This window comes from Flavobacterium aquidurense (assembly GCF_031458035.1).
GTDB classification, from domain to species: Bacteria; Bacteroidota; Bacteroidia; order Flavobacteriales; family Flavobacteriaceae; genus Flavobacterium; species Flavobacterium aquidurense_C.
The window spans coordinates 57,672-115,342 of sequence record NZ_JAVDXR010000013.1 but is presented as its reverse complement, the minus strand read 5'-3'; the positions used below and the strand labels follow the sequence as shown (position 1 = coordinate 115,342).

49 protein-coding genes and 4 tRNA genes (1 of these 53 only partly in view) are annotated in these 57,671 nt (G+C 33.9%); 41 read left to right on the top strand and 12 right to left on the bottom strand.

Features of this window, described 5'->3' with window-relative positions; all coding sequences use genetic code 11:
* The first annotated feature begins 260 nt into the window (after positions 1 to 260).
* Positions 261 to 2,891 (top strand): alanine--tRNA ligase, encoded by a 2,631-nt coding sequence (gene alaS, locus J2X17_RS17745; protein ID WP_310301057.1) that lies wholly within the window; start codon positions 261 to 263, stop codon positions 2,889 to 2,891.
* 250 nt (positions 2,892 to 3,141) lie between these two features.
* Here the strand turns inward: alaS and J2X17_RS17740 are convergent, their stop codons facing one another.
* Entirely contained in the window at positions 3,142 to 4,887 is a 1,746-nt protein-coding gene (locus J2X17_RS17740) for an ABC transporter ATP-binding protein (protein WP_310301054.1), read from the bottom strand.
* 340 nt (positions 4,888 to 5,227) lie between these two features.
* On the opposite strand from J2X17_RS17740, the gene J2X17_RS17735 reads away from it, so the two are divergent.
* The 5 genes from J2X17_RS17735 to J2X17_RS17715 all read left to right on the top strand — a co-directional run bounded on the left by J2X17_RS17735 (position 5,228) and on the right by J2X17_RS17715 (position 15,159).
* Positions 5,228 to 5,605, top strand: a complete 378-nt coding sequence (locus J2X17_RS17735) for a GxxExxY protein (RefSeq protein WP_310301051.1) — start codon at positions 5,228 to 5,230, stop codon at positions 5,603 to 5,605.
* A gap of 21 nt (positions 5,606 to 5,626) precedes the next feature.
* Positions 5,627 to 6,577 carry a GSCFA domain-containing protein gene (locus tag J2X17_RS17730; RefSeq protein ID WP_310301048.1) on the top strand — a complete coding sequence of 317 codons (951 nt, stop codon included), beginning with the start codon at positions 5,627 to 5,629 and terminating at the stop codon, positions 6,575 to 6,577.
* Between the two features lie 361 nt (positions 6,578 to 6,938).
* On the top strand, positions 6,939 to 12,029 hold the full coding sequence (locus J2X17_RS17725; protein ID WP_310301045.1) for a translocation/assembly module TamB domain-containing protein: 5,091 nt from the start codon (positions 6,939 to 6,941) through the stop codon (positions 12,027 to 12,029).
* Positions 12,013 to 14,331 (top strand): translocation and assembly module lipoprotein TamL, encoded by a 2,319-nt coding sequence (tamL, locus tag J2X17_RS17720; RefSeq protein ID WP_310301042.1) that lies wholly within the window; start codon positions 12,013 to 12,015, stop codon positions 14,329 to 14,331. The genes J2X17_RS17725 and tamL overlap by 17 nt, the downstream gene beginning before the upstream one ends.
* Positions 14,332 to 14,523: 192 nt before the next feature.
* The gene (locus J2X17_RS17715) at positions 14,524 to 15,159 is read left to right on the top strand and encodes a DUF4230 domain-containing protein (RefSeq protein ID WP_310301038.1); all 636 of its coding nucleotides are present in this window, start codon (positions 14,524 to 14,526) and stop codon (positions 15,157 to 15,159) included.
* A gap of 196 nt (positions 15,160 to 15,355) precedes the next feature.
* On the opposite strand, the gene J2X17_RS17710 is transcribed toward J2X17_RS17715, so the two are convergent.
* The 6 genes from J2X17_RS17710 to J2X17_RS17685 all read right to left on the bottom strand — a co-directional run bounded on the left by J2X17_RS17710 (position 15,356) and on the right by J2X17_RS17685 (position 22,612).
* Positions 15,356 to 17,113, bottom strand: coding sequence for an aromatic amino acid hydroxylase (locus tag J2X17_RS17710; protein ID WP_310301035.1), 1,758 nt, complete (start codon positions 17,111 to 17,113; stop codon positions 15,356 to 15,358).
* Between the two features lie 196 nt (positions 17,114 to 17,309).
* On the bottom strand, positions 17,310 to 17,696 hold the full coding sequence (locus tag J2X17_RS17705) for a group III truncated hemoglobin (protein ID WP_310301033.1): 387 nt from the start codon (positions 17,694 to 17,696) through the stop codon (positions 17,310 to 17,312).
* Between the two features lie 83 nt (positions 17,697 to 17,779).
* Positions 17,780 to 19,024, bottom strand: a complete 1,245-nt coding sequence (ilvA, locus tag J2X17_RS17700; RefSeq protein ID WP_310301030.1) for a threonine ammonia-lyase IlvA — start codon at positions 19,022 to 19,024, stop codon at positions 17,780 to 17,782.
* Positions 19,025 to 19,343: 319 nt separating this feature from the next.
* Positions 19,344 to 19,895 (bottom strand): DUF4136 domain-containing protein, encoded by a 552-nt coding sequence (locus J2X17_RS17695; protein WP_310301026.1) that lies wholly within the window; start codon positions 19,893 to 19,895, stop codon positions 19,344 to 19,346.
* A gap of 47 nt (positions 19,896 to 19,942) precedes the next feature.
* On the bottom strand, positions 19,943 to 21,919 hold the full coding sequence (locus J2X17_RS17690) for a urocanate hydratase (RefSeq protein WP_310301023.1): 1,977 nt from the start codon (positions 21,917 to 21,919) through the stop codon (positions 19,943 to 19,945).
* Between the two features lie 510 nt (positions 21,920 to 22,429).
* Complete coding sequence (locus J2X17_RS17685; protein WP_026985767.1) at positions 22,430 to 22,612, bottom strand: C1orf53 family protein; 183 nt, start codon at positions 22,610 to 22,612, stop codon at positions 22,430 to 22,432.
* 116 nt (positions 22,613 to 22,728) lie between these two features.
* Here J2X17_RS17685 and J2X17_RS17680 point away from each other — a divergent pair, with 116 nt between their 5' ends.
* Genes J2X17_RS17680 through hemL form a run of 5 tightly spaced genes read left to right on the top strand, consistent with a single transcriptional unit; the run spans position 22,729 to position 26,482 of the window.
* Complete coding sequence (locus J2X17_RS17680) at positions 22,729 to 23,064, top strand: hypothetical protein (protein ID WP_310301019.1); 336 nt, start codon at positions 22,729 to 22,731, stop codon at positions 23,062 to 23,064.
* 8 nt (positions 23,065 to 23,072) lie between these two features.
* Positions 23,073 to 23,969, top strand: coding sequence for a 1-aminocyclopropane-1-carboxylate deaminase/D-cysteine desulfhydrase (locus J2X17_RS17675; RefSeq protein ID WP_310301016.1), 897 nt, complete (start codon positions 23,073 to 23,075; stop codon positions 23,967 to 23,969).
* A complete protein-coding gene (locus J2X17_RS17670; RefSeq protein ID WP_310301013.1) occupies positions 23,962 to 24,864 on the top strand; it encodes a glucosaminidase domain-containing protein in 903 nt (300 codons plus the stop codon). The genes J2X17_RS17675 and J2X17_RS17670 overlap by 8 nt, the downstream gene beginning before the upstream one ends.
* Positions 24,865 to 24,898: 34 nt before the next feature.
* Positions 24,899 to 25,150: a hypothetical protein gene (locus J2X17_RS17665; protein ID WP_310301011.1), complete on the top strand. Its 252-nt coding sequence runs from the start codon at positions 24,899 to 24,901 to the stop codon at positions 25,148 to 25,150.
* A gap of 45 nt (positions 25,151 to 25,195) precedes the next feature.
* Positions 25,196 to 26,482 (top strand): glutamate-1-semialdehyde 2,1-aminomutase, encoded by a 1,287-nt coding sequence (gene hemL / locus J2X17_RS17660; protein ID WP_310301008.1) that lies wholly within the window; start codon positions 25,196 to 25,198, stop codon positions 26,480 to 26,482.
* A gap of 44 nt (positions 26,483 to 26,526) precedes the next feature.
* On the opposite strand, the gene J2X17_RS17655 is transcribed toward hemL, so the two are convergent.
* Both J2X17_RS17655 and J2X17_RS17650 read right to left on the bottom strand, forming a co-directional pair.
* Positions 26,527 to 27,249, bottom strand: a complete 723-nt coding sequence (locus J2X17_RS17655; RefSeq protein ID WP_310301006.1) for a hypothetical protein — start codon at positions 27,247 to 27,249, stop codon at positions 26,527 to 26,529.
* A gap of 162 nt (positions 27,250 to 27,411) precedes the next feature.
* The gene (locus J2X17_RS17650; protein ID WP_310301003.1) at positions 27,412 to 27,852 is read right to left on the bottom strand and encodes a hypothetical protein; all 441 of its coding nucleotides are present in this window, start codon (positions 27,850 to 27,852) and stop codon (positions 27,412 to 27,414) included.
* A gap of 193 nt (positions 27,853 to 28,045) precedes the next feature.
* Between J2X17_RS17650 and J2X17_RS17645 the strand changes: the two genes are divergently transcribed.
* The 4 genes from J2X17_RS17645 (at position 28,046) to J2X17_RS17630 (ending at position 31,630) form a co-directional block, all read left to right on the top strand.
* Positions 28,046 to 29,068: a 2-hydroxyacid dehydrogenase gene (locus J2X17_RS17645; protein ID WP_310301000.1), complete on the top strand. Its 1,023-nt coding sequence runs from the start codon at positions 28,046 to 28,048 to the stop codon at positions 29,066 to 29,068.
* Positions 29,069 to 29,100: 32 nt separating this feature from the next.
* Positions 29,101 to 29,703, top strand: coding sequence for a hypothetical protein (locus J2X17_RS17640; RefSeq protein ID WP_310300996.1), 603 nt, complete (start codon positions 29,101 to 29,103; stop codon positions 29,701 to 29,703).
* A gap of 134 nt (positions 29,704 to 29,837) precedes the next feature.
* Positions 29,838 to 31,022, top strand: coding sequence for an AAA family ATPase (locus J2X17_RS17635; protein ID WP_310300993.1), 1,185 nt, complete (start codon positions 29,838 to 29,840; stop codon positions 31,020 to 31,022).
* 2 nt (positions 31,023 to 31,024) lie between these two features.
* On the top strand, positions 31,025 to 31,630 hold the full coding sequence (locus J2X17_RS17630; protein ID WP_310300991.1) for an RloB family protein: 606 nt from the start codon (positions 31,025 to 31,027) through the stop codon (positions 31,628 to 31,630).
* Between the two features lie 54 nt (positions 31,631 to 31,684).
* Here J2X17_RS17630 and lysS read toward each other — a convergent pair whose 3' ends face one another.
* A complete protein-coding gene (lysS, locus tag J2X17_RS17625) occupies positions 31,685 to 33,388 on the bottom strand; it encodes a lysine--tRNA ligase (RefSeq protein WP_310300988.1) in 1,704 nt (567 codons plus the stop codon).
* Between the two features lie 440 nt (positions 33,389 to 33,828).
* On the opposite strand from lysS, the gene J2X17_RS17620 reads away from it, so the two are divergent.
* From J2X17_RS17620 to J2X17_RS17605, 4 genes are all read left to right on the top strand, one after another.
* Positions 33,829 to 34,563, top strand: coding sequence for a hypothetical protein (locus tag J2X17_RS17620; RefSeq protein ID WP_310300985.1), 735 nt, complete (start codon positions 33,829 to 33,831; stop codon positions 34,561 to 34,563).
* Between the two features lie 58 nt (positions 34,564 to 34,621).
* Positions 34,622 to 35,377 carry a hypothetical protein gene (locus J2X17_RS17615; protein WP_310300981.1) on the top strand — a complete coding sequence of 252 codons (756 nt, stop codon included), beginning with the start codon at positions 34,622 to 34,624 and terminating at the stop codon, positions 35,375 to 35,377.
* 5 nt (positions 35,378 to 35,382) lie between these two features.
* Positions 35,383 to 36,081: a lipoyl(octanoyl) transferase LipB gene (gene lipB / locus J2X17_RS17610; RefSeq protein WP_310300977.1), complete on the top strand. Its 699-nt coding sequence runs from the start codon at positions 35,383 to 35,385 to the stop codon at positions 36,079 to 36,081.
* 591 nt (positions 36,082 to 36,672) lie between these two features.
* Positions 36,673 to 39,048 (top strand): TonB-dependent receptor, encoded by a 2,376-nt coding sequence (locus J2X17_RS17605; protein ID WP_310300974.1) that lies wholly within the window; start codon positions 36,673 to 36,675, stop codon positions 39,046 to 39,048.
* Positions 39,049 to 39,096: 48 nt separating this feature from the next.
* Here the strand turns inward: J2X17_RS17605 and J2X17_RS17600 are convergent, their stop codons facing one another.
* On the bottom strand, positions 39,097 to 39,765 hold the full coding sequence (locus tag J2X17_RS17600; RefSeq protein WP_310300971.1) for a ribonuclease HII: 669 nt from the start codon (positions 39,763 to 39,765) through the stop codon (positions 39,097 to 39,099).
* Between the two features lie 169 nt (positions 39,766 to 39,934).
* Between J2X17_RS17600 and J2X17_RS17595 the strand changes: the two genes are divergently transcribed.
* The 5 genes from J2X17_RS17595 to J2X17_RS17575 all read left to right on the top strand — a co-directional run bounded on the left by J2X17_RS17595 (position 39,935) and on the right by J2X17_RS17575 (position 45,524).
* On the top strand, positions 39,935 to 41,902 hold the full coding sequence (locus J2X17_RS17595; protein WP_310300968.1) for a putative porin: 1,968 nt from the start codon (positions 39,935 to 39,937) through the stop codon (positions 41,900 to 41,902).
* A gap of 44 nt (positions 41,903 to 41,946) precedes the next feature.
* The gene (locus J2X17_RS17590) at positions 41,947 to 43,308 is read left to right on the top strand and encodes a pyridoxal-phosphate dependent enzyme (protein ID WP_310300965.1); all 1,362 of its coding nucleotides are present in this window, start codon (positions 41,947 to 41,949) and stop codon (positions 43,306 to 43,308) included.
* An 86-nt stretch (positions 43,309 to 43,394) separates the two neighbouring features.
* Entirely contained in the window at positions 43,395 to 43,877 is a 483-nt protein-coding gene (locus J2X17_RS17585) for a 3'-5' exonuclease (RefSeq protein WP_310300962.1), read from the top strand.
* Positions 43,878 to 43,950: 73 nt separating this feature from the next.
* The gene (locus J2X17_RS17580) at positions 43,951 to 45,222 is read left to right on the top strand and encodes a DUF2851 family protein (protein WP_310300959.1); all 1,272 of its coding nucleotides are present in this window, start codon (positions 43,951 to 43,953) and stop codon (positions 45,220 to 45,222) included.
* Between the two features lie 74 nt (positions 45,223 to 45,296).
* The gene (locus J2X17_RS17575; protein WP_026985787.1) at positions 45,297 to 45,524 is read left to right on the top strand and encodes a PspC family transcriptional regulator; all 228 of its coding nucleotides are present in this window, start codon (positions 45,297 to 45,299) and stop codon (positions 45,522 to 45,524) included.
* Positions 45,525 to 45,598: 74 nt separating this feature from the next.
* Here the strand turns inward: J2X17_RS17575 and J2X17_RS17570 are convergent, their stop codons facing one another.
* Positions 45,599 to 47,050, bottom strand: a complete 1,452-nt coding sequence (locus J2X17_RS17570; protein WP_310300956.1) for an amino acid permease — start codon at positions 47,048 to 47,050, stop codon at positions 45,599 to 45,601.
* 271 nt (positions 47,051 to 47,321) lie between these two features.
* Between J2X17_RS17570 and J2X17_RS17565 the strand changes: the two genes are divergently transcribed.
* The 17 genes from J2X17_RS17565 to rpoB all read left to right on the top strand — a co-directional run.
* Positions 47,322 to 48,209 (top strand): ComEA family DNA-binding protein, encoded by an 888-nt coding sequence (locus tag J2X17_RS17565; protein WP_310301136.1) that lies wholly within the window; start codon positions 47,322 to 47,324, stop codon positions 48,207 to 48,209.
* A 16-nt stretch (positions 48,210 to 48,225) separates the two neighbouring features.
* On the top strand, positions 48,226 to 49,368 hold the full coding sequence (locus tag J2X17_RS17560; RefSeq protein ID WP_310300954.1) for an acyl-CoA dehydrogenase family protein: 1,143 nt from the start codon (positions 48,226 to 48,228) through the stop codon (positions 49,366 to 49,368).
* A 219-nt stretch (positions 49,369 to 49,587) separates the two neighbouring features.
* Positions 49,588 to 49,782, top strand: a complete 195-nt coding sequence (gene rpsU / locus J2X17_RS17555; RefSeq protein ID WP_026985791.1) for a 30S ribosomal protein S21 — start codon at positions 49,588 to 49,590, stop codon at positions 49,780 to 49,782.
* A gap of 136 nt (positions 49,783 to 49,918) precedes the next feature.
* Positions 49,919 to 50,812: a tyrosine-type recombinase/integrase gene (locus J2X17_RS17550; protein ID WP_310300949.1), complete on the top strand. Its 894-nt coding sequence runs from the start codon at positions 49,919 to 49,921 to the stop codon at positions 50,810 to 50,812.
* 34 nt (positions 50,813 to 50,846) lie between these two features.
* Positions 50,847 to 51,149: a ribosome hibernation-promoting factor, HPF/YfiA family gene (hpf, locus tag J2X17_RS17545; RefSeq protein WP_017496722.1), complete on the top strand. Its 303-nt coding sequence runs from the start codon at positions 50,847 to 50,849 to the stop codon at positions 51,147 to 51,149.
* Between the two features lie 101 nt (positions 51,150 to 51,250).
* Positions 51,251 to 51,324: transfer RNA gene (locus J2X17_RS17540), tRNA-Thr, on the top strand.
* A 53-nt stretch (positions 51,325 to 51,377) separates the two neighbouring features.
* Positions 51,378 to 51,458, top strand: a tRNA-Tyr gene (locus tag J2X17_RS17535).
* A gap of 90 nt (positions 51,459 to 51,548) precedes the next feature.
* Positions 51,549 to 51,620 (top strand) — tRNA-Thr (locus J2X17_RS17530).
* A 55-nt stretch (positions 51,621 to 51,675) separates the two neighbouring features.
* Complete coding sequence (tuf, locus tag J2X17_RS17525) at positions 51,676 to 52,863, top strand: elongation factor Tu (protein ID WP_007807448.1); 1,188 nt, start codon at positions 51,676 to 51,678, stop codon at positions 52,861 to 52,863.
* Between the two features lie 62 nt (positions 52,864 to 52,925).
* A tRNA-Trp gene (locus J2X17_RS17520) sits at positions 52,926 to 52,996 on the top strand.
* A gap of 18 nt (positions 52,997 to 53,014) precedes the next feature.
* The gene (secE, locus tag J2X17_RS17515) at positions 53,015 to 53,212 is read left to right on the top strand and encodes a preprotein translocase subunit SecE (protein WP_041517377.1); all 198 of its coding nucleotides are present in this window, start codon (positions 53,015 to 53,017) and stop codon (positions 53,210 to 53,212) included.
* 10 nt (positions 53,213 to 53,222) lie between these two features.
* Positions 53,223 to 53,774: a transcription termination/antitermination protein NusG gene (nusG, locus tag J2X17_RS17510; protein ID WP_029273444.1), complete on the top strand. Its 552-nt coding sequence runs from the start codon at positions 53,223 to 53,225 to the stop codon at positions 53,772 to 53,774.
* Positions 53,775 to 53,841: 67 nt separating this feature from the next.
* On the top strand, positions 53,842 to 54,279 hold the full coding sequence (rplK, locus tag J2X17_RS17505) for a 50S ribosomal protein L11 (RefSeq protein WP_029273445.1): 438 nt from the start codon (positions 53,842 to 53,844) through the stop codon (positions 54,277 to 54,279).
* Between the two features lie 13 nt (positions 54,280 to 54,292).
* Positions 54,293 to 54,982 (top strand): 50S ribosomal protein L1, encoded by a 690-nt coding sequence (rplA, locus tag J2X17_RS17500; RefSeq protein WP_017496725.1) that lies wholly within the window; start codon positions 54,293 to 54,295, stop codon positions 54,980 to 54,982.
* Positions 54,983 to 55,004: 22 nt separating this feature from the next.
* The gene (rplJ, locus tag J2X17_RS17495; protein ID WP_310300934.1) at positions 55,005 to 55,505 is read left to right on the top strand and encodes a 50S ribosomal protein L10; all 501 of its coding nucleotides are present in this window, start codon (positions 55,005 to 55,007) and stop codon (positions 55,503 to 55,505) included.
* A gap of 91 nt (positions 55,506 to 55,596) precedes the next feature.
* The gene (gene rplL / locus J2X17_RS17490; protein WP_007807437.1) at positions 55,597 to 55,968 is read left to right on the top strand and encodes a 50S ribosomal protein L7/L12; all 372 of its coding nucleotides are present in this window, start codon (positions 55,597 to 55,599) and stop codon (positions 55,966 to 55,968) included.
* A 260-nt stretch (positions 55,969 to 56,228) separates the two neighbouring features.
* Positions 56,229 to 57,671 carry the 5' end (the start) of a DNA-directed RNA polymerase subunit beta gene (gene rpoB / locus J2X17_RS17485; RefSeq protein WP_310300932.1) on the top strand. Its footprint extends 2,370 nt past the window's final position, so only the first 1,443 of its 3,813 coding nucleotides appear in the window; it begins with the start codon at positions 56,229 to 56,231; its stop codon lies off the right edge, out of view.

Sequence of the window (57,671 nt, the reverse complement as noted above, 5' to 3'; positions counted from 1 at the left end):
AATACCCTATTTTTGCAGCTTGTAAAATAAGTTAGTCGAACAAATTTAGTAAATGTTTCAGTTGTTCGCCTCTTTTTTTCAAGTTAAAAAGTAATTAGATAATTGAGTCAATTAGATAATTAGATAATGTAAAAAATAGGTAATTTATTGTTTTGAGCTATGACTTTTAGTTTGAAATTATTTAATTGTCACATTATCAAATTACCACATTATCAAATTATCTAATTGTCACATTATCAAATTGGCACATTAATAAAAATATGAAATCACAAGACGTACGTAAACAATTTTTAGACTTTTTCGAGAGCAAAGGACACACCATTGTTCCTTCAGCTCCTATTGTAATTAAAGACGATCCAACCTTAATGTTTAACAACTCGGGAATGGCCCAGTTTAAAGAATATTTTTTAGGAAACGGAACTCCAAAAAGTCCAAGAATAGCCGATACGCAAAAATGTCTTCGTGTTTCAGGAAAACATAACGATCTTGAGGAAGTAGGTATTGATACCTACCACCACACTATGTTTGAGATGTTAGGAAACTGGTCTTTTGGTGATTATTTCAAAAAAGAAGCAATCAATTGGGCTTGGGAATTATTGACAGAAGTTTACAAAATTGATAAAGATATTTTGTACGTAACTGTTTTTGAAGGAAGCGAAGAAGAAAACGTTCCTTTTGATCAGGAAGCTTACGATATTTGGAAAACTTTAATTGCGGAAGACAGAATTTTACTTGGAAATAAAAAGGATAATTTCTGGGAAATGGGAGATCAGGGACCATGCGGACCTTGTTCTGAAATTCACGTTGATATTCGTTCTGCTGAAGAAAAAGCAGTTACGCCAGGAAAAGATTTAGTAAATAATGATCACCCGCACGTTGTTGAAATCTGGAATAATGTATTCATGGAATTCAATCGTAAAGCGGATGGATCTTTAGAAAAATTACCTGCTCAGCACGTTGATACCGGAATGGGATTTGAGCGTTTGTGTATGGTTTTACAAAACGTACAATCCAACTATGATACGGATGTTTTCACACCGCTTATCAAAGAAATCGAATCTATTACAGGAACAAAATATACAATTAAAGCTTCTAACGAAGCGGAAGAAAAAGTTAATATTGCCATTCGTGTTATTGCAGATCACGTTCGTGCCGTAGCTTTTGCTATTGCCGATGGTCAGTTGCCTTCTAACACAGGAGCAGGATATGTAATTCGTAGAATTCTACGTCGTGCAATTCGTTACGGTTTTACTTTCCTGGATACAAAAGAGCCATTTATTTATAAATTGGTTGAAGTTTTAAGCACGCAAATGGGAGGTTCTTTCCCGGAAATCAGGACACAAAAATCACTTTGTGCTAACGTAATTAAAGAAGAAGAAAATTCATTTTTGAGAACATTAGACCAAGGTTTGATTTTGTTGGAAAACATCATTTCAAATTCTGCAGAAACAACCATTTCTGGTAAAAAAGCATTTGAATTGTTTGATACTTACGGTTTCCCAATCGACTTAACGGCTTTGATTCTTTCAGAAAAAGGATTGCAGTTAGACGAAGCAGGTTTCGAATCGGAATTACAAAAACAAAAAGAGCGTTCTCGTGCTGCTTCAAAAGTGAAAGCGGGAGACTGGCAAATTTTGATTGATGATGAAGATGAAGAATTCATTGGTTACGACCACACTGAAGCGAAGGTAAAAATTACACGTTACCGTAAAGTTGAAAGCGCTAAAGATGGCGAAGTATTCCAAATTGTATTCAACATGACACCTTTTTATCCGGAAGGAGGAGGGCAAGTAGGAGATAAAGGATATTTCGAAGCTTCAAACGGAGATGTAATCTATATTTTTGATACTAAGAAAGAGAATAACGTAATCATTCATTTTGCGAAAGATTTACCAAATAATTTATCTGAAACGTTCAGGGCTGTTGTAGACAAAACGATTCGTAAAAGTTCGGCTTCAAACCACTCTGCAACGCACTTAATGCACCAGGCATTACGTCATATTTTAGGGACGCACGTAGAGCAAAAAGGATCTTTGGTAAACCAAAAGAACTTACGTTTTGACTTTTCACATTTCTCAAAAGTAACGGACGAAGAATTGCAGCAAGTTGAAGATTTCGTAAATGCGAGAATTCAGGAGCAATTACCATTGATTGAAAGAAGAAATGTTCCTTTTAAACAAGCAGTTGAAGAAGGTGCAATGGCATTGTTTGGAGAGAAATACGGAGATAATGTTCGTGCGATTAAATTTGGAGACAGCATGGAATTATGTGGAGGTATTCACGTAAATAACACTGCTGATATCTGGTATTTCAAAATTGTAAGCGAAGGTGCAGTAGCGTCTGGAATTCGCCGTATCGAAGCAATTACAGCTGATGCTGTAAAAGAATATTTTGCAAGTCAGGCGGATAAATTAAAAGAAATCAATGGTGTATTGAAAAATGCACAAGATCCTATAAAAGCGGTTATTTCATTGCAGGATGAAAACGCTAAACTGAAAAAGCAATTGGAGGCTTTATTAAAAGATAAGGCTAAAAATATGAAAGATGATTTAGCTAAAGAATTACAAGAAATCAACGGAATCCAATTCTTAGCAAAACAAGTTGATTTGAATCCGGAAGGAGCAAAAGACTTAGCGTACGAATTAGGAAGCTCATCTAAAAACTTATTTTTAGTATTAGCAACAGCTGAAGAAGGAAAACCAATGTTGACGTGCTATATCTCGAAAGAATTAGTAGCGGAGAAAAACTTAAACGCCGGACAAGTTGTTCGCGAATTAGGAAAATACATCCAGGGTGGAGGAGGAGGGCAACCTTTCTTCGCAACTGCAGGAGGTAAAAATGTTGACGGAATCGCAGAGGCTTTGGCTAAGGCTGTAGATTTTGTTAAATAAGGTTCTGAGAAGCTAAGGAACTAAGACTCTAAGGTTTCACACCTTTTATAATAAAAGAAAACCCCTTTCATTTAAGATGAAAGGGGTTTTTGTATTTATATTTTTTTATTTTATGTCATTTCGACGAAGGAGAAATCCTCGCAAATAACTCCGCAACGAGAATCCAATCTTTTCTCCTTCGTCGAAATGACAAATAGTACGTTATCCTAATAAAAACTTAGAACCTTAGTTCCTTAGCTTCTCAGAACCTTTATTTACGTTCCCCGATCTGTTGACGCCACATAGCGTAATACAAACCTCTCTCAACGATTAATTCTTCATGTTTACCTTGCTCGATGATTTTACCTTGTTCTAGTACAAATATCTTATCAGCATGCATTACTGTTGATAAGCGGTGCGCAATTAAAACCGTGATTCTGTTTTTGTCTGAAATGTTTCTGATCGTTGCGTTAATTTCTTCTTCCGTAATAGAATCTAATGCAGAAGTTGCTTCATCAAAAATCAATAAATTCGGGTTTCTTAAAATAGCTCTGGCGATTGATAAACGTTGTTTTTCACCACCCGAAACTTTAATTCCTCCTTCACCAATCGTGGTGTTTAAACCATCTTCGGCACGTTTTAATAATTTTTCGCAGCTTGCTCTTTTTAAGGCATCGTAAACCTCTTCATCAGTTGCGTTTGGTTTTACAAACAATAAATTTTCACGGATTGTTCCGGAGAATAATTGAGCATCCTGAGTTACAAAACCTAATTGTTTTCTTAAATCCAATAAATCAATTTCTGTAGAGTCAATATCGTTATATAAAACCTGACCTTCAGCCGGCGTGTATAATCCAACTAACAATTTCACTAAAGTCGTTTTTCCAGAACCTGATGGTCCGACAAAAGCAACGGTTTCACCTTGTTTAATGTCGAAATTAATGTTCTCAACCGCTTTGAATTTAGCCGTTTTATGTTGGAAACTTACATTAGAAAAAAGCAAAGATTGAATAGCGCCAACATGTTTTGGATTTTTTGGACGAAACTCTTTTGGTGCACTTAATAATATTTTGAAATTCTCCATTGAAACTTTAGTTTCATTCAAAGCAATAATGAAATTTCCTAATTCCTGTAAAGGTCCAAAAATGAAAAAAGTAAAAAATACCATGGTCAATAAATCTCCCACAATAATTTTATTTCCGAATAAGAAATAATACAAAGTAAAAACCACGCAGGTTCGTAAAAAATGAACTGTGGTTCCCTGAATAAAACTCAAACTTCTGATAAAACGGATTTTCTCCAATTCCAAATGTAGAATTTTAAAGGTATTTAAGTTTAAACGCTTTTCTTCCTGATAGGTTAATCCAAGGCTTTTTACAAGTTCAATGTTTCGTAAACTTTCCGTTGTAGAACCCGCCAAAGCATTAGTTTGATTTACAATTTTTTTAGAAACAACTTTAATCTTTTTTCCTAAATAAGAACTTACCAAAGCAATAATTGGAGCCGTAATTAAAAAAATAATCGAAATACGATAATCGATTCGGGCAACATAAACGATGACAAATACAAATCCGATTACGGTTTGAAAAATCAAAGAAATCGAAAGTGTAATTAGTTTTTCAGAATCAGAACGTACTTTAGTCAGTTTACTCAAAGTTTCACCGCTTCGCTGATCTTCAAATTCGGCAAAAGGCAAATCGAGTGATTTCTTGATTCCGTCCGTATACATTTGTGCGCCAGTTCGCTGGATTACAACGTTGGTGAAATAATCCTGAAAGTTTTTGGTAATTCTGGAAATCATTGCGGCACCAAGTGAAAGCCCAAGCCAGAACGATAAAGATTTTATAAAACCAGTTGGATTACCAGCATATTTGTGTAATCCTACACCGCAATCCTGCATTAATTTACCGGTAATAATAGAATCAGATAAACTGAAACAAATGTTTATAGAGGCCATAATCAAAGCAAAAAACAGAAGCATTTTATGTTTGATTATATAAGAATATAGTAATTTCATAAGTGAATTTTAATTTATGGGAGATGCAAAAGTAAGCAATAGTTTTAGTTAGATAAGTTGATTTATGTTATTAAAAACCTAATATAATTGATTATCTTTTAGCGTTGATTTTAAGCTTAATAAATTTTAGGCAAATGGGTCAGAGTATATTGTGCTACTTTAACTCTAATGAATTTCACGCAAAGTCGCAGAGTCGCAAAGTTTTTATTTAGATTAAACACAATACTCTTTGCGACTCTGCGACTTTGCGTGATTTTTCTTTTCCAAATTTTAAAAAAAAACACTTTCAAAAAACATAAAATAAAGTAGGTTTTTTCTGTTTTTTTGTAAAAAAAATATAATGACAGAAAATGAAATTTCATCTATTGTAGTTGATGTATGCTACAGAATACATGTAAAACTTGGACCAGGATTGTTGGAATCAGTTTATGAAGCAATTTTATATCACGAATTAGTAAAACGAGGATTAAATATTGAAAGACAAAAGCCACTACCAGTCATTTGGGATGGAATAGCTTTAGATATTGGATTTCGAGCAGATTTGATAGTAGAAAATAAAGTAATATTAGAAATCAAATCAGTTGAGCAAATTATTGAGATTCATGGAAAACAAGTTTTGACTTATCTTAAAATCACAAAAATGAAATTAGGATTGCTGATTAATTTTAATGTACCGATTATAAAATTAGGTATCAAAAGAGTCGTCAGTAATCTTTAACTTTGTTTAAAACTTATAGCCATGCAATTCAGAACCCAAATTCCACTATTAAAATCCAATAATCCAATCGATTATAATTCGAAAGTGCTTTCGTTTGGTTCTTGTTTTGCGGAAAATATGGCAGAGAAATTTGATTATTTTAAATTTCAGAATGAAACAAATCCGTTTGGGATAATCTTCAATCCGGTTTCAATTGAAAAAGTAATTGAAAGAGCAGTTCACGAAAAAGAGTTTACAGAAAAAGACATTTTCTTTCATAATGAACGCTGGCATTCTTTTGAAGTGCATTCAGATTTAAGTAACTCAGACAGACAGGAATTACTCGAAACTTTAAATAAGGCGATTTCAGAAACTCATAAACAATTAAAAGAAGCATCACACATTATCATTACGTACGGAACTTCCTGGATTTACAGAAATCTGGAAAGCGATGAAATTGTTGCCAATTGTCATAAAGTTCCTCAAAAGCAATTTGCAAAAGAATTATTGCCTGTTGATGTAATTCAGAAAAGCATTCAAAATACCATCGCTTTAATTCAGACTTTAAATCCAAATGTAAACTTCATTTTTACGATTTCGCCCGTACGCCACATTAAAGATGGCTTCGCAGAAAATCAATTGAGTAAATCGCATTTATTCACAGGTTTGCATTCGACTTTTGACTTTCGACTTTCGACTATGAATTACTTTCCGTCTTACGAAATTATGATGGATGAACTTCGTGATTATCGTTTTTATGCCGAAGATATGCTCCATCCAAATCAGGTGGCGATTGATTTTATCTGGCAGAAATTTGTAGAAAATTATATGACTTCTGAAAGCATTACGATCATGCAGGAAGTTTCAGAAATACAAAAAAGCCTTCGTCATCGAAGTTTCAATCAAGACTCAGTACAACATCAAAAATTCCTTGCTAATCTCCAGCAGAAAATAAATTCTTTACGCGAAAAACTTCCTCAGGTTAAATTCTAGTTCACTCATAAATTGAATAGCCGTTGGTTTTAACCAACGGGTTTATAAAGGTGTTTTTGCTTGGCTTTAGCCGAAACTAAGCGCATAATTTGGCGAAAGCCATATATTGTCCATTTATATTTCCGTTGGTTAAAATCAACGGCTATTCAAAAAAATAGACACTAGGCAAGCGATTCTTTGCGCCTTTGCGCCTTCGTGGCAAATCCGGAAAAAGTAGGAAAACGATTATTTGTCCGTAAAATTTTAGAATAATTGCGCATAATTATGTAAATTGTTAAGGTTTAAATTTTTCAATTTTGTAAACTGTAGAAGTACAGCCTTATAAAAACGCAACTTTAATCTAATCGTGTTTTATTGACGTATGAATAAAGATCAAATTCATTTTCTAAAAAAAACACTACGTGTGCTGCTTTGGTGCGTGGGATTTATAATTGCACTTTTATTACTTCTCATTATTTTAATTCAGGTTCCGTCGGTGCAGAATTTCGCCAAAGACAAGGCGATAACATATCTCCATAAAAAGATTAAAACCAAAGTTGCTTTAGAGCATATTTCGATCAAATTCCCAAAAGATGTAGTGCTGGAAGGTTTCTATTTTGAAGATCAAAAGAAAGATACTTTATTGGCTGGAAAGCGTTTAGTGGTTGATGTCGATTTGTTTAAATTGGTAAGCAGCGAACTTGAAATCAACTCTGTTTCTTTAGAAAATACTACGGCCAATATTTCCAGAAATAAAGACGGCGTTTTCAATTTCGATTATATTATAAAAGCTTTCGAATCGAAAGAACCAAAAGTTGAAGATCCGGATAGTAAACCTTTTGAAATATCGGTCGTAAAAGTAAATCTTGACAATGTCAAATTCAATTTTAAAGACGATTATTCTAAAAATGATGTTCGTGTAAAACTAACGCATTTTGACACGAAATTCCAGGAATTCGATTTGGATAAAATGAATTTCGATATTCCGAATATTAATTTGAACGGATTAAAAGTTGTTTTGAATCAGGATGTTGTGGAGAAAATTGCTGAGGTTTCTGTAAAAACAGTCGATACAATTTCGAAAAGAAAAGACTTCAGTTTAAAACTAGGAAAAATCAGTTTATCAAAAATTGATATTGCGTACGATAATAAAGATTCTAAATTAGATTCTGGTATAAAACTGGGTAATCTGGATTTGTCAGTCAATAAAATTGATATGAACAATCAGTTTTTGGACTTTGATACTTTCGAATTAAAAAATCTAAAAGGAAACTTGCGATTAGGTGCAAAAGACAAAGAAATTCAGGCGCCGAATTTAGATACAACAGCCATCAAACAAACGGGATGGAAAGTAAAATTGGCCGATGTCAATCTGGAAAATATCGCTTTTAAATTTGATGATATGCAATCGAAACCGCTTTCCAAAGGAATTGATTACAGTCATATGGATTTGGATAAATTCAATTTTAAAGCCGAGAAATTATATTATGGAAATGACACGATTTCAGGAAATATAAAGTCAGTTGTCGTAAATGATAAAAGCGGTTTGCAGATTCAGTCTTTAAAAACCGATTTCTTTTACGGACCAAAAAATGCTTCTTTAGAGCATTTATATTTAAGAACACCGCAAACACTTCTTCAGAATAAAATAAAAGTGGCATATCCTTCGCTTGACGCCTTAAAAAAAGATATTGCCAATCTAAGTTTGGATGCGAATTTAAATCAATCGAAAATTGGGTTTAAAGACATTTTATTATTTGCTCCTGATTTACAAAAAACGAATCCGTTTAAAAGCAATCCAAACGCGATTTTGTATTTGAATACACGCTTAAGCGGAAAAGTAAAAGATTTGACTATTCCGCAATTCGAAATGAGCGGAATTGGAACGACAAAAGTTTCCCTTTCGGGCAAAATTAAAGGATTGCCAGATGCTCAAAAAGCGTATTACGATTTAGATATTAAGAAACTTTCGAGCACTTCAAAAGACATTTATGGATTTGTACCGGCGGGAACAATTCCGAAAAACATTCAGTTGCCTTCTCAATTGAGTTTACAGGGAAAATTTAAAGGTTCGGTGCAGAATTTCAAAACCAATCTGGCTTTAAATAGTAGTTTCGGAAATGCAAAAGTAGATGCTTTATTTGACCAACGCGTTAAAAAAAGAGAGAAATACGACGCAACCGTTTATTTATTAGATTTTGATTTAGGCAGATTAATCAAAAACGATTCGATTGGAAAAATTACGCTTAAAGCGAAAGTTAAAGGTAAAGGTTTAGATCCGAAAACGGCTCAGGCCAATTTTGACGGTTTAGTTCAGAAAGCGGTTTTTAATAAATATACCTATAGAGATTTAGCTTTAAAAGGAAATATAGAAAACGGTTCATTCGCAGTAAAATCCGGAATGAAAGACCCGAATTTGAATTTTGATTTAGTCGCAAGCGGAAATACAAAAGATAAATATCCGGCAATTCAATTAAAATTAAATTTGGACATAGCCGATTTGGAAAAACTGCATCTTCACGCCGGACCAATGAAATTGCGCGGAAATGTTGATGCCGACATCGCCAATAGTAATCCGGATTTTTTAAACGGAAAAGTATTCCTTTCTAACATTCAGGTTTTACAGGACAAAGAACCAATCGTTTTAGATTCCGTTCGTGTGATCGCTTTTTCAGATGAAAAGCGAAATAATATCAAAATATCGTCTCAGTTTTTAAAAGCTGAAGTCGACGGAAAATACAAATTAACCACTTTGGTTTCGGCAGTAAAAAAATCATTGTCAAAATACATAGATTTAAAAAATCCGAAAGTAAATGGAGAATCTGATGAACAGCGATTGGCTTTCACGTTGACGGTTGACAACGACCCGATTCTCTTTAAATTGGTTCCGAAATTAACAGGTTTAGAACCTCTTAAAATCGAAGGAAAATACAATAACGTTACCGATTCTTTAGAAATTAAAGGAACGATTCCGAGAATTGTTTATGCTGATAATACCATCGCCGACGGAAAAATAAATATTGAAGCCAAAGAAAATGCCTTAGAATATCGCATTTCTGTAGCCACAATTGAAAGCGGTTCTTTAAAAATTCCGTTCACCAGTTTATCCGGAAAAGTCGAAAATAATATTTTGGATTATGCATTGGAAGTAAAAGATGCAAAAGACAAACAACAGTATTTTATTGCAGGAAATTTCAAAGCCGAAGACTCGAAAAATATTTTTAAAATTGATGCAGAAAACTTTGTGCTGAATTACGATAAATGGAGCATCGATCCTGAAAATACTGTTGAATTTGGAGGAAAACGACTTTACGTCAATAAGTTCTTTTTATCGAATTCCGGAAATGAACTTAAAATTCAATCACAGGGAACGCAAGACAATGCGCCACTGCAGGTTGATTTTGTAAACTTCAAAATCGAGACCATTATGAATATGGTCAAAAAAGACAAATTGTTAATGCAAGGTTTGATCAACGGAAATGCTTTGGTCGAAAATGTAATGACAAAACCAATTTTTACATCAGATATAAAAATTGATGACTTCGCTTTTAAGGGAGAACCGGTTGGTGATATTGCAGTTAAAGTCGACAATAAAACCAATAATTTATTGAATGCGAATGTTACATTAACTGGAGAAGATAACGACGTAAACCTAACAGGAACTTATGCTATTGCTGATGGGAATCTGGATTTTAATTTAGACCTGAATAAACTTAATATTAAAAGTATTCAGGGTTTCAGTATGGATAATATTAAAGAAGGAACGGGATATTTGTCCGGGAATTTTAAAATTACAGGAAATGCCAGCGCACCAAAAGTAAATGGGGAATTGAATTTTAATGATACAGGTTTCAGAGTGACAAAATTCGATTCGTATTTTAAAACCAAAGATGAAAAAATTACACTTCAAAATGATATAATTACGTTTGATAGTTTTACTCTTCATGATGAAAACGATAATGAACTGACCATAAACGGAACCATTAAATCAGCCGATTATGCCAATTTTGATTTTGGCCTGACCGTAGTTGCTGACGATTTTAGAGCGATTCATTCGAAGGAAAAAGACAACGATTTATTTTACGGAGATTTAATTTTAGACACCAAACTGAACGTCAAAGGAACACTTGAAAATCCTGTTGTTAGTGGAAATATCAAAATTAAGGACGATACGAAATTTTCGGTTGTTTTACCTCAGTCCGACCCGTCAATTGCTGACAGAGAAGGAATTGTGGAGTTTGTAGATGAGGATAATTTATACCTCAAACAAACCGCTGCAATGCAGAAAAAGCTGAATCAATCCGAATTAATTGGGATGGACGTCAATGTGGACATTTCGATAGACAAAGAAGCAGAACTGACTCTGGTAATCGACAAAGGAAACGGCGATTATTTGAATTTGAAAGGTGAAGCAGAACTTACAGGAGGAATTGATCCGTCAGGAAAAACAACTTTAACAGGTAAATATGAGTTTTCATCTGGTGCATACGAGATGAATTTCAACATGATCCGAAGAAAATTTGATATTCAAAAAGGAAGTTATATCATCTGGAATGGTGAGCCTACAATGGCAAGTTTAAATATTACGGCAATTTATAAAGTGGATACTGCACCAATTGATTTATTAGGGAATCAGTTGGGAAATATGAGTCAGACTGAAAAAAACACGTTCAAACAAAAGCTTCCGTTTCAGACCCATCTAAAAATGAATGGTGAATTGCTGAAACCTGAAATCACATTTGATATTATTCTTCCTGAAGGGAATTATGGTGTTTCGTCAAATGTGGTAGACATGTCAAGAACAAAACTGGAACAATTGCGTCAGGAACCAGCCGAATTAAACAAACAGGTTTTTGCACTTTTATTGTTGAACAGGTTTATTGGCGAAAATCCGTTTGCAAGTGAAAGCGGCGGAACAAGTGCCGAATCACTGGCCAGACAAAGTGTGAGCAAAATTCTGTCGCAGCAGTTGAATGATTTTGCAGGCGAATTGATTTCGGGAGTTCAATTGGAATTTGATCTGGAATCTACGGAAGATTACACTACCGGAACCATGGAAAACAGAACCGATTTGAATGTGGGAGTTTCTAAAAAACTTTTGGACGACAGATTAAAAGTTACCGTTGGAAGCAGTTTTGCAGTTGAAGGACAGGAACGCGCCAATGAGCAAAGTACCAATATTGCCGGCGATGTTGCACTCGATTATCAGCTTACAAAAGACGGCCGTTATATGGTTCGCGCGTATCGTAAAAATGAATATCAGGTAGCAGTTGAAGGTCAGGTAATTGAAACTGGAGTAGCGTTTATCATTACGATGAGTTACAATAAATTCAGGGAACTTTTTCATCGTACAGAAGCGGAAAAAGAAATGATTAGGGAAGAAAAACTGCACAAGGAAAGAAAGAAACTCAAAGACAAAGAAGAGAAGGAAAAAGACAAAAAACAATTGGAAGGAAATGAACAAAAAACGTAGCCATATAAAAACGGAATATATCAGATATTGTATTGCGCTATCCTTATTTTTTGTTTTTGGATGCAGCAATACAAAATATCTGCCAGAAGGCGATTCCTTGTATACGGGCGGTTCTGTGACCGTAAAAGATAGTATTATAAAAAAGCAAGACAGAAAAGAACTGGAAAACGCTTTGGAAGATTTGCTTCGCCCAAAACCAAACCAGCAGATTTTAGGATTACGACCAAAATTATGGATATATAATATTGCCGGAGAACCTAAAAAGCAAAAGGGAATTCGATATTGGCTGCGCAATAAAGTTGGCGAACCGCCAGTACTTTTCAGTAAAGTCGATTTAGACTATAATGCGTCAGTTTTACGAAATTTTGCAGAAAATAAGGGCTATTTCAAAACAAGGGTAAGCGCAGATTCTACAGCCAAAAACCGAAGAGTTACTGCAGAATATACCGTTGTGCCAAAAAAACAATACATCATTAAAAGTGTAACTTTTCCGGATGATTCTTTACCCATGTCCAGAATAATCGGAAGATCAAGCCGAAGAAGTTTGTTGAAGGTAGGAAAGCCGTATGACCTGGATATCATAAAAGCGGAACGTGAAAGAATCGACGCGAGACTGAAAGAAAAAGGATATTATTACTTTAATCCCGATTATATTTTAGCACAGGTGGACAGCAGTAAAGGCGATCACGAAGTGAAAATTAAAGTGGTAATCAAAGCCGATGCACCGCCAAAAGCACTTACAGCATATAAGATTAATAAAATCATTGTGTATCCGAACTATTCTATTTCAAAGGATAGTGTAAAATATACAAAAGAAGATGTAGTTCAGTATAAGGATTTTACGATTATTGATACGGCGAATACTTTTAAACCAAGGGTTTTTGATCGCGCTATTTATTTCAAAAAAGGAGATTTTTACAATCGAAAAGATCACAATTTAACTTTGAATAGGTTCGTAAATCTCGGAACTTTCAGTTTTGTGAAGAACGAATTTAAAGTTTCAGACAGTTTGCCGAAGACATTAGATTCGTATTATTATTTAACGCTTCTACCTAAGAAATTTATTAGGGTTGAAGTTTTGGGGAAGACCAATTCGGCGAGTTATACCGGTACCGAAATTAATGTCAATTGGAACAACCGAAACTTATTTCGGGGAGCTGAATTACTCACCGTTTCCGTTTTTGGCGGAGCCGATTTCCAGCTTTCGGGTGCCAATAGCGGAAAGAATATCTATAAATTGGGAACAGAAACCAGTTTAACATGGCCAAGATTTATTGTGCCGTTTTTCCATGTTGAAGGCTCGAGCGAATATGTGCCGAGAACAAAAGCAACTGTGCGATATGAATTTCAAAACAGAACACAATTGTATGCCTTGAATTCGTTTAATACATCATTTGGTTATATGTGGAAAGAGAACATTCGAAAAGAGCATCAATTAAATCTAATGGATGTAACTTATGTGAGTCCGAATCACGTAACACAGGAGTATTTGGATGATATTAAAGCTGATCCGGCGCTGGGAAAAATAATCGAAAAACAATTGATTTTTGGTCCAACGTATACCTACACGTACACGAATACCATGCAAAAGCGTAAAAAAAATACGTTTTATTTTAGCGGAGAAGCAGATCTGGCGGGAAATATTACAGGTTTATTGACAGGAGCAAATGTTAAAGACGGTAACCAGAAAAGTATTTTTGATGTTCCTTTTAGTCAATATGCAAAGTTTCGAGGAGATTTCAGGCATTATTTAAAACTCGGTAGGGAAAGTCAATTAGCCAGCAGAATTATTGTTGGAGCTGGTATTCCTTATGGAAATTCAAACGTATTGCCAACGTCAAAACAATTTGTAGTAGGAGGAACTAACAGTATCCGCGCCTTTAGGGCAAGATCAATTGGGCCGGGAAGTTATTTCAACTCTGTGACTGATAATGATTATCTTCCAGATCAGTCAGGAGATTTGAAATTGGAATTCAGTACAGAATACAGAACAAAACTTTTTAGTATTGTAAAAGGTGCTGCATTTGTCGACGCCGGAAATATTTGGCTGATGAATAAAGATCCGAATAAACCGGGAGCTGAAATTTCTAAAGATTTTATGAAAGAAATTGCAGTCGGAGCCGGAGTCGGATTGCGTTTCGATGTTTCTTTCTTTATTTTAAGAACCGATTTAGCATTTCCGCTAAGAAAGCCATACTTACCTGATGGCGAAAGATGGGTAATCAAAGATATCGATTTTGGAAGCGGACCTTGGAGAAAAGATAATCTGATTTTGAATATTGCAATTGGATATCCGTTTTAGAAGTTTTAGTATAATTTAGTGGTTGGGGTTAAGTTTTTCACGCAGATTAAAAAGATCTAAGCAGATTATAATAAAATCTGCCTAAATCTGCGGAATCTGCGTGAAAAAAACATTTTAATTGCAGTTAATTCGTGGCGGAAAATTTTTATGCTTCTTATAAAAAGAAGTAAATTGGTCTAATAAAATAAAGTAATGCAAAATACAATCAAAAGAATTTTAGTTTTAGTATCGGTCGTTTTTCTAATAATTTTGGCTTTCAAATTCTGTCAATTTAAAAAAGACGATGACAAGGATATTGAATACAATACCAATTTAATTCAGCAGCAAATTCTAAATGTTGGGAAACTGGTTGTGACCGAAGGACATTTTTCAGAGGTGATTACGTATAAAAACCAGCAAAAGTATTTTTTGGATATGGTTTCTTTTGAGAAGAAAGCATTAGTTGTTGTAAATGCAAATGTTACCGTTGCCTACGATTTGCACAAAATGAAATACGACATCGACGAAAAAAACAAAACCATCACAATTTTAAATATTCCGAAAGAAGAAATCACAATCAATCCCGACATCAAGTTTTACGACATTGAACAAAGCCAAATGAATCAGTTCACAGGAGATGATTACAATAAAATCAATAAATCAGTAAAAGCAAATCTGGCAAAGAAAATCGAGAATTCATCCCTAAAAACAAACGCTCAAAACAGATTAATTAGCGAATTGTCTAAGATTTTAATTCTAACAAATTCAATGGGCTGGAAGCTGCAATACGATGGCAAAACGATCGAATCAGATAAGGATTTTAATGAGAATTTGAATTCAAAGTTGTAAAGAAAAAAGAATCTCGCAAAGTCGCAGAGTCGCAAAGTTTTTTCTCATTTTATGTCATTCCGAACGAGGAAGGACAAACAGTATGTTAATCTGTACTATGTTAAAAAAAACTTTGCGACTTCGCGCCTTTGCGAGATTAAATCTGCACAAACCAAATAAAAAAATCTTTGTGTCTTAGTGCCTTCGTGGCTATTCCCTAAACCGCTTCCTTATCAAAAATCAAATCCAGTCCGCCAGCAATTAAATGCGCCACTTCAGGACGTTTTTCTTTCAATTGATCCAGATAAACCAGCACTTCCTGTAAAAGCTGTTTCTCCTCTGAATCTTTCAAAAGCTCTGCAATTTCAACAGAAAGCAACCAATCATTAGCATGATTATTTTTTACTTTTTCAAAAACAGATTTCAACTCTGATTTCGAATCTTTATTTTCTCTTATCAAGCGAACAGTCTGATATAAAACTTCCAAATCATCGCGTTCGTCAGTATGTTTTGCTTTTATAGTTTGAGAAGTCGGAACAATATTAATCAGGTCAAAACTATTCACATCGGCTGGACCGGAAAAAGCAGAAACTACTTTTTTACCAATCGCCATATCGTAATTTCCCCAGTCAGGCTGAAACAAAATCGTTTCGCCGTGCGTTACAGTACAATTCCTGAAACTGATTAAAATAATTTCTCCGTGTAAGTTTCTGGAACCCGTAATAATTTCTCCTTCAACAATAATATTGCCTTCAAATTCTAGTTTTACAGTTTCATTTTCAACGATACTATACGCCTGTAAATCCTTCGGACTCATGTCTTCAATCGCTAAATTGAAGCCTTTCAATTTCCCAATCGGACTACCAAATCCATGTGGATGCGTCAAAGTTCCGTGTCCAACCAATTCTTTTTCACGGTATGATAAAGCAGTTTTTCCAGTAGTCTGAATGTAAACTGGTTTTCCTTCTTCTTCCAAAACATTAGTAAAAACACCAGAAATTTGTAAACCTGTACTTAATTCAATGGTTCCTAAAGCATTCGAATGAATCAGCTTCTTAATGCCCGAAAGGCCTCCGGTTCTTAATGCCATTTTATTAGCAAACTCTTCAAGAATCAAACTCAGATAAGAAAAATTAGGTGTTACATAAAGTTGTGGCTGTAACTGCGTAATATCAAAATTCTGATTCGCAGCCGAAATATCATAAGGGATCTTCTTCACATTATCCGTCATGCACCAGGCACTCTCTCCAATAGAAGATAGTAATCCGGCGCCATAAATTTTAGGGTCATCAACAGTTCCAATTAAACCGTATTCTACTGTCCACCAATGCAAATTACGAATCTGGGCCATTTCAGATAATTCGCCCATATTATTTTGCAAATCGGCAACCGCTTTTTCAGCTTCGTCAATTTTTTCCTGAGGCGTATCTTCGGCTTCTTTCAAAATTGAAAGCAAACGAATCGCTTCGTACATCTGATAATCTTTATGAGATGAAATCGCTTTACAGCCTATTTCTCCAAAACGACGCAAATATTCCGCATATTCAGGATTCGCAATAATAGGAGCGTGACCTGCACCTTCGTGAATAATATCTGGTGCTGGCGTATATTCAATATGTTCTAATTGTCTGATATCCGACGCAATAACCAAAACGTTATACGCCTGAAATTCCATAAAAGCATTTGGTGGAATAAAACCATCAACTGCCACCGCAGCCCAGCCAATTTCGGTCAGAATTCGGTTCATCCCGTACATACTCGGAATAGAATCAATTTCGATTCCTGTTTTCTTCAAACCATCCAAATACGAATGATGCGCTACTTTCGACAAATAATCTACGTTTTTGCGCATCACATAACGCCAAACCGCCTGATTTATTGGCGTATAATCGCTATAATCCTGTGGTTTAATGAATTGCTTCAAATGTTTAGGCAATCGCTCTAATAATGGATTTGTTTCTATAGATGGATTCATTTCGAAAACGTTGTAGATTAGAATGTAAAATTACGAATTTAAGGCGCTAATTTTTGCTATTCATCACAATTTTTTTGTTCGAAATTGTTTTTTATTGCGTTTTTCGTGAAGTTGTTTGCTTTCAAAATTCTAAAGTAAAAGTACTTTTTCGCCACGAATTCACGAATTGTTAAAGTAAAATTCGTGGCGAACTATTTTATTGATTTTCCAGATTCCTGAAATAATCAATTTTATAATTAAACATAAAAGCCATATTTGCGGCTCTCGCTTTAGCTTCTTCCGTAAGTGACCCTTGAAAAAGCGTATCAATTGAGGTATCAAAAAGTTGTACCCAACGATCAAAATGTGTATTATCTACCGGTAATTGTTTGTGTGGAGGAAAAGGTGTTCCTGAATATGCACGGACATCAAACAAAATTGTTTGCCAAAAACCATACATTTTCTGCAAATGCTCCGGCCAGCGACCTTGCAATTTTCCATTGAAAATAGGCCCCAGAAGGTCGTCTTCCCTCACTTTATTGTAAAAAGTGTTAACCATTAATTTGATGTCCTCTATATCTGTAATATCTTTAAGTTCTGCCATGATTTTTTAGCTAAGAATGAATTACAAAAATACGATTTAACGATTCCTTATTTTCTGATTTTTATCATTTTATCAAAGATTTATTACCCTATCAATTGGGTGAATAAATCCTGATTGTCATTCAGATACTGAAATTCGAAACCATTTTTGGTCATATTCAGTTTAATATTCATAATGTCATTTTTGTTTTTTAATTCCAAACCAACGACTACAGAACCTACTTCGCGATTGTTTTTTTTATGAAATTGAAAATAAGTAATATCATCATCCGGACCTAAAATGTTATTTACAAATTCTTTCAACGCTCCCGGACGCTGCGGAAACTGAATCATAAAATAATGCATCAAACCTTCATAAAGTAGAGAGCGTTCTTTTATTTCGGCCGTTCTTTCAATGTCGTTGTTACTTCCGCTAACGACGCAAACTACGTTTTTGCCTTTTATTTTATCCTTATAAAAATCTAAAGCCGCAATTGTCAAGGCTCCGGCAGGTTCAACAACCATGGCTTCTTCATTATACAAACGCAAAATCGTGGTGCAGACTTTTCCTTCGGGAACAAGAATAATATCTTCTAGATTATCACGGCAGATTTCAAAAGTTTTATCGCCCACTTGTTTTACTGCCGCACCATCAACAAATTTGTCAATCGTTGTTAAGACAGTATTCTTATTTTCTGCAATGGAGGTTTTCATAGAAGGAGCACCTTTTGGTTCAACGCCAATGATTTTGGTATTCGGACTTAAATGTTTAAAAACTTCGGACAATCCCGAAGCCAGTCCGCCGCCGCCAATCGGGACAAAAACATAATCGATAGGTTCTTTACAGTTGTCCAAAATTTCCAGACCTACAGTTCCCTGACCCGCAATAACTTTTATGTCATCAAAGGGATGAATAAAGGCTTTATGGTTTTTAATCGCATCGGCAGTCGCCGATGCATAAGCATCATCAAAAGTATCTCCGGTAAGCACAATTTCAACAAATGATTTTCCAAACAATTGTACTTGTTTTACTTTTTGTTTCGGAGTTGTTTTTGGCATATAGATTTTGCCCTTTATTTTCAAGAGATTACACGAGTAAGCGACGCCTTGTGCATGATTTCCGGCACTGGCGCATACAATTCCGTTCGCTTTTTCAATATCGGGTAACGAAGAAATTTTGTTATAAGCCCCTCTGATTTTATACGATCGTACAATTTGTAAATCTTCTCTTTTTAATAAAATAGTCGATTTAAATTCGTCTGAAAGATTTAAATTTTGTGTCAGTGGAGTAGCGGCAACTACATTTTCGAGTTGCTTTTTTGCAGAAAGTACTTCGTTAAATAGATTCATGATTTTTCGTTTTTTTATTTTTTACTGCCACAGATTAATTGATTTAAAAAGATTTTTAATCTGTGAAAATCTATACAATCTGTGGCAAAAAATATTTTAATAAATAAAAAACCTCCCGGTTTGGGAGGTTTAATAAATTGTATTTTGTTTACTTAATTTATATAACACCTCGCCATTATTGCTGAATTGCAATAATGTTAATAACGATAATAATGTTATTTAAGTTTGTCATTTTTAATTGTTTGAAATACAAATGTATTATTATTTTAAAAAGAATTCAATAACTGTTTTCGGTTTTTTGCAAAAAGAGTCTGAAGAATTACTTTTTAGCTTCAACTACCGGTGGATATTGCGCTAAAATTTTGGTTACAAATTCAGTAATTCGGGCATCTTTTTTATCTATGTTTTGGTATAAAGTACCAATACCCTGACCTTGCCAGATTAATTCTTTCTTTTTTGCATCAATTAAATCAATGAACAAAGTCCCTTCAGTGTATCTTGAAACTGTTGTTCCCCCGTACATATAAGGACTCCAGCCCCATCCCCAGCCATAGCCCCATCCATAACCGTATCCGGCATAAAATTGATTTACATCAACCTGTTCTTTAGCCTTGGTGAAAATGTTTATTAGTATATCAGGAGTTTCACTTTTGGTAAAGCCTTTAGCCTGCATTTGATCGTCAATCGCACGAAGAATTCTTTTTTTGTCCAGGTCAGATATTTCGACCTTATCAATTCCGGGCTTAAAAAAGGCGTATGTTTTGTAAGGTGTAAAATCTACAGTTTTGTCAAAATCAGAATAAGCACTTACCGTGTCGCATGAAGCTAGCAGTAAAAGTAGGAGAATCGGAATTAATTTAAATATTTTCATATGTTTAAAAATTTAATGTTCTCATTTTTAAAAAAGAGAACTTTAGGCTAAAATAGACTTTCGTCAACTATATTAGGCAAAGTTACTTTTAACAAAGGCTGAACTTCCATTGCTCTTTTTATGGCAAAAATAGCTTCGTCGTTTCGGGCCCAGCTTCTTCTTGAAATTCCGTTGTTAACATCCCAAAAAAGCATTGATGCTAAACGCTTTGAAGCCTCTTTAGAACCATCAAGAACCATACCAAATCCGCCATTTATAACCTCTCCCCAGCCAACTCCTCCACCATTATGAATTGAAACCCAGGTCGCGCCTCTAAAGCTGTCTCCAATCACATTTTGAATCGCCATATCAGCTGTAAAACGGGATCCATCGTAGATATTTGAAGTTTCTCTATAAGGAGAATCAGTTCCGGAAACATCATGGTGATCGCGTCCTAAAACAACAGTACCAATTTCGCCTTTGGCAATGGCTTGGTTAAATGCTTCGGCAATTTTAATACGACCTTCAGCATCGGCGTACAAAATTCTGGCCTGAGAACCCACAACCAATTTATTTTCCTGCGCACCTTTAATCCATTTGATATTGTCCTGCATTTGCTGCTGAATTTCATCTGGAGAAGTTTTCGCTAATTCTTCTAAAACCTGACTTGCAATAGTATCTGTTTTTTGCAAATCTTCCGGTTTTCCTGAAGTACAAACCCATCTGAAAGGTCCAAATCCATAGTCAAAACACATTGGTCCCATAATGTCCTGAACGTAACTCGGATATTTAAAGTCGATATTGTTTTCTGCCATCACATCAGCACCAGCGCGGGAAGCTTCAAGTAAAAAAGCATTTCCGTAATCAAAAAAGTAAGTTCCTTTTGCGGTGTGTTTGTTGATTGCTTTTGCTTGTCTGCGTAAAGATTCCTGTACTTTTTCTTTGAATAATTCAGGATTATTAGCCATCATTTCGTTCGCTTCTTCAAATGAAATTCCAACTGGATAATAACCTCCAGCCCACGGATTATGAAGCGAAGTCTGATCAGAACCTAAGTCAATTTTGATGTTTTCTTTGTCGAAACATTCCCAAACATCAACCACATTTCCTAAATAAGCAATCGAAACAACTTCTTTATTGGCTTTCGCCGAAAGGACTCTTTTTACTAATTCATCCGTCGAAGTCACGATTTCGTTAATCCATCCTTGTTCGTGACGGATTTTGGTAATCTTCGGATTCACTTCGGCACAAACTGTTATACAACCTGCAATATTTCCTGCTTTTGGCTGTGCTCCCGACATTCCGCCAAGACCTGAAGTCACAAATAAATTGCCTTCGGGATTTAGTTTTATTTTTCTGAAACCATTCAAGACCGTAATCGTAGTTCCGTGTACAATTCCTTGTGGTCCAATGTACATATAACTTCCCGCCGTCATTTGTCCGTATTGTGAAACGCCTAAAGCATTCATTTTTTCCCAATCGTCCGGTTTAGAGTAATTTGGGATCACCATTCCGTTCGTAACCACAACTCTCGGCGCTTCTGAATGCGAAGGGAATAATCCCATCGGATGACCTGAATACATCGTTAACGTTTGCTCATCGGTCATTTCAGACAAATATTGCATCGTCAATAAATATTGCGCCCAATTCTGAAAAACAGCTCCGTTTCCGCCATACGTAATCAATTCATGCGGATGTTGTGCCACAGCATAATCCAGATTATTCTGAATCATGTGCATAATCGCTTTTGCCTGCAGTGATTTCCCTGGATATTCATCGATTGGCCGCGCGTACATTCTGTAATCCGGACGCAAACGATACATGTATATACGACCGTATTTTTCTAATTCTTCTGAAAATTCGACAATTAATTCAGCATGATGTTGAGGTTCAAAATAACGTAATGCATTTTTTAAAGCCAGTTTTTTTTCTTCTGCCGAAAGGATTTCTTTTCGTTTTGGCGCGTGATTTATTACTAAATCGTACTCTTTTTTTGGAGGTAATATAGATGGAATTCCTTGCTGTATTTGTTCTTGAAAAGTCATTTTTTTTCTAGATTATTAGATTTTAGATTGTTAGACTTCTTAGATTTTTTCTAAATGTAAAAAATTAACAATCTGTAATATTGTATGTTTAAATTATGTCGCTCCGCTGGAGCTGAAATTAAGGGTGATAATTAAGTTCTACAAACATTCTGCTATAAATATTGCACTCCTACGGAGTTTTTTTTTAGCCTTGGAAAGGCGTCATATTTATAGAAAATAAAGATCGTTCTATTACAAAAGCTCCATCGGAGCGAAATATTTATCAATGAAAAATTCGATTTGAAATAATTATCTCATTTTCAAATTGACACATTTTCTAATTAAAAGCTAGGGATAACGAATATCCGATCTGTGATAAGACTTGTGGATTTTAATCCTGAATTTTCTTGATTGGATATCCATTTATAATTTTAGAGTTTAGATTGTTGATTTCAGATTTTTGATTTCAGATTTTTGAATTATCAAATTGAGTATCTAAGAAATTATCTAATTTTCTAATTGACACATTATCTAATTGGACTTCCTAATTCGACCAGTTCCTTTATCAAACCCATACGGACAATGACGGCAGCCACTTTTACAGCAATAGCCACGTTTTAAGTGGTGTTTTTCAGTAAAGCATTTATAACCTTCGGGCGTATAGTAAAAATCTTCGCCTTCGATTAATTTATTTTCATTACTTTGCTCTTTCATAAATCTGCTTTGGGGTTCGTGTTTTATTTCTTCAAAAAATCAAAAATAATTAATTGATTGTGATTTTAGTGAAATCGAACATTTTTATAGCTACAAATTTATAAATTTTACAGCCAATGTTTCTGATTGTTGCCAAATATTTAATTCCGAAAGGATATCGAGGAATGGCTGTATTTCCGTTTGTGGTGATAAAATATGATTTTGATAAAACAAATGAAACCTTTGTCAACCATGAAAAAATACATTTAAGACAACAGTTAGAAATGCTGATTTTGCCATTTTTTATCTGGTATTTTTTGGAATATTTGATTCGGCTGATTCAATACAAAAACAAAGATTTGGCGTACCGAAATATCAGTTTTGAACGAGAAGCGTATTCCAATGAAAGCGATATTAATTACCTGAAAAACCGATCATTTTTCCAATTTCTGAAATACATGACTTTAAAATAAAACCGATTTTGAACCAAGAAATTTATATCAATTTTCCGAACAATATCTCTTTGACAATCAAGCGTGAAGATCTGATTCATCCGTTTGTTTCGGGAAATAAATTCAGAAAACTGAAATACAATTTGCTTCAGGCGAAAGCCGAAAACAAAGAAACAATTTTGACTTTTGGTGGTGCATTTTCAAATCATATTGCGGCCGTTGCTTACGCAGGAAAAGAGCAGGGTTTTAAAACCATCGGGATTATCCGGGGTGACGAACTTTTTGATAAAATCGAAGAAAATCCAACCTTAAAATTTGCTCAGGAAAACGGAATGAAATTTGAGTTTATATCCAGAGAAGAATACCGTCTTAAAAGCGAAATGTCCTTTTTGGAAAAGCTAAAAGAGCAATTTGGAGACTTTTATTTAGTGCCCGAAGGCGGGACAAATGAACTCGCTGTAAAAGGCTGTGAAGAGATTTTAACTCCCGAAGATTCGGTCTTTAATTATGTTTGTTGCGCGGTAGGAACGGGTGGCACGATTTCTGGTTTAATTAATAGTGCATTGCCAAATCAGAAAATTTTAGGGTTTCCAGCGTTAAAAGGTGACTTTTTAAGCGATGAAATTTGTATTTTTGCAAAAAAAGATAACTGGAATTTAATTTCTGACTATCATTTTGGAGGTTATGGCAAGATAAATTTAGAATTAATTGAATTTATTAATGCGTTTTTTGAAGAGAACAAAGTGCCCTTAGATCCAATTTATACGGGAAAGATGGTTTTTGGCGTTATAGATTTAATCAACAAAAATTATTTTCCTGCACATTCAAAAATTTTACTCATTCACACCGGCGGATTACAGGGAATTGATGGAATGAATATCAAATTGAAGCAGAAAAAATTACCAATACTCAAAAACAATGATTAAAAAAATCCTATTGTTCTTTATAGTTGCAGTTCTGGCAAGCTGTTCATCCAGCAAACCGGCTATCGCGACGACTAAAAAACAAGCAGAAGTTCAAAGGCCCCGGACAGTGGCAACTAAAACACAAACTCCGGTTAAGCCGATTAGCAAAAATTACCCTTCTACAAATAATACAACTGAGGTTATTCAATCTACTTCAAAAACAGTTGTTACCAGCAGTTCAATCAACGATTATGTTTTGCAGTATAAAGATATTGCAATGGGAAACATGCAGAAATACGGTATTCCTGCAAGTATTATTTTGGCTCAGGGAATATTGGAATCAGGCGCAGGAAAGGGAGATTTGGCCGTTTCAGCCAATAATCATTTCGGAATAAAATGCCATAAGGATTGGTTAGGAGAAAGTGTTCGTCATGACGATGATTCGGCTCAGGAATGTTTCAGAAAATACAGGGAAGCTTCAGAATCGTATCGTGATCATGCTTTGTTTTTAGTTGGAAAAAATAGATATGCCTCTTTATTTACTTATGAAAAAGACGATTATAAAGCCTGGGCAAAAGGATTAAGAGCTTGTGGTTACGCGACAGATCCTAATTATCCGGACAAATTAATAAGTTACATCGAACGTTATAATCTGCATCAATATGATTGTCAGATTACGGGAAAAACGTATGTTGCAATTAATAAATCAGCTCCAACAAGAAAACCATCGTATGATGTGGCTTCGGATCCGAAGATAAATTTGAACTCAACTGATCCAAATTTATATGAAGTTCAAAAAGGAGATACTTTATATTCTATTTCAAAAAAATTCAACGTATTGGTTGATGACTTAAAGCAAAAAAATAATCTTTCAGATAACGCACTTTCAATCGGACAGAAATTAAAGGTTAAGTAGTTATGAGTTTTGAATTATAAGTTATGAATGATTTATGAAGAAGATAATCGCTACTGGAATTTTTATTTTTGTCACTGTTTTTGTAATTAGACTTTTTTGCGGAGTTTATACTCATGATGAATTTGCAGACAAGCATTTTTTTATAAAACATCGACCAAGTTTGAAATGGGAATTTCATTCTCCTCAAGGAATGTCTGACTTGAAATTTGAAGAGCTTTCAAAAGAAAATCAGATTGAACAAAAATATTTTAATGAATTTATAAAAAATAGAGGTCTTAGTTTGTAATCTAAAAATCTAAGAAGTCTAAAGATCTAATAATCTAAATAAAAAATGATTTATAAAAGAAGTAACCAGCTTTTTGCTGAAGCAGAAAAAGTAATTCCGGGAGGAGTAAATTCACCAGTTAGAGCGTTTAAAGCAGTAGGAGGAACTCCGATTTTTGTAAAAAGTGCCAAAGGTGCTTATTTGTATGACGAAGACGGAAATAAATTAATCGATTATATCAATTCATGGGGGCCAATGGTTTTAGGTCACGCGTATCAACCAGTTGTTGATGCTGTAATCGAAAAAGCAAAATTGGGAACTTCATTTGGAATGCCAACAGAATTGGAAACTGAAATTGCAGCTTTGGCAGTTTCTATGGTTCCGAATATCGATAAAATTAGATTTGTAAATTCAGGAACAGAAGCTTGTATGAGCGCGATTCGTTTAGCCCGCGGATTTACCAAAAGAGATAAAATCATCAAATTTGCAGGTTGTTACCACGGACATTCCGATTCATTTTTGATTCAGGCAGGAAGTGGCGCTGTAACTTTCGGTTCTCCAAATAGTCCGGGAGTTACAGAAGGAACTGCAAAAGATACTTTATTGGCAAAATACAATGATTTAGAGAATGTAAAAACTCTAATCGAAGCCAATAAAAACGAAATTGCAGCTATTATTATTGAACCGGTTGCCGGAAATATGGGTTGTATTCCGCCTCAAGAAGGTTTCTTGCAAGGTTTGAGAGATTTGTGTACAGCAAACGGAATCTTATTAATTTTTGATGAGGTGATGACAGGTTTCCGTTTGGCTCGCGGTGGCGTTCAGGAATTGTTTAACATCAATGCCGATATCGTGACCTTCGGAAAAGTAATTGGTGGAGGACTTCCGGTAGGAGCTTTTGCTGCCCGTGCTGAAATCATGAATTATTTAGCACCGCTTGGACCAGTTTATCAGGCCGGAACATTATCTGGAAATCCGTTAGCGATGGCTGCCGGATTAGCGATGTTGCAATCTTTGGATAATGACCGTGCTATTTTTACACGTTTAGAAGAAAAAACAGCTTATTTAGAAGCAGGAATCGATAAGGCTTTAAAAGCAAATAATGTTGTTTTTACCATCAATAGAGTAGGATCTATGATTTCTGTTCACTTTGATGAGAATCCGGTTGTTGATTTTCAGACAGCTGCGAAAGGAGATAATGAAACGTTTAAGAAATTCTTTCACGGTTTACTTCAGGAAGGTGTTTATATTGCACCATCAGCATATGAAACGTGGTTTATTACAGATGCGTTAACCTACGAAGATTTAGATTTCACGATTAATGCGATTGACAAAGTTTCAAAAACATTCTAATAACAAAAAAGAGGCTTTTAAAGCCTCTTTTTTTTGATCTCAAATTACATTTTATCTTTTCTGTGATCCTTCATTTTGTCTTTATGCTCTTTTTGAATCGCAGTCCATTTTTTATATTGATCAGCATTCAAAATAGATTTCATCTTTGCATCTGTTGCTTTTTGATCTTCCACCATTTGTTTTTTCATGGCAGCTTTTTCGGCATCAGTTAGTTTTGCATTAGAATCTTTTCGGTTCTTTTGAAACGTTTCCATTTTGGCACTTCTCTCAGATAAAAGTGCAGCAACTTGTTTTTGCTGATCAGCATTTAAATTTAGATCAGTTGTCAATTTTTGCAAATGTTCCTGATTGCGTTCCTGTGAACTTTTGTGATCATGTCTTCCTTTATGGTCTTTTTTAAGTGCGGTCCATTTAGTGTATTGATCAGCGTTTAAAATGGCTTTCATTTTAGCATCGGTAGCTGCTTTTTCAGTTTCCATTTGTTTTTTGAAAGCTTCTTTTTCTGCATCAGTAGGTTTTGTGTTACTGTCTTTTCTTGATGCTTTAAATTTTGCTGCTTTGGCACTTCTTTCTGCTAAAAGCTGTTTTACTTGTTCTTGTTGCTTTTTATCTAAACTCAATTCAGAAGTCAATTTCTGTAAATGTTTTTCATTACGTTGTTCCGGAGTTAAATTTTCTTTTTGATGATGTGCCGGTTTCTGATTGACGTCTTGTGCAAAACTCACTATTCCAACGAATAATAAAGCTGCGATAAATAATTTTTTCATAATTCGTTTTTAAAAAGGTTTATAACAGTTAGATATCAAACAGTTTATTTAGTTTAATCGAATTGTCAGATTTGTCTTTTATTTAACAGAAAGTATTAATGAAAACATAAATTATATTTAAAACAAAAAAGAGGCTGAAGAGCCTCTTTTTTTATGCAAAATTTAGTTGTTTTCTTTTTGGTATTCTTTCATTCTCTCTCTTGCTTTGTCTTTGTTCTCTTCTTGAATCGCTTTCCATTTTGTGTATTGATCTGCATTTAGGATCGCTTTCATTTTAGCATCGTTAGCATCTTGTTCAGCAATCATTTGTTTTTTGAAAGCTTCTCTTTCAGCAGCAGTTGGTTTTGTGTCGCTATCTCTTTGTGCTTGTCTGGCATCTCTTAATTTTTGAGCTTTTGCACTTCTTTCGGCTAATAATTGTTTCACCTGCGCTTGTTGATTGGCATCTAAGGTTAATTCTGAAGTCAGTTTTTTCAACTGTTTCTCATTACGCTGTTCAGGTGTCATTCTTTCTCTTTGCTCGCCTGATGGTTTTTGATCCATGTCCTGAGCAAAACTTGCTACTCCAACGAATAACAGAGTTGCAATAAATAATTTTTTCATGATGTAAGTTTTTTAATTGTTATATCGATTAGACTTTATCAAAATCAATAGGTTTAATTTAATCTGCAGAATTATATTTTATTTAACAAATTGAATTCAAATTCAATAAAGCTTTCGGTATTCCTATAAGATTACAGAAATAATTGCGTATTTTTAAGGTATCAACGAGTTAGGAATCTTAGAACGAATTATCATGAGTTTAAATAACATAGCCACCAATAATAAAATTGCCTTTTTTTCGACCCAGCCTTACGACAAAACTTTCTTTAATAAATATAATGAGTTTGGTTTTGAATTGGACTTTTTTGAAACACAGCTAAATCCGCAAACGGTAATTTTAATCGAAAATGCTACAATTGTATGCGTTTTTGTAAATGATATTGTAAACGAAGCAGTCATTAAACAATTGGCAGAAAAGAACGTGAAAATTATTGCACTTCGCTGTGCAGGTTTTAATAATGTCGATCTGGAGGCTGCAAAAAAGTACAATTTAAAAGTTTGCCGTGTTCCCGCATATTCTCCTCAGGCTGTCGCCGAACACGCCATGGCAATGATTTTGACTTTAAATAGAAAAACGCACAAAGCATATAACAGAGTTAGAGAGCAAAATTTTTCCCTAAACGGATTGTTAGGTTTTGATTTATTCGGAAAGACAATCGGAATTATCGGAACCGGGAATATCGGAAAAGCCTTCGCGAAAATCGCTTTAGGTTTTGGCTGTAAAGTTTTGGCTTACGATATTGTGACGAATTCAGAAATGGAAAAAGACGGAGTTGAGTTTGTATCATTAGAAACCATTTTTAAGTCCAGTGATATTATTTCGCTGCATTGTCCATTAAATGAACAAACCAAGCATGTAATCAATGGAAAATCTATTGATGAAATGAAAGATAGTGTTATGATTATCAATACGAGCCGAGGCGGATTAATTGAAACGGCTTGTGTTATTGAAGGTTTGAAAGAAGGAAAAATTGGTTATTTAGGAATCGACGTTTACGAACAGGAAGAAAAATTATTTTTTAGGGATTTATCTGCCGATATCATTCAGGACGATGCAATTCAAAGATTAATGAGTTTTCCAAATGTTTTGGTAACGGCGCATCAGGCTTTTTTTACCAACGAAGCTTTAACACAAATTGCTTTGGTAACTTATGAGAATATAAAATCATTATTGGCTAAAAATGAGATTGATAATAAAGCGGCGTTGTTGGTTTGAAATAAATGTTGAGAATGTAAAAAAGAGAAATTATGAAAAATAAAATTTTAATTGCGTTTTTAATTCTGGCGATGGTTTCCTGTCAGAAGAAAGAAAATTCAACATCAAAAAATATCATCAAAACAATTGTTCAGGATACATTATCAAAAACGTTGGGAGGTACTGCAAATTTGAGTAAAGTTCCTGAAAAAGATAATAAAACAGTGGAGTTAATTAGAGCACGGCTTTTAGTTTTGCTAAAAAATGATTTACCAGCTTTAACAAAAGGCCAGCGTTTCTTTTATTATGATTCTTTCGACTTAAACAACGACAAGAAAGAAGAATATTTTGTGGGATTCTCCAATCCTTATTTCTGCGGAAGCGGAGGCTGTTCGGGTTATATTCTGAATAACGACGGTAGTGTAATCAATTCTTTCACCGTAACTGATTATCCAATTTTCGCAGCAACAACTTCAACAGGAAATTTTAAAGATCTTATCTTCAAAAGCAAGAACACATTGCATTCTATGAAAATGAAAAACGGAAAATATCCTTCAAATCCTTCTGTTCAGGAAAAATGGAAAGGCGATATTCCGGCGCAGTCTTCAGTAATTTTAGATATTTATGCTAAGAAATTGGAGAAGTATTCGTTTTAATGCTTTATAAAACTAATTGCTTCTTACTACTGTAAGAATGTAAATAAAGCTTATATTTGCGTAATATTTACAAATTAAAACCCTAAGTGATGTTGTTAAACTTTAGAGTGTCCAATTTTCGATCTATCAATGAAATGGTTGAATTATCGATGGTGCCAAGTGATTTAAAAAATCCCGTCAACGTTATTAAAAAGACAAATCCTGAGGCTACTAAAAATAAAGATTACTATGCATTGACTTCTGCGGCTATTTATGGACCAAACGCAAGTGGAAAAAGTAATATTATTAAAGCTCTATTTGATTTTAAAACTTTTGTAGAAAATTCAACAGATAATAAACCAAATGAGTTTATTGAAGTATTCAATCCATTCAAAATGAGTACTGAATCTTTAAAAAAACCATCTTTTTTTTCAATTGATTTATTAATTGAAAATACTTTATATACTTATTCTGTAGAGGTTTTTAGAAATGAGGTTCTGAAAGAATCACTTTTTAGTTTTCCAAAAGGATTAAAAGTTAAGGTGTTTGAAAGAAATCGTCAAGAAATTACAAAAGGAAATGGATATGAAGGAATTTTTGAAAGTATAAAGCAGCGTACAAACGAAAATCAATTGTTTTTAGGAAAAGCCGCATTAGAGAATGTTGAGGTAGCGAAAGATGTTTATCAAAATTTTAGAAGTATATATGTTTTGCCAACGGATAAGCTACACTCTGATAGATTTAATGAAGTCTTCAGCAGAATTATGTTTGATGATGTAGATGCCTGGGGAGGAATTTTAAACTTATCTAAGTCGTTGGTGCAGAAAATCGATACACAAGTTGTGGATCTAGAAGAAAAAGATGGTCGAATTAAAACTTTTCATTTAAATAATCAAATGGAGAAAATTGAATTTAATTTTGAAGATGAATCTTCTGGGACACAAAGATTTATTGCTTTTGTACCACTAATACTAAATGCTTTAATTGACGGACATGTTTTAGTAGTTGATGAATTTGAAAGAAGTTTGCACCCCGAAATAGCTCAATATATTTTAGGTTTATTCAATGATCCAGAAGTTAATAAGAATGAAGCACAATTTATTTTTGCTACTCATGATACAACTCTATTGAGTCCTGAAAATAATTTACGACGAGATCAAATCAATTTAGTGGAGAAAAATTCAAAAGGAGAAACAGAATTATATACTGTTTCGGATATTAAAGGAATTAGAGGAGAAGGAAATTTTGAAAAATGGTACATTGAAGGTAGATTTGGTGCAGTTCCAAATATTGCAAGGGAAACTTTTAGGCATGAATTAATTGAATTTATAAATTCTTAATTATGGCTAAAAGATCTGTTAGCAGTTTTAAATTAAGAACATTTAAATCTAAAGTACTAATTCTTTGTGAAGGATTAACAGAGAAAAATTATTTCAATGCTTTAAAGGAAGATTTGGGATTGCCTAAAACTATCGCAGTAAATATTTTTCAAAGTAATAAAGTTGATTGTAAAGGAGTCGTTGAAGAAGCAATAAAAAAAGCTAAGCGAGAGGGCTTTCAAGAAATTTTTGTAGTGTTCGATCATGATAATCAAGCAAAAAGAGATGAAGCTTTCAAATTAGCAACTAGCAAAAATATAACAGTAATTTTTTCAAGCATTTGTTTTGAATTATGGTTCCTGTTTCATTACAAAAATTCAACAAAAGCTTTTGCATCAGAAGCAGAACTAGAAAAAGAACTAAAGAAATGTTTAGGAATGGAAGGTTATGAAAAAAATAATTTTAAACATTATTCAATTCTAAAAGATAAAATAATTACTGCTAAATCAAATGCAGAAAAAATTAGATTATCCGTAATTGATAATAATGAAGGTGTTGAGGTTTTTAATTTAAATCCTTTTACGAATGTTGATGAATTGGTTATTTATTTAGAAAGTCAAAAACAATAAAAAAGGAGCTTCGATAAAAGCTCCTTTTTAAATTTAATATTATTTCAGTGAATTTTACTCCACCAATTCCACAAATTTAAAATCGCCTTCAACAGCCACTTTAGTCAAACCGTGTTTAGATAAGTTTTTCATAGATGCATCCCATTTTTTACCGCTTAAATTCGCAGTAATTTTTAATTGCTGAAGATCCATTTTATTTTCATTTCCTTTCAATAGATCTATAATAAATTTCTCTTCATCAGAAAGTTCTATCGAAGCTTGTTTTTTCTCCGGACGCATTTGTGGGAACAACAATACTTCCTGAATTGATGCATTGTTTGTTAAGTACATAATCAAACGATCCATTCCAATTCCCATTCCAGATGTAGGCGGCATACCGTATTCAAGAGCTCTTAAGAAATCTTCATCGATAACACCATTTGCTTCATCATCACCTTTTTCAGCCAAACGCATTTGGTCTTCAAAACGCTCACGCTGATCAATCGGGTCATTTAATTCTGAGTAAGCATTTGCAATTTCTTTACCGCAAACCATCAATTCAAAACGCTCCGTAAGTTCAGGATTATCGCGGTGTTCCTTACACAAAGGCGACATTTCTTTAGGATAATCAGTAATGAAAGTTGGCTGAATATAATTCCCTTCACATTTCGCTCCAAAAATCTCATCAATCAATTTTCCTTTACCCATTGTGTTATCAACATCAATTCCCATTCCTCTTGCAGCTTCAAACAATTCGGCTTCGCTTTTTCCGGAAATATCAAAACCAGTAAAATGTTTGATAGAATCCGTCATGGTAACACGGGCGTAAGGCGCTTTAAAGTTGATTTTATGCTCACCAAAAGTAACTTCGCTAGTTCCGTTTACGGCAATCGCACAATGCTCAAGTAAACCCTCAGCAAATTCCATCATCCAGTTGTAGTCTTTGTAGGCTACATATATTTCCATTGCAGTAAATTCAGGATTATGCGTTCTGTCCATTCCTTCATTTCTAAAGTTTTTAGAGAACTCATAAACACCTTCAAAACCACCAACAATTAATCTTTTCAAATACAATTCGTTCGCAATACGCATATAAAGCGGAATGTCAAGCGAATTATGGTGTGTAATAAACGGACGTGCCGCAGCACCACCCGGAATTGGCTGTAAAACCGGAGTTTCAACCTCAAGATAACCAGCATCGTTAAAATAACTACGCATAGCGGTAAACAACTTCGTACGTTTGATGAAAGTATCTTTAACGTGTTGATTTACTGTTAAATCTACATAACGCATTCTGTAACGTAATTCTGCGTCATTAAAAGCATCGTGAATATTTCCATCTTCATCTGTTTTTGGCAAAGGAAGGGGACGTAACGTTTTACTTAAAAAAGTAAATCCATCAACACGAATACATTGCGCTCCAACTTTCGTCGTAAACAATTCACCTTCAATACCAATAAAGTCACCTAAATCAGTTAATTTTTTAAATACCGTGTTGTATAATGTTTTATCATCACCTTCACACAAAACATCGCGATTCACGTACAGTTGTAAACGTCCTTCGCTATCCTGCAATTCGGCAAAACAAGCTTTTCCCTGATCACGAACACTCATTAAACGTCCCGCAACGATTACCTTCTTACCTTCTTCAAACGACTCCTTCACTTGCTTTGAAGTATGATTTACTGGAAAAAGATTAGCCGGATAAGGATTGATTCCTAAGTTGCGTAAGTTTTGAAGTTTTTCTCTTCTAATGATTTCTTGTTCTGATAATGCCATTTTGTGCTCTTTTTTTAAGTCTGCAAAGATAAAGAAAAGAATGTACATTTCAGAATGCAGGTTTTAGATTTTTTGAAGCAATAGTTTTGGTCTTTTAATCACGTTTAGTCCCGCTATCCACTTGTATCTTTTTTGTCTCGTTCTCCAAACGAGACAAAAAAGGATACCGCTTCTATCGGGGCTAGAATTGAAGTTCTAGTTTTCAGAAGATCTTTTTAGTTTGAGTGTTTAAATGGTCTGTGGTTTTTTTGTCATGCTGAGCGGAGTCGAAGCCCGTAAGCAGCTCGACAAAGATTGACGATTTTGATTGTAGAGTTTCTTGCGGGGATTCCTCGTTCCTCGGAATGACAAACTAAACGTTGAAAAAATATTTGTATAAGAAATTAAACAAAAAACCTCAGTATCTTAGCAACTTACAACCTCAGAACCTTTCAAAAAAAATGAAATATATAAAAGCCCTTTTACTCTTACTTTTAGTTACAAGCTGCCAGGTTACCGAAACCATAACCATCAATCCCGACGGAAGCGGAAGCATTGAAGTTTTTCAGCTTCGGGACGAAAACAGTTACATGCAGTTTGGAAGGTCCTTTTCAGATTCAGAAAAATTTAGAGATACAATTTTTGTTTTTCAGGATTACATCACAAAATATAAAGAAACCTTTGTCAGATTTAGTAAGTCTGATCAGGCATTGTTTCAGGAACACGCCAATGTTAAAATGCATATAAAAGCAGATCCAATTCAAATGGAAAATTTTCAGATCGTTTCTTATGATTTTAAAAAAATAGAAGAAATACCAAATGTTTATGAGAGTCTTACTCTGGCAAATTCTTTAAAAGAAAACTACCCAATTTCAAAATCATCCTTTAAAATACAATACACTTTTGATGGCACTACTTTTAAAAGAAGTTTAGTAATACAAGACCAGAAAAAATTTGATGAGGATAAAAAAATGATCGAGGATAGGAAGAAAATGTTGGCTAAATATAAAATAGTGCAATCCTATACTATAAAATGTCACTTTCCCAGAAAAATAGAATCAGTTTCAAACGAAAAAGCAATTATTAGTCCTGATAAAAAGACCGTTACAGTCGAATTTCAACTTTTAGATTTTTCTCAAAACCCTCAAATGTCAGATTTAGAAATAGTTTTGGAGAAAAATCAATTAAACGATTAAACAAATACCCAGTTAAACATTTTGAAATAGAGTTTGTATCTTTGATAAAAAATTAACCATGATGAAATTATATAAATTACTTAGTTTTTCTTTTTTAATAGCAACATTAACAAGTTGCACGTTTACCGAAAACATGTATGTTAATGATAACGGAACAGGAAAATTTTCTGTTGACATGGATGGCTCGGCTCTAATGGAAATGGCTGGAGATCAATTGGGAAACCAAATGGGAGCAGACGCTAAAAAAGCGATCGATTCCACTTTTACCTTCAAAGAATTAATTGCAGAAAAGAAAGATAGTATTGCAAAATTATCTCCGGAAGCTCAGGCGCAAATTAAAAAAATGGAGGATTTTGTAATCAATTTAAAAATGAATGCTGAACAAAAACAGTTTCTATTAAATATTTCAACCGATTTCAAAAACGTAAATGAATTGCAGGATATGCTGCAGTCGATGAGCACGCTTCAAAAAATGGAAGCCGGAGCAAATCCTTCAACACCATTTTCAGGCTTAGGAGACAACAATAGCAAACTAAATTATACTTACGACGGAAAGAAATTTACTCGTAAAGCAATTATAGATAAACAAAAAAGCACCGAGAAAGTTAATGATTCTGCGGCAGATATGTCGAATATGATTTTTGCATCTTCGAATTATGTTTTAAAATATCATTTTCCTAAACGCGTTAAAAAGGTTTCAAACCCAACGGCCTTGTTCAGTGAAGATCGAAAAACAATTACCATTCAATATCCATTTACGGATTATATGGAAAACCCCGACAAACTTAACTTTGAAGTAGAGTTTGAAAAATAATTAAAATGAATAAAAAAATACAACTTCAGGATTTAGGTCGTAAAGATTATAAAGAAACCTGGGAGTATCAGGAAGAACTTTTTAAGGATATTGTAGACTTAAAAATCAAAAATAGAAGAGAAGAACTTGCGTTAGAAACGCCAAATTATTTGCTTTTTGTAGAGCATCCGCATGTGTATACATTGGGTAAAAGTGGTGATTTCGAAAACCTTTTATTAAACGAAAAACAACTCGAAGCAAAAGGAGCGACCTTTTATAAAATTAATCGTGGTGGTGATATTACGTATCACGGGCCAGGACAAATTGTAGGTTATCCGATTCTTGATTTAGAAAATTTCTTTAGTGATATTCATAAATATTTGCGTTTTCTCGAAGAGTCTATTATTTTGACTTTAGAAGAATACGGTTTAAAATGTGGCCGAAGCGAAGGTGAAACTGGTGTTTGGCTAGATGTTGGAACTCCATTTGCACGTAAAATTTGCGCGCTTGGCGTACGTGCTTCACGCTGGGTAACTATGCACGGATTTGCTTTGAACGTAAACGTAGATTTAGGTTATTTTGATAATATTATTCCGTGTGGAATTCGGGGAAAAGGCGTAACTTCATTACAAGTTGAACTTGGTGTAGAAAAAGTCGATGAAGAAGAAGTAAAAGCTAAAATTGTAAAACATCTGACAAATTTGTTTGAAGCAGAATTTGTTTAGAAAATCATCTTAAATAGCAGTTGCAAAAAGCTGAAGAAAATAATGTTAATCATTATTTTCTTCAGCTTTTTGCATTTTCATAAAAAATTAAAAATGTCAAGATGATTTTTATTTTACAATTAAATGCAAAGCAAAAAAAAAATTAGAAGACAATTTTTTTTAAATATCACTAAATAATTTAGAAATTATTAGAATAAAACTATTTTTATTAAATACTCATTATTAAGTAGTTATCAATTTATTTAAATTGCATATTTTTGTTTTATAAGAATTTCTCTAATGTTTTTTAGTGATAGTTTCAATTATAAGTTTTTAAATATTAGAAACATATTTTCTAAAGCCTTCAAATTTAAGTAAAGCCTAACTACAGATTTGTCAAGATTTATTGATTGCTGTCAAAATGCCAGTATAGCTTATTAAAAATATTCTGAGATTGAAAACAATTTTAAAAAAAATACGGGCATCTTTGGGCGAAAGCAGAAAGTTAAGCTGGATCAGACCAGATTAACTAAATAGTAAATCTAAACATAAGTTAATTTTTAAGAGATTCTATGGGTTTATTTTTTGTTCTAAAATTTAAAACAAATTAAAATGAAAATATTTTTTTTAATTCTCTTAATTCTCTTCTCTTTAATATCCTATTCACAAACAGGAATAATTAAAGGAAAAATTATTGACAAACAATCTGAAAAACCTCTTTCTGGCGCTGCAATTGAATTAATTGGTTCTGAAAACATTCAGGACGTCTCAGATGAACAGGGGAATTTTAAAATTCTAAATATCCCAACAGGCCGACAAAATCTTAACATTACGCTTATTGGTTACGAAAGCACTTCGATTTCTGACATAGATGTAACTTCTGGAAAAGATGTGCTCATAACAGTTTCAATGATTGAGCAGTTTAATACGCTTGATGAAATAGTTATTTCTTCCGGTTCCAATAAATCCAAGCCAATTAATAAAATGGCAATCGTTTCAACCAAACAATTTAGTCCAGAGGAAGTGAGCCGTTATTCAGGAGGAAGAAGTGATGTGGCACGTTTGGTTTCCAATTTTGCCGGAGTTTCAACAGGAGATGATACTCGAAATGACATTGTGGTTCGTGGAAACTCACCTTCGGGAATGTTATGGCGTGTCGAGGGAATTCCGGTTCCTAATCCAAATCATTTTGCGACTTTAGCCACTACCGGCGGACCTGTTTCGGCATTAAATCCAAATCTTTTGGCAAATTCAGACTTTTTAACTTCAGCGTTTCCTGCTGAATATGGGAACGCGCTTGGCGGTGTTTTTGATTTGGGATTTAGAAAAGGTAATCCTGATGATTACGAATATATGGTGAGTGTGGGAGCATATCCAGGAGTAGAAGCGATGGCCGAGGGACCTTTAGGGAAAATCGGCGGTTCTTTTCTTGTTGCTGCTCGCTATGGTTTTGTAGGGATTACTGGTTTGGCCGGAACAGCTGCACAACCCCATTATCATGATATTAGTTTTAATGTTGATTTCGGAAAACATAAAATCGGTAATTTTTCCATTTTTGGAATTTATGGTGCTTCAAATATTGATTTTCTTGGGGAAGATATTGATGCAGATGATCCATTTGCGGCTAAAGACGAAGATGGGTATGTGACTTCTGAGTTTACTTCTGTTGGTTTAAAGCACACTTTGGATATTGGAGATAACTCTTATTTAAAAACAATATTAGGATTTGCAAATTCTGGTAATACTTATATAAATGATCGTTATTATGATTACGGTACGCCAGACGAAAATAAATTGCGTTTTCAGGATAATGATAATAACGAAAACAGAATTACATTTTCGACCTTATTCAATTCAAAAATCAATAAAAAAGTAACCATCAGAACCGGACTGCTTTTCGAAAATTACACACTCGATTCGAATGTAGCCTCTAGAGACAGGCAACAAGATAATGATGGCGATGGATATCCCGATTTAGTACAGCTTATTTCTACAAATGCAAATTATAATATTGTTCAGCCGTATGCTCAGGTGCAGTTTCGATTGACTGAAAAATTTACTCTTAACGGTGGTATTCACGGACAGTATTTTTCTATTAACAAAGAATTTGCTGTCGAACCCAGAATGGCATTTTCCTATGCTATCAACGGTCGAAACAGTGTAAGTTTTGGTTACGGAATTCATCATCAAAATGTGCCTGTGCCAATTTTGTTTTTGAATGAAAATGTAAATGGAGTTCTAACGCAGACTAATAAGGATTTGGATTTGGTGCAAAGCCAGCATTTTGTTTTGGGATATGATATCAGACTGGCTAAAAAATGGCGCGGGAAAATCGAGGTTTATTATCAGGACATTGCAAAAGCTGGTGTCGAATCGTTTCCAAGTAGTTACTCTTCCTTAACTGAAGGTGCAGATTATGGCTACTCGATTGATAAAACTTCTTTGGTGAGTAATGGAAAGGGCTTTAATGAAGGGATCGAATTTACCCTTGAAAAATCTTTTAGCGACGGTTATTATTGTTTGCTTACCACTTCAATTTTCGAAAGTAAATATGAAGGCAGCGACGGAATTGAAAGAAATTCTCCTTTTAATAACGGATATGTATTAAATGTGTTGGGAGGGAAAGAATTTAAAGTAGGCAAAGAAAGAAAAAATGTTTTTTCTATCGATACCAAATTTACAACTGCAGGCGGACGCTATTACACACCGGTTGATTTGGCAGCATCTATGGAGGCTGGTTACGAAATAAAAGATGATGCCAACGCCTTTAGTCAGCAATACGATCCATATTTAAGATTAGATGTGAAGTTTGGCTTTAAAATCAATAGTAAAGTCAAAAAAAGATTTCATCAGTTTTATATTGATTTGCAAAATGTCACTAATCATACCAATATTTTTGCTTTAGAATACAATAGGTTGACCAATAGTATCAGTCAAAAAGACCAAATTGGTTTTTCACCGGATTTTGGATATAAATATCAGTTTTAGAAAAATACAGCTTCAAACAAAAAGGTGTGTCAATTGGGACAAGCCTTTTTATTCTTCAAAAAAATTCAATTCCAATTGATCGGGTAAAAGCCTGAAACTCATTCGATGGTATTTTGTTGTGCCATATTTTCGAATAGCGTCACGATGTTCTTTTGTGGGATAACCTTTGTTTTGCTTCCAGTTGTACATTGGGAATTCTTCATGAATCATGTCCATGTATTCATCGCGATAGGTTTTTGCTAATACAGAAGCCGCGGCAATACTCAAAAATTTGGCATCACCTTTTATAATACTTTGATTCGGAATTGATTTTAACAGTTGAATTTCTTCTGCAGAAAATTGTTTTCCAAAACTATTCTTCAAACCTAATTTTGCATTTAGGGAACGGTTTCCATCCACAATAATAAATTCGGGAACCTGCTTTAATTTTAAGATGCATTCCTGCATTCCTTTCATCGAAGCATTCAGGATATTTATTTCATCAATTTCGTCAGGGAGCAAGTGTGTAACCGCAAAACAAACAGCATGCTGTTCAATAAGTGGCTTTAAAAGTGCTCTTGTTTTTTCTGATAATTGTTTACTGTCGTTTAAAAATTCATGCTCAAAATGAGTTGGTAAAATTACGGCAGCAGCGGTTACAGGACCGGCCAAGCAGCCACGACCGGCTTCATCAGTGCCAGTTTCGAAAATAAATCCGGAGAAATTTTTTTCAAGCATTTTTTAAAATTTTCAACCACAATATTATAAAATTTTCTTCGAAAATATCCGTTCTTTTACTATTTGCTAAAGCATAGGTATAAATTGAAGTGTTTTTTTATTTATACGTTTTTATCTTTTACCTTTGCTTAACAAATTTTGCCAAAATAATTATATATAAAGCTATCAAATGAGAATACTCTTTTTTCTATATCTATTAATTGTACCCGTCTTAATGTTTTCGCAGGAAAAGACAACTTCTAAGAATAATTTAGATATGAATACAAAATATTCAAGTATAAATGATACACTGAAAAAGAAAAAAGCAAAAGTAGCAACGATTGATCAATATAGAATTATTACTCTGGAGCATGACACTATTTATGCTGATACATCATTAACGCTAAAAAGTGCCTACAAACAAAATCATCGCAGAAAGGATAATTTTGGACTTATGCCTTTTTCTAATATTGGTCAAACTTACAATACATTACAATACAGTCTGACAGATTATTCTCCGTACCCGGAAATTGGATTTAAAGGAAAACATTTTGATTATATTGAAGCTAGCGAAATACGATATTACTCGGTTGCAACGCCATTCACTGAGTTATTCTTTAATACAACAATAAACAAAGGGCAAAATTTAGATTCCTTTATAACGCTGAATACCTCTAAAAATCTTAATTTTTTCGTGGCTTACAGAGGATTGCGATCTGAAGGAGATTACATCAATCAATTAGTAAGTACAGGAAATTTTAGAATTGGAACAAGTTATTCTACAACAAATCGACGATATGTTTTAAATGCTCATTTTACCTTTCAGGATATTTCCAATGAAGAAAATGGCGGAATTACAACTCCTAATGATTTTGAGAGTGGTGATCCGGATTTTAAGAACCGTCAGCGTTTACAAGTTTATTTGACAGATGCTAAATCGTTCTTAAAAGGAAACCGTTTGTTTTTTGATCATGCTTTTAGGGTGAATTCAAAAGAAGGAAATAATAATTTATATGTAACACATCAATTCAATTACGAAAATAAATTTTTTGAATACACACAGCCAACTGTTCTTTCAACCGTTGACAATACTTTTGTTCAGCGTTTTGGCGAATCTTATGTTACAAATGGTATCAACGACCAGACACGTTTTGAAAAATTATACAATAAAGCGGGACTTGCTTATGAAAATATACTTTTAGGTAAATTTTCGTTTTTTCTGGATGATTACAGATCTAATTATAAATACGGGAGAATTATCATCGATGAATCAGGTCGCGTTATTCCGGATAATTTATTCTTGCAGATTAATAATTTTGGAGGACAATACGAATACCAGAAAAATAAATGGAATGGCCGATTTTTATACACAAGATCAATTACAAACCAATCGCTTTCTGATTTAGATGCAAAATTGAGATATAATTGGAATGAGAAAATACAATTTGATTTTAGATACCGCAATATCAATAAGCTGCCAAATAATAACTACAACTTGTATCAAAGCAGTTATGTAGAGTATAATTGGTCTAATAATTTTAAGAACGAAAAAATCAATCAACTTAGTGCCAATGTTTATACGCCGTGGCTTAATGCAGAGGTTCAATATTCAATTTTAAAAGATCATTTGTATTTTGAAGATGTTTCTACAGATGCACAAATTGCAGCTCAAACTCAAATTATAAATCCGGCGCAATACGGAAATGTCATCAATTATTTATCTGTTAAGGCAAGTAAAGAGTTTAAATTTGGGCCTTTTGGTTTAGATAATACACTTTTATATCAAAAGGTGGATCAATCTGATATGATTTTGAATGTTCCTGATTTTGTAACCAGAAATACATTTTATTATTCGGGTTTCTTTTTTAAGAAAGCACTGTATATGCAGTCAGGAATTGTATTTAATTATTTTACCAAATATTATGGTAATGATTATAATCCTGTTATTGGGGAATTTTTTGTGCAAAATAAGAAGGAAATAGGAGGATATCCATTGTTCGATGTTTTTGTAAACGCAAGAATTCGTCAGACGCGATTTTATCTAAAAGCAGAGCACTTAAATGCTTTGTTTTCTAAAAGCGATTATTATGCGGCACCAAATAATCCTTATCGTGATTTTACTATTAGATTTGGTTTGGTTTGGAACTTCTTCCAATAAAATCAGATTATATTTTTTAAACCAAATACTTAAATAAACATAAAATGGACTTTTCAAATAATATTTTAGGGACAATTGGTAATACACCATTGGTAAAACTCAACAAAATTGTTGCTGAAATTGATGCGTTAGTATTAGCAAAGGTCGAAACTTTTAATCCTGGAAATTCTGTAAAAGACAGGATGGCTGTAAAAATGGTCGAAGATGCTGAGGCAGATGGTCGTTTAAAACCCGGCGGTACAATTATTGAAGGGACTTCTGGAAATACCGGAATGGGATTGGCGCTTGTAGCCATCATTAAAGGGTATAAATTAATATGTGTTATATCAGACAAGCAATCTAAAGAAAAGATGGATATTTTGCGTGCTGTTGGCGCAAAAGTTGTCGTTTGTCCTACTGATGTTGAACCTACTGATCCTCGTTCTTATTACTCTGTTTCAAAGCGTTTGGCTGAAGAAACCCCGAATTCCTGGTATGTGAATCAATACGATAACTTATCAAATTCTTTGGCGCATTATGAGCAAACAGGACCAGAAATCTGGAAACAAACGGATGGTAAAATAACGCATTTTGTTGTTGGAGTAGGGACCGGAGGTACAATATCTGGTGTTGGAAAATATCTAAAAGAAAAAAATCCAAATATTAAAATTTGGGGAATTGATACGTATGGTTCTGTTTTCAAAAAATACCATGAGACTGGAATTTTTGATGAAAATGAAATTTACTCTTATATAACAGAAGGAATCGGAGAAGATATTTTACCAAAAAATGTTGATTTCTCTTTGATTGATGGTTTTACAAAAGTAACTGATAAAGATGCCGCGGTTTACACCAGAAAGATTGCTCTTGAAGAGGGGATTTTTGTTGGAAACTCTGCTGGTGCTTGTATTAAAGGGCTATTACAGCTTAAAGAACACTTTAAGCCTGATGATGTTGTGGTGGTGCTTTTTCATGATTCAGGAAGCCGTTACGTAGGTAAAATGTTTAACGACGACTGGATGCGTGAACGTGGTTTCTTAGAAGAAAATGTAACAAAAGCTGAAGATGTAATCAAAGATCATATCGACAAGCAATTAATTGTTGTTCGTACTGAAGAATTAGTTTCCCACGCTATTGAGCGTATGAGAAAATATAAAATTTCGCAAATTCCGGTGGTAGATATTAACGGATTTGTCGGTTCTGTTGATGAAACGGATTTATTCAGAAGTTACGTTGCCGATAAAAATGTAGCCGAAAAACCCATTAAAGAAGTGATGGGGAAACCCTTTCCAATTGTTAAATTAGGAACTCCAATTGAAGAAGTTTCTAAATTATTTACTAAAGAAAATGATGCTGTTTTAGTAGATTTAGAAAATGGGCACCATCATATTATTACAAAATATGATATTATCGGAGCAATAAAATAAGACAATTTTTATAACTTTATGAATCCATAATTCTAATTTTAGTGATTAGATTTATGGATTTTTTTATCTCACATCAAATTTAAGAAATGAACTTTACCGCAATAGATTTTGAAACAGCGACAAGTTACCATCCATGCTCCGTTGGAATAGTTACGGTCGAAAATGGAATTATAGTAGACGAGTTTGTCTCCTTAATTAAACCGCCAAATAACGAATACAATCCTTTTACAATTCAGGTTCATGGAATTTATCCGCGTGATACAGTCAATGCAAAATCTTTTTTACAAGTTTATCCTGAAATAGAAAGAAGACTTAGAAATAGAATTGTGGTGGCGCATAACGAAAGTTTTGACCGGAATGTATTGGTTAAATCGATGGCGCTTCATGGTTTGCAATATGAAGATTTAAATATTGCTTCGAAATGGGAATGCACAGTTAAGATTTACAAATCTAAAGGATTGAAGCCAACGAAACTTAGTGACTGCTGTCGGGAAATGAAGATCCAACTAAATCATCATGAAGCCTTATCTGATGCCCGTGCATGTGCTAAATTATATCTTTTAAGATAAATTAAATTAATTGTAAGATTAGTATTATATTTTTGTTATTTTTAGGCTTTTAAAATTTAATAGAAGTCATAAAATGCGAGAGGATTTTCTTCATTATCTCTGGAAATTCAAGAAGTTTGAAACCTTGAATTTGAAAACAACTACAAATGAGCAGATTACAATTATCAAAACAGGAGATTATTTGCAGCTTTCCGGGCCTGATTTCTTTAATGCCCAAATTAGAATAGGAGATCAGAAGTGGGCAGGAAATGTTGAAATTCATTTAAAATCATCAGACTGGTATGTACATCATCACGAAAAAGATCCAGCTTACGAAAATGTAATTTTGCATGTGGTATGGGAACATGACACGGAAATATTCAGTAAAAATAATAGTGAAATTCCTGTTTTGGTTTTGAAAGATTATGTTCCATCAGAAATAATAAATAATTACAATTCATTAATATCTCCAAAAACATGGATACCATGTGAAAAGCAAATAGCTCAAGTTGAAGAATTTGTTTTTAAAAACTGGCAGGAAAGATTATTTTTTGAACGCCTGGAAAGGAAATCAAAATTTATTTACGAGTTACTTACAGAAACAAATAGCGACTGGGAATATGTTTTATTTTGCTTGTTAGCGAAAAACTTTGGTTTGAATACAAATGGTGAAACATTCTTAAAAATCGCCAAATCTGTTCCGTTTTCAATTATCCGAAAAGAAAGTTTTGAAGTCGAAAATCTTGAAGCATTAATTTTTGGAAATTCTGGTTTATTAGATTGTATAAAGGAAGATGTTTATTTTAAAGATTTGAAAATTAGATATTTCTATCTTTTGAATAAGTATCAATTAGAAAAAGTTTATACAGAGCCATTACAGTTTTTTAAGCATCGTCCTGATAATTTTCCAACAATTCGCCTTTCTCAATTAGCAAGTTTATACAGTAAACATCACAATTTATTCTCCAAAGTGATTAATTTAAAATCAGTAAAAGATGTTTATAGTTTATTTAATGTTTCTACAAGTCTGTATTGGGAAAATCATTATCAGTTTGATAAAGTAAGTCCGAAGAAATCAAAATTACTATCCAGTTCTTTTATAGATTTATTAATTGTCAATACGATTATTCCGCTTCAATTTGCTTATTCAAATAGGATGGGCGAATCAAATTCCGAAGATCTTATTGAATTTATGACTGAAGTGACTCCTGAAAAAAATAGCATTATAAGCAAATTCGAAAGTTTTGGAATAATTCCAAAAAATGCTTTTGAAACACAGACTTTGCTTCAGCTTAAAAATGAGTATTGCAACAACAATGCTTGCTTGCAATGTGCTATCGGAATGGAATTATTAAAGAATAATTAGAAAATGAGTTAATTAGAAAATGAAATAATTAGATAATTTGTACTTTTGTCTAAATCTAAAATCTAAAATTAGAAATGTCAGCAATTTTAAAGCTTAAATTTTTCTTTGAGAAATACGGATTTCATGTTTCATCGCGACTAGCGGATAAACTTGGAATGCGTGTTACAAGTGTGAGATTGTTTTTTATCTACATATCATTTGTAACTGCTGGGTTAGGTTTTGGAATCTATCTGACGTTAGCTTTCTGGATTCGTCTAAAGGATTTAATTCGTGCAAAACGAACATCAGTATTTGATTTATAAAAGTAATTTTCAAGCATAAAAAAAGGGTCATATAATTTTTATATGACCCTTTTTTTATGCTTTTATCTTGAATATTATTTATCAGGATTGTTTAATTTACTGTTTTTCTTACCGTAAACAAAGTAAATAACGATTCCTAACGCCATCCAAACTACAAGTCTTGCCCAGCTTTCATTTGGTAATGAATACATTAAAGCTAAACATATAACGATACCTGCAACTGGTACAAATGGAACCCACGGAGTTCTAAAAGCTCTTGGAGCATCCGGCATTTTTTTACGCATAACCATAACACCAATACATACTAGAACGAATGCCAATAATGTTCCAATACTTACCATATGTCCTAAATCACTTACTGGTACAAGTCCAGCAAATAAACTTACAAAGACTAAAAAGAAAATGTTTGTTTTCCATGGAGTACGGAATTTTGCGTGAATTTCACTAAAGAAAGGAGGTAATAAACCGTCTTTACTCATTGTATAGAATACACGGCTTTGTCCCATAAGCATTACTAACATTACAGAAGTATATCCAGCTAAGATAGCAACAATTAATCCTGTTTGTAAAAAGTCATAACCAGTTACAGCAAAAGCAGTAGCTGCAGGTTTTGCATCTCCTGCAAATTTATAATAAGGTACAAGTCCTGTCATTACGTGAGAGAACAATACGTATAAAAGCGTACAAATTACCAACGATCCTAAAATACCAATTGGCATTCCTTTTTGAGGATTTTTAGCTTCCTGAGCAGCAGTAGAAACAGCATCAAAACCAATAAAGGCAAAAAATACTGTACCGGCTCCGGCAGCAATTCCTGACCATCCAAATTCTCCAAAAACACCTGTATTCTCAGGAATGTACGGAGTATAATTAGTAGGGTCGATAAATTTCCATCCTAATACAATAAAGATGATAACAACAGCGACTTTTATCACAACTAATACGTTGTTTAACGATGCAGATTCTTTAGTTCCTTTTATCAATAATAAAGATAATACTGAAACGATAAATATTGCCGGAAGGTTTACAATTCCACCATGAATTACTGTACCATTACTTAGAGTTAAAGTTTCCCAAGGAGAACAAATTAAATCGGGTGGTAAATGAATTCCGTATTTCGCAAGTAGTTCAAGAAGGTACCGCGACCAGCTCACACCGACAGTTGCGGCACCTAAAGCGTATTCTAAAACTAAATCCCAACCGATAATCCAGGCCATAAATTCTCCCATAGTAGCATATGAGTACGTATAAGCACTACCTGCAACCGGAATCATTGATGCGAATTCAGCATAGCAAAGTCCTGCAAAAGCGCAACCTACTGCTGCTAAAATAAAAGAAATCGTTACTGCTGGACCAGCATGGTCAGCAGCTGCAATTCCTGTTAGCGAAAATAGTCCCGCTCCAATAATTGCTCCAACTCCAAGTGCAACAAGCGAACGTGAAGATAAGGTTCTTTTTAGTCCTTTTTCAGATTCGGATGCTTCACCGAGCAATACCGAAAGAGGTTTAGTTTTCCAAATTGACATACTATTATATTGGTTTATTGTTATTAAGCTCCAAATGTATCGTTTTTTATAAAAAATAAAAACAATTAAATCGTTTTAAGTTATAAAATATCGAAAATTTATGCAAAATACCTAATTTGTGATGCTTAAGTGTTGAGATTCATCAATTTAATTTTGATGTTTGTGAATATAGTATAATTTCGGAGTAATATTTTTTACTATTTTTCTTAATAAATTAATATTTTATTGTTTATTTTATGCTTTTAAAACGATTGAATATTTTATTTTAATGATAAATTTTAAAACGCTCGCATTACATTTTAAATTTACAAGACAGCAACGTACAGGAATTTTTTTACTTTTTTTGATTATTGTCATGTTGCAATTGGTTTACTTTTTCGTAGATTTTAATTTGGATGAAAAAAACTTTCAGGAAGAGAATAAGTGGACTTCTTTGCAATCTGAAATTGATTCTTTGAAATTAGCGAAATATAATGAAAGACCACACGTGTATAAATTCAATCCAAACTTTATTTCAGATTATAAAGGTTATAAACTTGGAATGTCGACTCAGGAAATTGACCGATTGTTTGCTTTTCGAAAAGAAAATAAATATGTAAATTCTGCGGAAGAGTTTCAGCACATAACGGGAGTATCTGATTCTTTACTGAATGTTATTTCGCCTCTTTTTAAATTTCCTGAATGGATTCAGAAAAAAAATAATTTCAAAGTAGATAAAAAAGAATTTGTTCAGAAAACAGATTTTAAAAAAGAAAAGATTGTAATTTTAGATATCAATCAGGCAACGCAGGAAGATTTGATTAAAATTTATGGAGTAGGTGAGGCTTTGTCTTTAAGAATATTAAAACAGAAAGAAATATTAGGTTATTTTGTCTCGATGGAACAAATGAATGATGTCTGGGGGCTATCGCCAGAAGTTATTGCCGAATTGAAGACTCATTTTAAAGTTATATTACCTGTCAATCTTAAGAAAATTGCAATTAATGACGCGTCTTTAAAAGAATTATCTCAATTTCCATATTTCAGATATGCATTGGCAAAACAGATAGTAACCGCTAGAAGTATGGACGGTAATTTTGAAAATATTGAGGATTTAGCAAAAATTAAAGGTTTTCCTGTTGAAAAAGCAAAAATAATTAGTTTATATTTGGAGTTCTAAAAAAAAACAGGCAACAATGAATTTTGATTACAACGAAACACAGTCAATGATTGCGCAGTCTATTAAAGATTTTGCAGAAAAGAACATTAGACCTAATATAATGGAATGGGATGAAGCTCAAATTTTTCCGGTTCCACTCTTTAAGAAATTAGGAGAAATGGGATTTATGGGGGTTTTAGTACCTGAAGAATACGGTGGTTCTGGATTGGGATATCATGAATATATTACGGTTGTAGAGGAAATTTCAAAAGTTGATCCTTCCATTGGCTTGTCTGTTGCGGCTCATAATTCATTGTGTACAAATCATATATTAACTTTTGGAAATGAAGAGCAAAAGAAAAAATGGTTGCCAAAATTAGCAACTGCTGAATATATTGGTGCCTGGGGCTTAACAGAGCACAATACCGGTTCTGATGCAGGAGGGATGAATACAACCGCAGTTAAAGATGGTGATTTCTGGGTTGTTAATGGAGCAAAGAATTTTATTACACATGCTATTTCTGGAGATATCGCTGTGGTGATTGTTCGTACAGGAGAAAAAGGTGACTCTAAAGGAATGACTGCATTTGTCTTTGAAAAAGGAATGGCTGGGTTTTCTTCAGGAAAAAAAGAGAATAAATTAGGAATGCGTGCAAGCGAAACTGCTGAATTGGTTTTTGACAATTGTCGTGTTCCGGATGCCAATAGATTGGGAGAAGTCGGACAAGGATTTGTTCAGGCAATGAAAATATTAGATGGAGGACGAATTTCTATTGGTGCCTTGTCACTTGGAATCGCAAAAGGAGCTTATGAAGCTGCTTTGAAATATTCGAAAGAAAGATATCAGTTTGGACAGCCTATTAGCAGTTTTCAGGGAATTTCATTTAAACTGGCTGATATGGCTACGGAAATAGAAGCTTCAGAATTATTACTTCATAAAGCTGCTTTCTTAAAGCAGCAACACAAACCAGTAACAACACTTGGTGCAATGGCTAAGATGTATGCTTCAGAAGCATGTGTAAAAATTGCAAACGAAGCGGTTCAGATTCACGGTGGATATGGTTATACAAAAGATTTTCCTGTAGAGAAGTTTTACAGAGATTCTAAATTATGTACAATTGGGGAAGGGACAACCGAAATACAGAAATTAGTTATATCTAGAAATTTGTTGAAAGAATAAAGAGTAAAGAGTAAAGAGTAAAGAGTAAAGAGTAAAGAGTAAAGAGTAAAGAGTAAAGAGTAAAGAGTAAAGAGTAAAGAGTAAAGAGTAAAGATTTACGCTAAAATCTATTTTCTTTCTTCTATGTTCTTTTTTCTTAAAAATAATTCATAATTCATACCTCATAATTCAAAATTAATATATACTTTTGCACCCTTAACGAGAGGAGGTGTCTATATTATGTTAATTATACCAATTAAAGACGGAGAAAATATCGATAGAGCATTAAAGCGCTATAAAAGAAAATTTGATAAAACAGGAACTGTTCGTCAACTAAGAGCACGTACTGCTTTTATTAAGCCTTCTGTTATCAAAAGAGCTCAAATTCAAAAAGCTGCTTACATTCAAAACATGAGAGATGGTTTAGAAAGTTAATATCAGACTTTTCAAAAATAATTACCGTTAGCTGTCAAATATTTGATGCTAACGGTTTTTTTATGCTTAATTTTGAGATTATATAATAGGTGTAGTGCTATTAAGTTTTCTGTCAAATAAAAAAAAGTTTATTCTGATGAAATCAAATAAAGATGCTTTTCGTGATTATCTTCAATTGGAGAAAAAATATTCAGTGCATACGGTTAATGCGTATTTAAATGATATTGAATTCTTTGAGACGTTTAATAGAGTTAATTTTGAGCAGGAAAGCATCGAGAAGGTAAATTATGGTCAGATTAGAAGTTGGATTGTTTCTTTGGTAGATCAAAATCTTTCTAATGTATCTGTAAATAGAAAGATGGCTTCGTTAAAGTCTTTTTATAAGTTTCTTTTGAAAACAAAACAAATAGAAGTCAGTCCGATGCTGAAGCATAAAGCATTGAAAACTCCTAAGATTGTCCAGATTCCGTTTTCTGAAAAAGAGCTAACGGATTTGATGCAGCAGGTTGGCTCTCCTGTTGGTTTTGAGGAAATACGTGATAAACTTGTTGTTGATCTTTTTTATACGACAGGAATGCGTAGGGCGGAATTAATACATTTAATGATGCGAAATGTCGATTTGTCTTCCAATATTGTTAAGGTTTTGGGTAAAAGAAATAAAGAGCGTATAATTCCGGTATTGCCAATTATTGCAGATCAGATTAATTTGTATTTAAAGGAGCGTTCTGCTCTTGATGAAATAGTAGATGATGATTATTTTTTTATTTCAAAAAAAGGATTAAAATTAAGTGAATCTTTTGTGTATCGATTAATAAATTCTTACTTTAGTAGGGTCTCTGAGAAGGTAAAAAAAAGTCCTCATGTGCTACGGCATACATTTGCGACTCACTTGCTGAATAACGGAGCGGATTTAAATTCAGTTAAGGAGTTATTAGGGCATTCGAGTCTGGCATCTACACAAGTTTATACTCATAATAGTTTAGCGGAGCTTAAAAAGGTGTATGGTGATGCGCATCCTCGAAATAAATAATACTTCTGAAATGTTTAACCCTAAAATTAATATTATGAAGGTAGATGTTCATGCAGTTAACTTTACTGTTGACCGAAAGTTGGTGGATTTTATTCAGGAAAGAATGGATAAATTAGAAAAATATTACGATCGAGTGGTCTCGGCAGATGTTTTTTTAAAGGTAGAAAGAACAAGTGATAAGGAGAATAAGGCGGTAGAGATAAAGATTAATGTTCCGGGAGATGATTTTTTGGTTAAAAAACAATGTAAGACATTTGAAGAAGCTGTCGAGCTTTCGGCAGAATCTTTAGAGCGTTTACTAGTAAAAAGGAAAGAAAAAATAAGAGCGCATATATAATTGAGCATAATTGAAAATTTTTTTCAAAAAATGTTTTGATACAAAGATAAAATAGCTACATTTGCAGTCCGTTAGAAATAGCGGACTTTTTTATTGATATTGCCAGCGTAGCTCAGTTGGCTAGAGCAGCTGATTTGTAATCAGCAGGTCGTGGGTTCGAGTCCCTCCGCCGGCTCTAAATATTTCAAATGCGATTTGAAATTGTTCATGCAATTATTGATAAAAAAAGGGGAGATACTCAAGCGGCCAACGAGGGCAGACTGTAAATCTGCTGTGTGAACTTCGCAGGTTCGAATCCTGCTCTCCCCACAAAAAAAAAGAAGTTAAGATTTCGGATTGTAGGTTTTGGATTTGTAAAATCTAAAATCTAAATTCAAAAATCTAAAATCAGAACTCTCTGCCGACTTAGCTCAGGGGTAGAGTGCTTCCTTGGTAAGGAAGAGGTCACGGGTTCAATTCCCGTAGTTGGCTCAAGTAAGTAGGAAATTGAAAATTAATATATAACTAAGATTAAAAATTAAGTAAAATGGCAAAGGAGAATTTTAATCGTTCCAAACCGCACTTAAACATAGGTACAATTGGACACGTGGATCACGGAAAAACTACATTAACTGCTGCAATTACAAAAGTATTGTCTGATGCAGGTTACTGTCAAGCAAAATCGTTTGATCAAATCGATAACGCTCCAGAGGAGAAAGAAAGAGGTATTACTATTAATACATCACACGTAGAGTATGAAACAGCTAACCGTCACTACGCTCACGTTGACTGTCCAGGTCACGCGGATTACGTAAAGAACATGGTTACTGGTGCTGCTCAAATGGACGGAGCTATCTTAGTAGTTGCTGCTACAGATGGTCCAATGCCACAAACTCGTGAGCACATCCTTTTAGGTCGTCAGGTTGGTATTCCAAGAATCGTTGTTTTTATGAACAAAGTGGATATGGTTGATGATGCTGAATTGTTAGAGCTTGTTGAAATGGAAATTAGAGATTTATTATCTTTCTACGAATATGATGGAGATAATGGTCCTGTTGTTCAAGGTTCTGCTTTAGGAGGATTGAATAATGATCCTGCTTGGGTACCAAAAATCATTGAATTAATGGAAGCTGTTGATGCTTGGATCGAAGAGCCAGTGCGTGACGTAGCTAAACCATTCTTGATGCCGGTTGAAGATGTATTTACAATCACTGGTCGTGGAACTGTTGCTACAGGTCGTATCGAAACAGGTATTGCTAATACAGGAGATCCAGTTGAAATCATTGGTATGGGAGCTGATAAATTAACTTCTACTATTACTGGAGTTGAGATGTTCCGTAAAATCCTTGATAGAGGTGAAGCTGGAGATAACGTAGGTTTATTGTTAAGAGGTATTGATAAAGAATCTATCAAAAGAGGAATGGTTATCATTAAGCCAGGATCAGTAAAGCCACACGCTACTTTCAAAGCTGAGGTTTATATCTTGAAAAAAGAAGAAGGTGGACGTCATACTCCATTCCATAATAACTACCGTCCACAGTTCTATGTACGTACAACTGACGTAACAGGAGTTATTACTTTACCAGAAGGAGTAGAGATGGTAATGCCAGGAGATAACTTGACTATTAATGTTTCTTTATTAAGCCCAATCGCGATGAGCGTAGGTTTACGTTTCGCTATCCGTGAAGGTGGTAGAACAGTAGGAGCTGGTCAGGTTACTGAAATCGTAGGATAATCCTATAAATATTATAAAAAAAGCCAGTTGATTTTCTTAACCGAAATCACTGGCTTTTAATTACGGGCGTAGTTCAAGGGTAGAATAGCGGTCTCCAAAACCGTTGATGGGGGTTCGAATCCCTCCGCCCGTGCAATATAAAATATATCAAATGACAAAAGTTACTAATTATTTATCAGAGGCTTTCGAAGAGTTAAAGTCAAATGTTACTTGGCCTGCTTGGGCTGAGGTTCAAAAATTGACAATTGTTGTGGCTGTATTTTCGGTATTATTCGCTTTGGCAACATGGGGAGTAGACGAATTTTTTGCAAAAGCTTTGGCTGGATTTTTTAACTGGTTAAAAGGATAATTTTTTTGTGATGGCAGATAATAATGTGAAAAAATGGTACGTAGTTAGAGCTGTAAGCGGACAAGAAAATAAAGTCAAAGCTTACATTGAAACTGAGATTGCCAGATTAGGTATGGGTGATTATGTTTCCCAAGTTTTGGTGCCTACAGAAAAAGTAGTTACTGTAAAAGAAGGAAAAAAAATGTCTAAGGATAAAGTTTACTTTCCTGGATACGTTATGATCGAAGCCAATTTAGTTGGTGAGATACCTCATATTATTAAATCTATTACAAGTGTAATTGGTTTTTTAGGTGAGATTAAAGGAGGAGAACCTGTTCCTTTGAGATTGTCTGAAGTAAATCGTATGTTAGGTAAAGTGGATGAGTTAGCTGTAAATACAGATACTCGTGCGATTCCATTCAACTTAGGAGAAACTGTTAAAGTGATCGATGGTCCTTTTAACGGATTTAACGGTACAGTTGAAAAAATAAATGAAGAAAAGCGTAAACTTGAAGTTATGGTTAAGATTTTCGGAAGAAAAACGCCATTAGAATTAAGTTTTATGCAAGTTGAAAAAGTATAATTTTTTGTTACATATATAATAACCATTGTAATCGCTTCCATTGATTGCAGTGTTAAATTTTTTAAAAATGGCTAAAGAAATTAGTAAGGTAGTTAAACTACAAGTTAAGGGAGGTGCTGCGAATCCGTCGCCACCGGTTGGACCTGCTTTAGGAGCTGCTGGGGTAAACATCATGGAGTTTTGTAAGCAATTTAATGCTAGAACTCAAGATAAACCTGGCAAAATATGCCCAGTGCAAATCACTGTGTATAAAGACAAATCATTTGATTTTGTCGTTAAGACTCCTCCAGCAGCAGTTCAGTTAATGGAAGCTGCAAAGCTAAAATCTGGTTCTGGTGAGCCTAATCGTAAAAAAGTAGCTAGTGTTACTTGGGAACAAATTAGAGCAATTGCTGATGACAAAATGCCTGACTTAAATGCATTCACTATTGAGGCTGCAATGAGTATGGTTGCTGGAACAGCTAGATCTATGGGTATAACTGTATCAGGAGAAGCTCCTTTTTAATTAAGAAAAAGACATGGCAAAATTAACAAAAAAGCAAAAAGAGGCTGCTTCAAAAATTGAAAAGAACAAACTATATTCTCTTAAAGATGCTGCGGCATTATTAAAAGTAGTTGCTTCTGCAAAATTTGATGAGTCTGTTGATATCGCAGTTCGTTTGGGTGTAGATCCAAGAAAAGCGAATCAAATGGTTAGAGGTGTGGTTACATTACCTCACGGAACAGGTAAAGACGTTAAAGTATTAGCATTGGTTACTCCAGATAAAGAAGCGGAAGCTAAAGAAGCTGGGGCTGATTATGTAGGTCTTGACGATTATTTACAAAAAATTAAAGATGGTTGGACAGATGTTGATGTAATTATCACGATGCCAGCTGTTATGGGTAAATTAGGTCCATTAGGTCGTATTTTAGGACCTAGAGGTTTAATGCCAAACCCTAAAACGGGTACTGTAACTATGGATGTTGCAAAAGCTGTTGCAGAGGTAAAAGCTGGTAAAATTGACTTTAAAGTTGATAAAACTGGTATCGTTCACGCAGGAATTGGTAAAGTTTCTTTTGGAGCTGAGCAAATTGTTGACAACGCACACGAAATTATTCAAACATTAATAAAACTTAAGCCAACTGCTGCTAAAGGTACCTACATTAAAGGTATTCACCTTACAAGCACTATGAGTCCTGCTATTGCATTGGATCCAAAAGCAGTATAATTGGTAGTTAAAAATTTTTAGTATGACTAGAGAAGAAAAATCAATCGCGATTGAAAATTTAACTGCGCAGTTAGCTGGTACAAATATCATTTATGTATCTGATATTTCTGGATTAAACGCAGAAACAACTTCAAACTTACGTAGAGCTTGTTTTAAAGCAGGTATCAAATTAGAAGTTGTAAAGAACACTTTGCTTGCAAAAGCAATGGAAGCTTCTTCTAATGATTATGGTGATTTACCTTCAGTATTGACTGGTAACAGTGCTATCTTCATTTCTGATGTAGCTAATGCGCCTGGAAAAATTATCAAAGATTTCCGTAAGAAATCTGATAAACCAGTTTTAAAAGGAGCTTACATCAATTCTGAGGTATATATTGGAGATAATCAATTAGATGCATTAGCAACTATTAAATCTAAAGAGGAACTTCTTGGAGAACTTATTGGATTATTGCAATCACCAGCTCAAAGAGTTATCTCTGCTTTACAAAATCAATTCGCAAACAGCGAAGAGACAGAAGCATAATAACACATGCAGGGAATGTTATTTCCTTGCTGCTTAATTAGCGCACAATAAATAAATTATATTTTACAAATCATTTTAAACGATAGAAAAAATGGCAGATTTGAAACAATTCGCAGAACAATTAGTTAACTTAACAGTTAAAGAAGTTAACGAATTAGCAACAATATTAAAAGACGAGTATGGTATCGAGCCTGCTGCTGCAGCTGTAGTAGTTGCTGCTGGTGGTGGAGAAGGTGCTGCTGAAGAGGCACAAACTGAATTTACAGTTGTATTAAAAGAAGCTGGTGCTTCTAAATTAGCAGTTGTAAAATTAGTAAAAGAACTTACAGGTTTAGGTTTGAAAGAAGCTAAAGATGTAGTTGACGGTGCTCCAAGTAACGTTAAAGAAGGTGTTTCTAAAGAAGAGGCTGAAGGTCTTAAAAAATCATTAGAAGAAGCTGGAGCTGTAGTTGAGCTTAAATAATTCAACTCGGTTTTAAGAACTAGGTTTAGGTCTTGAGGTAACTCAAAGGCCTAAACCATTTTTCGTATAATAAAATATATCAAGTTTTATTATAAAATAGTTTAAAATACGAAAAAGCTTTTGATCAATACGAAGAAAAAAAATTGAACTAATTTTTTGTTTATTTTTAAAGATGTATTGATTATAATAAGAAAGTATAGATTAAACAGTGTGTTTTTACACAAAAAATTACTTTTTTTTAATCAAAATTTTGTCCATTGATGATAACAAATCAGACTGAAAGATTGAATTTTGCCTCTACAAAAAATATCCCTGACTATCCGGATTTCCTAGATGTTCAGGTTAAATCTTTTAAAGATTTCTTTCAATTAGAAACGAAATCTGACGAAAGAGGCAACGAAGGGTTATACAACACCTTCATGGAAAACTTTCCAATCACAGATACAAGAAACAACTTTGTATTGGAGTTCCTAGATTATTTTGTTGATCCACCACGTTATACAATTCAAGAATGTATAGAGAGAGGTCTAACTTATAGTGTGCCTTTAAAAGCCAGGTTAAAACTATACTGTACAGATCCAGAACACGAAGATTTTGAAACTATTGTACAAGATGTTTATCTTGGAACAATACCTTATATGACTCCAAGCGGTACTTTTGTTATCAATGGTGCTGAGCGTGTAGTAGTATCTCAACTACACCGTTCTCCTGGTGTTTTCTTTGGTCAATCATTCCATGCAAATGGTACAAAACTTTATTCTGCCAGAGTAATTCCTTTTAAAGGTTCTTGGATAGAATTTTCTACAGATATCAATAGTGTAATGTACGCTTATATCGATAGAAAGAAAAAATTACCTGTTACAACTTTATTCCGTGCAATCGGGTTTGAAAGAGATAAGGATATCCTTGAAATTTTCGACTTAGCTGAAGAAATTAAAGTTTCTAAAACAGGTATTAAAAAATATATTGGAAGAAGACTTGCCGCACGTGTATTGAATACTTGGCACGAGGATTTCGTTGATGAAGATACCGGTGAGGTAGTTTCTATCGAACGTAACGAAATCATCCTTGATAGAGATACAATTATCGACAAAGATAATGTTGAAGAAATCATCGATTCTAATGTAAAATCTATTTTGTTACACAAAGAGGATAATAATCAGGCAGATTATGCTATTATTCATAATACGTTACAAAAAGATCCAACAAACTCTGAAAAAGAAGCTGTAGAGCACATTTACCGTCAGTTGCGTAACGCTGAACCGCCTGATGAAGAAACTGCTCGTGGTATTATAGATAAATTGTTCTTCTCTGATCAACGTTATAACTTAGGTGAAGTTGGTCGTTATAGAATGAACAAAAAACTTGGTTTAGATATCCCAATGGAAAAGCAAGTGCTTACCAAAGAAGATATCATTACCATTGTAAAATATTTGATCGAATTGATCAACTCTAAAGCAGAGATTGATGATATTGATCACTTATCAAACCGTCGTGTTAGAACAGTTGGAGAACAATTGTCTCAACAATTCGGTGTTGGTTTAGCACGTATGGCTAGAACTATTCGTGAGAGAATGAACGTTAGAGATAACGAGGTGTTTACACCAATTGATTTGATTAATGCTAAAACATTATCATCAGTTATCAATTCTTTCTTTGGTACTAACCAGTTATCTCAATTTATGGATCAAACGAATCCATTA

What these genes read in the sequence shown, in the direction of transcription:
- rplA (WP_017496725.1), top strand. Translation starts at nt 54,293, where the DNA reads ATGGCAAAATTAACAAAAAAGCAAAAAGAGGCTGCTTCAAAAATTGAA.
- ilvA (WP_310301030.1), bottom strand. Translation starts at nt 19,024, where the DNA reads ATGAATCTATTTAACGAAGTACTTTCTGCAAAAAAGCAACTCGAAAAT.
- J2X17_RS17575 (WP_026985787.1), top strand. Translation starts at nt 45,297, where the DNA reads ATGTCAGCAATTTTAAAGCTTAAATTTTTCTTTGAGAAATACGGATTT.
- J2X17_RS17715 (WP_310301038.1), top strand. Translation starts at nt 14,524, where the DNA reads ATGCAAAATACAATCAAAAGAATTTTAGTTTTAGTATCGGTCGTTTTT.
- rplK (WP_029273445.1), top strand. Translation starts at nt 53,842, where the DNA reads ATGGCTAAAGAAATTAGTAAGGTAGTTAAACTACAAGTTAAGGGAGGT.
- tamL (WP_310301042.1), top strand. Translation starts at nt 12,013, where the DNA reads ATGAACAAAAAACGTAGCCATATAAAAACGGAATATATCAGATATTGT.
- rplL (WP_007807437.1), top strand. Translation starts at nt 55,597, where the DNA reads ATGGCAGATTTGAAACAATTCGCAGAACAATTAGTTAACTTAACAGTT.
- J2X17_RS17665 (WP_310301011.1), top strand. Translation starts at nt 24,899, where the DNA reads ATGAAGAAGATAATCGCTACTGGAATTTTTATTTTTGTCACTGTTTTT.
- J2X17_RS17570 (WP_310300956.1), bottom strand. Translation starts at nt 47,050, where the DNA reads ATGTCAATTTGGAAAACTAAACCTCTTTCGGTATTGCTCGGTGAAGCA.
- J2X17_RS17605 (WP_310300974.1), top strand. Translation starts at nt 36,673, where the DNA reads ATGAAAATATTTTTTTTAATTCTCTTAATTCTCTTCTCTTTAATATCC.
- alaS (WP_310301057.1), top strand. Translation starts at nt 261, where the DNA reads ATGAAATCACAAGACGTACGTAAACAATTTTTAGACTTTTTCGAGAGC.
- J2X17_RS17690 (WP_310301023.1), bottom strand. Translation starts at nt 21,919, where the DNA reads ATGACTTTTCAAGAACAAATACAGCAAGGAATTCCATCTATATTACCT.
- J2X17_RS17635 (WP_310300993.1), top strand. Translation starts at nt 29,838, where the DNA reads ATGGTTGAATTATCGATGGTGCCAAGTGATTTAAAAAATCCCGTCAAC.
- rpsU (WP_026985791.1), top strand. Translation starts at nt 49,588, where the DNA reads ATGTTAATTATACCAATTAAAGACGGAGAAAATATCGATAGAGCATTA.
- secE (WP_041517377.1), top strand. Translation starts at nt 53,015, where the DNA reads ATGACAAAAGTTACTAATTATTTATCAGAGGCTTTCGAAGAGTTAAAG.
- J2X17_RS17595 (WP_310300968.1), top strand. Translation starts at nt 39,935, where the DNA reads ATGAGAATACTCTTTTTTCTATATCTATTAATTGTACCCGTCTTAATG.
- J2X17_RS17650 (WP_310301003.1), bottom strand. Translation starts at nt 27,852, where the DNA reads ATGAAAAAATTATTTATTGCAACTCTGTTATTCGTTGGAGTAGCAAGT.
- hemL (WP_310301008.1), top strand. Translation starts at nt 25,196, where the DNA reads ATGATTTATAAAAGAAGTAACCAGCTTTTTGCTGAAGCAGAAAAAGTA.
- J2X17_RS17580 (WP_310300959.1), top strand. Translation starts at nt 43,951, where the DNA reads ATGCGAGAGGATTTTCTTCATTATCTCTGGAAATTCAAGAAGTTTGAA.
- J2X17_RS17735 (WP_310301051.1), top strand. Translation starts at nt 5,228, where the DNA reads ATGACAGAAAATGAAATTTCATCTATTGTAGTTGATGTATGCTACAGA.
- J2X17_RS17680 (WP_310301019.1), top strand. Translation starts at nt 22,729, where the DNA reads ATGTTTCTGATTGTTGCCAAATATTTAATTCCGAAAGGATATCGAGGA.
- J2X17_RS17640 (WP_310300996.1), top strand. Translation starts at nt 29,101, where the DNA reads ATGAAAAATAAAATTTTAATTGCGTTTTTAATTCTGGCGATGGTTTCC.
- hpf (WP_017496722.1), top strand. Translation starts at nt 50,847, where the DNA reads ATGAAGGTAGATGTTCATGCAGTTAACTTTACTGTTGACCGAAAGTTG.
- J2X17_RS17645 (WP_310301000.1), top strand. Translation starts at nt 28,046, where the DNA reads ATGAGTTTAAATAACATAGCCACCAATAATAAAATTGCCTTTTTTTCG.
- J2X17_RS17630 (WP_310300991.1), top strand. Translation starts at nt 31,025, where the DNA reads ATGGCTAAAAGATCTGTTAGCAGTTTTAAATTAAGAACATTTAAATCT.
- J2X17_RS17615 (WP_310300981.1), top strand. Translation starts at nt 34,622, where the DNA reads ATGATGAAATTATATAAATTACTTAGTTTTTCTTTTTTAATAGCAACA.
- lysS (WP_310300988.1), bottom strand. Translation starts at nt 33,388, where the DNA reads ATGGCATTATCAGAACAAGAAATCATTAGAAGAGAAAAACTTCAAAAC.
- tuf (WP_007807448.1), top strand. Translation starts at nt 51,676, where the DNA reads ATGGCAAAGGAGAATTTTAATCGTTCCAAACCGCACTTAAACATAGGT.
- J2X17_RS17620 (WP_310300985.1), top strand. Translation starts at nt 33,829, where the DNA reads ATGAAATATATAAAAGCCCTTTTACTCTTACTTTTAGTTACAAGCTGC.
- lipB (WP_310300977.1), top strand. Translation starts at nt 35,383, where the DNA reads ATGAATAAAAAAATACAACTTCAGGATTTAGGTCGTAAAGATTATAAA.
- J2X17_RS17560 (WP_310300954.1), top strand. Translation starts at nt 48,226, where the DNA reads ATGAATTTTGATTACAACGAAACACAGTCAATGATTGCGCAGTCTATT.
- J2X17_RS17590 (WP_310300965.1), top strand. Translation starts at nt 41,947, where the DNA reads ATGGACTTTTCAAATAATATTTTAGGGACAATTGGTAATACACCATTG.
- J2X17_RS17550 (WP_310300949.1), top strand. Translation starts at nt 49,919, where the DNA reads ATGAAATCAAATAAAGATGCTTTTCGTGATTATCTTCAATTGGAGAAA.
- J2X17_RS17585 (WP_310300962.1), top strand. Translation starts at nt 43,395, where the DNA reads ATGAACTTTACCGCAATAGATTTTGAAACAGCGACAAGTTACCATCCA.
- J2X17_RS17725 (WP_310301045.1), top strand. Translation starts at nt 6,939, where the DNA reads ATGAATAAAGATCAAATTCATTTTCTAAAAAAAACACTACGTGTGCTG.
- J2X17_RS17705 (WP_310301033.1), bottom strand. Translation starts at nt 17,696, where the DNA reads ATGGCAGAACTTAAAGATATTACAGATATAGAGGACATCAAATTAATG.
- J2X17_RS17740 (WP_310301054.1), bottom strand. Translation starts at nt 4,887, where the DNA reads ATGAAATTACTATATTCTTATATAATCAAACATAAAATGCTTCTGTTT.
- J2X17_RS17730 (WP_310301048.1), top strand. Translation starts at nt 5,627, where the DNA reads ATGCAATTCAGAACCCAAATTCCACTATTAAAATCCAATAATCCAATC.
- nusG (WP_029273444.1), top strand. Translation starts at nt 53,223, where the DNA reads ATGGCAGATAATAATGTGAAAAAATGGTACGTAGTTAGAGCTGTAAGC.
- J2X17_RS17685 (WP_026985767.1), bottom strand. Translation starts at nt 22,612, where the DNA reads ATGAAAGAGCAAAGTAATGAAAATAAATTAATCGAAGGCGAAGATTTT.
- rplJ (WP_310300934.1), top strand. Translation starts at nt 55,005, where the DNA reads ATGACTAGAGAAGAAAAATCAATCGCGATTGAAAATTTAACTGCGCAG.
- J2X17_RS17600 (WP_310300971.1), bottom strand. Translation starts at nt 39,765, where the DNA reads ATGCTTGAAAAAAATTTCTCCGGATTTATTTTCGAAACTGGCACTGAT.
- J2X17_RS17695 (WP_310301026.1), bottom strand. Translation starts at nt 19,895, where the DNA reads ATGAAAATATTTAAATTAATTCCGATTCTCCTACTTTTACTGCTAGCT.
- J2X17_RS17655 (WP_310301006.1), bottom strand. Translation starts at nt 27,249, where the DNA reads ATGAAAAAATTATTTATCGCAGCTTTATTATTCGTTGGAATAGTGAGT.
- J2X17_RS17670 (WP_310301013.1), top strand. Translation starts at nt 23,962, where the DNA reads ATGATTAAAAAAATCCTATTGTTCTTTATAGTTGCAGTTCTGGCAAGC.
- J2X17_RS17710 (WP_310301035.1), bottom strand. Translation starts at nt 17,113, where the DNA reads ATGAATCCATCTATAGAAACAAATCCATTATTAGAGCGATTGCCTAAA.